Here is a 57,511-nt window from a genome sequence, read left to right on the forward strand (position 1 = left end):
ACCCGCGCCAGCTCGCCGAGCAGATCGTCGCCGCACTGACCGCGCAGCCGGCCGCGCAAGGCCTCGTCGAAGCCGCCGAGATCGCCGGCCCCGGCTTCATCAACCTGCGCCTGTCGGCCGCCGCGAAACAGGCAGTAATCGCCGCCGTGTTCGACCAGGGCCGCGCGTTCGGCACGTCGGATCGCGAGAAAGGCAAGCAGGTGCTGCTCGAATTCGTGTCGGCCAACCCGACCGGCCCGCTGCACGTCGGCCACGGCCGCCAGGCCGCGCTCGGCGACGTGCTCGCGAACGTGATCGCGAGCCAGGGCTATGCGGTGCACCGCGAGTTCTACTACAACGACGCGGGCGTGCAGATCGGCAACCTGGCGATCTCGACGCAGGCGCGCGCCCGCGGCCTGAAGCCGGGCGACGCGGGCTGGCCGGAAGCCGCGTACAACGGCGAATACATCGCCGACATCGCGCGCGACTACCTGAACGGCGAAACGGTCGCCGCGTCGGACGGCGAGCCGGTCAAGGGCACGGGCGACGTCGAGGATCTCGACGCGATCCGCAAGTTCGCGGTCACGTACCTGCGTCGCGAGCAGGACATGGACCTGCAGGCGTTCGGCGTGAAGTTCGACCAGTACTACCTCGAGTCGTCGCTGTACAGCGAAGGCCGCGTCGAGCAGACGGTCGACGCGCTGGTCAAGGCCGGCATGACCTACGAGCAGGACGGCGCGCTGTGGCTGCGCACGACCGACGAAGGCGACGACAAGGATCGCGTGATGCGCAAGTCGGACGGCACGTACACGTACTTCGTGCCGGACGTCGCCTACCACGTGACGAAGTGGGAGCGCGGCTTCACGAAGGTGATCAACATCCAGGGTTCGGACCACCACGGCACGATCGCGCGCGTGCGCGCCGGCCTGCAGGGGCTGCGCATCGGGATCCCGAAAGGCTATCCCGACTACGTGCTGCACAAGATGGTCACGGTGATGCGCGACGGCCAGGAAGTGAAGATCTCGAAGCGCGCGGGCAGCTACGTGACGGTGCGCGACCTGATCGAATGGTCGGGCGGCGCGGCCGCGGGCCAGGAAGCGGCACCCGACCTGATCGACGAGGCGACCATCACGCGCGGCCGCGACGCGGTGCGTTTCTTCCTGATCTCGCGCAAGGCCGATACCGAGTTCGTGTTCGACATCGACCTCGCGCTGAAACAGAACGACGAAAACCCGGTCTATTACGTCCAGTACGCGCATGCGCGGATCTGCTCGGTGCTCAACGAACTGAAGTCGCGCTACAACGTCGACGTCGCGCAACTGCCGGGCGCCGACCTGTCGCAACTGACGAGCGCGCAAGCGGCATCGCTGATGCAGAAGCTCGCCGAGTATCCGGACATGCTCACGCACGCGGCGAACGAGCTGGCGCCGCACGCGGTCGCGTTCTACTTGCGCGATCTCGCTGGCGAATTCCACTCGTTCTACAATGCGGAGCGCGTGCTGGTCGACGACGAAGCGCCGCGCAATGCGCGCGCCGCGCTGCTCGCCGCGACCCGGCAGGTGCTCGAGAACGGCCTGGCGGTGCTCGGCGTATCCGCGCCCGCCAAGATGTAAGGATGTCAGCGCGGCCCCGAACCGGGCCGCGAATGGCCGCGGCAGCACCGGCCGGCGGATGCCCGTCGCCGGATGCCCGCCGCGGCCCTCTCACGATTCTTTTTGCAGGTGACTCAAGCAATGGCACAACCACGCCGAACTTCGAAGCAATCGAAACAAGCAGGAGGGACATTTCTTGGAATCGTGCTGGGCCTGATCGTCGGCCTCGCGATCGCGGTGGTGGTGGCGCTCTACATCACGCGTTCGCCGTCGCCGTTCGTGTCGAAGGTCGCGCCGCCGCCGGCCGACAACGGCGCGAGCCAGCCGCAGCAGTTCGACCCGAACCGCGCGCTGCAGGGCAAGACGCCCGGCCAGCCGGTGCCGCAGGCCGCGCAATCCGCGCCGCCCAACACCGCGCCCGGCCAGGCCGCGAACCAGACCCAGAGCGGCCTGCTGCCCGAGCCGCAGATCGTCGAAGTGCCGCCGTCGGGCAACACGAACGGCGCCACCGGCTCGAACAACACCGCCGCGTCGAACAATCCGTCGTCGGGCAACGGCGTCGCCGTCGCGCCGAAGCCGGCCGACACCACGCCGCCGCCGAAGAAGACGCAGCAAGCGCAGCAACAACAGCAGCAAGGCGGCGAGGACGACCTCGCACGCTTCGCCGCGCAGAAGCAGGCGCAGCAGGCCGCCGCGCAAAAGCAGCAGCAACAGCAGCAGGCCGCGAACACGCCGAAGCCGACGTCGTCGGCCACGGCCGCCGCGGCAGCAACGGCGAAGCCGCCGACCGCGAACGACGCGAACACCGGCTACTTCCTGCAGGTCGGCGCGTACAAGACGGAAGGCGATGCCGAGCAGCAGCGTGCGCGCCTCGGCTTCCAGGGCTTCGAGTCGAAGGTGTCGAAGCGCGACGTCAGCGGCGTGACCTATTTCCGCGTGCGCGTCGGCCCGTTCTCGAAGTTCGAGGATATGAACTCGGCCCGTCAGCGCCTGTCCGACGCAGGTGTCGACACGGCGGTGATCCGCTTCACGAAGCAGTAAGCCAACCGGCCGCGCCCACGCAGAACCCGTTACGTTCCGTAACCCGAGCAACTGATTCGACGTTCACAACATGAAAAAACTGCTTAGCACGCTCCTTCTGTCCCTGGGCCTGGCCGCCGGCCTCGCGCAGGCTTCGCCTGCCGCCCCGGTGTCCGGCAAGGACTTCGAGGTGATGAAGTCGCCGCAGCCGGTGTCCGCGCCGGCCGGCAAGGTCGAAGTCATCGAGTTCTTCTGGTACGGCTGCCCGCATTGCTACGAATTCGAGCCGACAATCGAGGCCTGGGTGAAGAAACAGGGCAACAACATCGACTTCAAGCGCGTGCCGGTCGCATTCCGTGACGATTTCCTGCCGCACTCGAAGCTGTTCTACGCGGTGTCCGCGCTCGGCATTTCCGAGAAGGTCACGCCGGCGATCTTCAACGCGATCCACAAGCAAAAGAACTACCTGCTCACGCCGCAGGCGCAGGCCGACTTCCTGGCCACGCAGGGCGTCGACAAGAAGAAGTTCATGGACGCGTACAACTCGTTCAGCGTGCAGGGCGAGGTGAACCAGTCGGCCAAGCTGCTGAAGGACTACGCGATCGACGGCGTGCCGACGGTCGTCGTCCAGGGCAAGTACAAGACGGGCCCCGCTTACACGAACAGCATCCCGGGTACCGCCCAGGTGCTCGACTTCCTCGTGAAGCAGGTCCAGGACAAGAAGCTCTGATCCCCGCCCGCGCGCCGGCATGACTACTCCGCTGAAGGCCTTCATCACCGGCGCGTCGAGCGGCCTCGGCCTCGCGATGGCCGAGGAATACGCCCGCCAGGGCGCCACGCTCGCGCTCGTCGCGCGGCGCACCGATGCACTCGATGCGTTCGCGCGGCGGTTCCCGAAGCTGTCCATCTCCGTCTATTCCGCCGACGTGCGCGATGCCGACGCGCTCGCGACGGCCGCCGCGTCGTTCATGGCCGCGCACGGCTGCCCCGACGTCGTGATCGCGAACGCGGGCATCAGCCAGGGCGCCGTCACGGGCCAGGGCGATCTCGCCACGTTCCGCGACGTGATGGACATCAACTACTACGGGATGGTCGCGACGTTCGAGCCGTTCGTCGGCCCGATGACGGCCGCCCGCCACGGCACGCTGGTCGGCGTCGCGAGCGTCGCCGGCGTGCGCGGGCTGCCCGGCTCCGGCGCGTACAGCGCGTCGAAATCGGCCGCGATCAAGTATCTGGAAGCGCTGCGCGTCGAGCTGCGTCCGGCCGGCGTCGGCGTCGTGACGATCGCGCCCGGCTACATTCGCACGCCGATGACCGCGCACAACCCGTACAAGATGCCGTTCCTGATGGACGCCGACCGCTTCGCCGCGCGTGCGGCGCGCGCGATCGCGCGGCAGCACGCGTTCCGCGTGATTCCGTGGCAGATGGGCGTCGTCGCGAAAGTGCTGCACGTGCTGCCGCGCTGGCTGTACGACCGCCTGTTCGAAAAGGCGCCGCGCAAGCCGAAGGCCGGCGCGCACTGAGTGCGTCGCGGATCCGGCGCGCGTCTCGCCGGATCGCTGTCGCGCCGCGGTGATCTGCATCGCCATACCGCGCGAATCCGCGCAGATCTCTACCCTCGTGTCGCACCGCTGCGGCGACCTGTTGGTTCCATTGAGCGCGCTGCGCCGCGCATTTCCGCCGCGCATTCGCAGCCGTCCGCCTCGCCCCGACCCGGAACGTCGCCTCCCACGCCGCGCTCGCACCACCCGCTCCGCCGCATCAACACCCGTTCCGTCGCGAACGCAGCCGTTTTTCGGTCAATTCGCTGCGTTCCGACGCCTTTTTCCACGCGTCGCGCGCTTTGACGGTATCCTATTCGCCAGCCGCGCGGCCCTGCCCGCTTCCGGGCCGCGCCTGCCTCCGTCATCCAGCGAAAAACACACGCCACGTGGGAGATCCTATGCACGTCAAGCCGTTCGCCGTGGCCGCGCTCGCGGTCGCCCTTGCCGCCCCCGGCCTCGCCGCCCCCGGCCTCGCCGCCGCCAAGCCGCTTACCGTCTGCACGGAATCGAGCCCGGACGGCTTCGACGTCGTGCAGTACAACTCGCTCGTCACGACCAACGCATCGGCCGACGTGATCTTCAACACGCTCGTGTCCTACGACGAAGCCGCGAAGAAAGTCGTACCCGCGCTCGCGGACAAATGGGAAGCGAGCGCCGACGGCCTCACGTACACGTTCCACCTGCGCCCGAACGTCGCGTTCCAGACCACCGACTATTTCAAGCCGGGCCGCGCGCTGAACGCGGACGACGTCGTGTTCACGTTCGCGCGGATGCTCGACGACGCGAATCCGTGGCACAAGGTGGCCGGCGCGAGCGGCTTCCCGCATGCGCAGTCGATGGGCCTCGTGAAGCTCGTGAAGTCGGTCACGAAGGTCGACGACAGCACGGTGAAATTCGTGCTGAACGAGCCGAACGCGACGTTCGTGCCGATCCTGACGATGGGCTTCGCGTCGATCTACTCGGCCGAATACGCGGACCAGTTGCTGAAGGCCGGCAAGCAGGCCGACCTGAACGCGAAGCCGGTCGGCACCGGCCCGTTCGTGCTGAAGAGCTATACGAAGGATGCGCTGATCCGCTACGACGCGAACCCGACGTACTGGGGCACGAAGCCGAAGGTCGACCGGCTGATCTACGCGATCACGCCCGACCCGTCGGTGCGCCTGCAGAAGGTGAAGGCCGGCGAATGCCAGATCGCGCTGTCGCCGAAGCCGCAGGACGTGCTCGCCGCGAAGGGCGAAAGCGCGCTGAAGGTCGTGCAGACGCCCGCGTTCATGACCGCGTTCGTCGCGCTGAACACGCAGAAGAAGCCGCTCGACAACGACAAGGTGCGCGAGGCGCTGAACCTCGCGTTCGACCGCGCGACCTACCTGAAGGTCGTGTTCGACAACACCGCGACGGCCGCGAACAACCCGTATCCGCCGAACACGTGGAGCTACGCGAAGGACGTCGCGCCGTATGCGTACGATCCCGCGAAGGCGAAGCAATTGCTCGCACAGGCCGGCTTCCCGAACGGCTTCTCGACGACCATCTGGACGCGCCCGACCGGCAGCGTGCTGAACCCGAACCCGAAGGTCGGCGCGGAACTGCTGCAGGCCGACCTCGCGAAGGTCGGCGTGAAGGCCGAGGTGAAGGTGATCGAATGGGGCGAGCTGATCAAGCAGGCGAAGCTCGGCCAGCATGACATGCTGTTCATGGGCTGGGCCGGCGACAACGGCGATCCGGACAATTACCTGTCGCCGCTGTTCAGCTGCAACGCGGTGAAGTCGGGCATCAACTTCGCGCGCTTCTGCGACGCGCAGCTCGACAAGCTGATCGCCGACGGCAAGTCGACCGCCGATCAGGCCAAGCGCGCGAAGCTGTACGAAGGCGCGCAGAAGATCATCCACGACGAGGCGCTGTGGATCCCGCTCGGCTATCCGACCGCGGCCGCGCTCACGCGCACGAACGTGAGCGGCTATCACGTGAGTCCGTTCGGACGACAGAACTTCACGACGGTCGCCGTGCAGTAACCGTGCGTGGCGCGCAAGCGACGGCGTTCGCGCCGCTCGCTTGCGGCCCGCGCGCCGCGCTTGCTACACTGCGCGCTCATTCCTCATACCGGACGCCAGCCAAAGTGAACAACTAAGCCTTCCCGAAATGTTTTCGCCGCCCGTGCCACGCACGCCGCGCGCGAAGGTCTTCACGCATTTTTGGAGGTGCTTATGGCTGCAGCCACGCCCACCGGCGCGCTCGTCGCGCTTCATCACGTTTCCTTCCGCTTCGACGACGGCGTCACGCTGTTCGATTCGCTCGACCTGTCCATCGACCGCACGCCGACCGGTATCGTCGGTCGCAACGGCGTCGGCAAGAGCCTGCTCGCGCAACTGATCGCGGGGCGGCGCACGCCGAGCGCGGGGACGATCGAGCGACATACGCACGTCGTCTACGTCGCCCAGCAGCACGATCTCGACCGCGACGACGCGGCCGCCGCCCCGCCGACCGTCGCCCGGATCGCCGCGCTCGATGCGCCGCTCGGCGCGCTCGCGCGTCTCGCGGACGGTCGTGCGACGCCGCACGACTTCGACCTGATCGGCGATCGCTGGGATCTCGCGGAGCGGCTGCGCGCGGCGCTCGACGCGGCCGGCCTGCACGACGTCCACGCCGACACGCCCGCGCATGCGCTGAGCGGCGGCCAGCTCGCGCGCGCCGCGCTGATCGGCGCGCTGCTGTCGGGCGCCGGCCTGCTCGTACTCGACGAACCGACCAACCATCTCGACGCCCCGGGCCGCGCGTGGCTGCGCGCGGCGCTTGACGGTTGGCGCGGCGGCGTCGTCATCGTGAGCCACGACCGTGCGCTGCTCGCCGGCGTGCAGCGCATCGTCGAGTTGACGCCGCACGGCGCGCGCTCGTATGGCGGCAATTACGCGCTCTACCGCGCGCAGCGCGACGCGCAACAGGAGGCCGCGCACGCGGCGCTCGACCATGCGCGCACCGAGCGCGGGCGCGTGCGGCGCAGGCTCGAACAGGAACACGACACGATCCAGCGCCACGCGGCCGCCTCGCTGCGCGACGCGAAGACGGCCAACCTGTCGTCGATGGCGCGCCAGAGCCGCAAGGGCGCGGCGCGCGCGATCATGGGAACGGTCCGGCGTCATCAGAGCGACTTCAAGGCGACGCTCGACACGCGCGTGCAGGAGGCAGCCGCGCGCATCGAAGCCGACGCGCCGGTGCTCGTCTCGCTGCCGGGCACGGAAGTCAGCGCGCGCCGCCAGCTGTTCACGCTCGAACGCGCGCGATTGCCGTGGCGCGTCGCGGGCGACGCCGACACGATCACGTGGTCGGCGAGCGGTGCCGTGCGCATCGCGCTGACGGGCCCGAACGGCTGCGGCAAGTCGACGTTGCTGAGGATGCTCGCGGGCGAGCTCGCGCCTCGCTCAGGTACCTGCACGACGCACGTGAGCGCCGCGTATCTCGACCAGCGGCTCGCGCTGCTCGACCCGGAGCGCTCGATCGTCGAGCAACTGGGCCTGCTCGATACGCCGCTCGCCGAAGGCGATCTGCGCAGCCGTCTCGCGCTGCTGCAGCTCGACGCGACGCGCGCGACGCAACCGGCGCGGCAACTGAGCGGCGGCGAACGGCTGAAGGCCGCGCTCGCCTGCGCGTTGTGGCGCGGCACGCCCGCGCAATTGCTGCTGCTCGACGAGCCGACCAATCACCTCGATCTCGAATCGGTGCGCGCGATCGAAGCGGCGCTGGCCGGCTTCCCCGGCGCGATCGTGGTCGCGTCGCACGACGCCGCGTTTCTCGCGGCGCTCGAACCGACGCACACGATGCAGTGGCAGCGCGACGGGTGGCGTTACGAACCCGTCGTGTGAGGATAACGAAGCGCGCTCAGCCGGCGGTGCGGAACCGCAGCACCCCATCGTCGCCCTGCTCGCGCACGAGCTCGCCCGCGAGCCACAGCAGGTTCAGGTGCGCGAGCGCCTCGCCGAGCGCGAAGGTCATCTGGTGGATGTCGAGCTCGCGGCGGCGGAACATGATCGGCACGATATCGGCCGCGCTCATCGGCTGCTCCGCACACGCGACGCGCACTTCGGCCAGGCGCGCATCGTGGTGTTCGCGCAGTTGCGCGATGCGCGTGCGCACGCCGCGGAACGGCTTGCCGTGCGACGGCAGCACGAGCGTGTCGGGCGCCATCGTCTCGTAGCGGCCGAGCGATTCGAGGTACAGCGCGAGCGGGTTCGCTTCCGGCTCGAGATCGAACACCGACACGTTCGTCGAGATGCGCGGCAGCACCATGTCGCCGGAAATCAGCACGCCGTCCGCTTCGCTGTGGAGCGCGCAATGTTCAGGCGAATGGCCGAAGCCGGTGACGACGCGCCACGTGCGCGCGCCGATCGTCACCGCGTCGCCTTCGCGCAGGCGCCGGTAGCGCGGCGGCACGGCCGGCACGAGGTCCGAGTAATAGCCGCGGCGGTTGCGCAGCTTGTCGAGCGCGGCCGGATCGGTCAGCCCGTGGCGCGCGAAGTGCTCGGCAGCCGCCGCGCCGCCCGCGTTCGAACCGTTGCCGGCCGCCATCAGGCAGCCGAACAGATATTCGCCGAGCGTCATCCACAGCCGCACGTTCCAGCGGCCCTTGTCGCCGCCTTCGCACAGCCAGTTCGCGAGGCCGAAGTGGTCGGGGTGGCAGTGCGTGACGAGCACGCGCAGCACGGGCAGGCCGTCGAGCTGCGTGTCGAAGATCTGCTCCCAGTGCGTGCGGATCGCGTCGGACGAGATCCCGCAATCGACGATCGTCCAGCCGGCCTGCCCGTCGATTTCGTCGCGCAGCAGCCAGAGATTGATGTGGTCGAGCGAGAACGGCAGCGGCATGCGCAGCCAGCGCACGCCGGGCGCGACCTCGAACGTGTCGCCCGCGGCGGGCAGCGTATCGGCGAAGGGATAGTCGAGTTGGTGTTCCAGGGCGTTCATCGGTGGGGCGTCTCGTCGTTATCGGTGCGAATGCGCGCCGGCGGCAGGCGCGGCGGGCGGTGCGTCGATTCTATCGCCGTCGCGCGAAACAGGTTCTCGACGACCGCCGGCCCGCCGCAAAAAAGTTCGTGTCAGAATCGGTTCCGTACCCGTATCTTTACGCGAAGATGCACCGAACGGCGCCCAACGGCGAACAACACGCCGATTGACGGCCGCTCACGCGTCACCCCGAAAGTCATTGAAACGCCGACTTGGGCGCTAAAATGGCGGGTGCTTACAGCCCCTTGAACGAGCCTGCACGCGATGAATCACTTCCCCAAACTGCTGTCGTCGCAGATCGGTTTCGACGTCGCGCAGACGATGCTCGAATACTTCGATCGCCATTACCGGATCTTCCGCGAAGCGGCGGTCGATGCGAAGACGCTGTTCGAGCGCGGCGACTGGCACGGGCTGCAGCGGCTCGCGCGCGAGCGGATCACGTCGTACGACGATCGCGTGAAGGAATGCGTCGAGTTGCTGGAAGACGAATACGACGCGGAGAACATCGACGACGAAGTGTGGCAGCAGATCAAGCTGCACTACATCGGGCTGCTCACGTCGCACCGCCAGCCCGAGTGCGCGGAAACCTTCTTCAATTCGGTGTGCTGCAAGATCCTGCACCGCTCGTATTTCAGCAACGATTTCATCTTCGTGCGCCCGGCGATCTCGACCGAGTATCTGGAGAACGACGAGCCGGCCGCGAAGCCGACCTACCGCGCGTACTATCCGGGCACCGACGGGCTCGCGGTCACGCTCGAGCGCATCGTCACGAACTTCCAGCTCGAGCCGGCGTTCGAGGATCTCTCGCGCGACATCGGCTGCGTGATGCAGGCGATCGACGACGAATTCGGCCGCTTCGACGAAGCGCCGAATTTCCAGATCCACGTGCTGTCGTCGCTGTTCTTCCGCAACAAGAGCGCGTACATCGTCGGCCGCATCATCAACGCCGACCGCGTGCTGCCGTTCGCGGTGCCGATCCGCCACGTGCGCCCGGGCGTGCTCGCGCTCGACACCGTGCTGCTGCGCCGCGACCTGCTGCAGATCATCTTCAGCTTCTCGCATTCGTACTTCCTCGTCGACATGGGCGTGCCGTCCGCGTACGTCGACTTCCTCTGCACGATCATGCCGGGCAAGCCGAAGGCCGAGATCTACACGTCGGTCGGGCTGCAGAAGCAGGGCAAGAACCTGTTCTACCGCGACCTGCTGCACCACCTGTCGCATTCGAGCGACCGCTTCATCATCGCGCCCGGGATCAAGGGCCTCGTGATGCTCGTGTTCACGCTGCCGTCGTTCCCGTACGTGTTCAAGATCATCAAGGATCACTTCCCGCCGCCGAAGGAAACGACGCGCGCGCAGATCATGGAGAAGTACCAGCTCGTGAAGCGCCACGACCGCCTCGGGCGGATGGCCGACACGCTCGAGTATTCGAGCGTCGCGCTGCCGCTCGCGCGGCTCGATCATGCGCTCGTGCGCGAACTCGAGAAGGAAGTGCCGTCGCTGCTCGAGTACGAGGACGACAAGCTCGTGATCGAGCACCTGTACATCGAGCGCCGGATGACGCCGCTGAACCTGTATCTGCAGAACGGCAGCGACGCGGACGTCGAGCACGGCGTGAAGGAATACGGCAACGCGATAAAGGAGCTGATGAAGGCGAACATCTTCCCCGGCGACATGCTGTACAAGAACTTCGGCGTCACGCGCCACGGCCGCGTCGTGTTCTACGACTACGACGAGATCGAGTACCTGACCGACTGCAACGTGCGGCGCGTGCCGCCGCCGCGCAACGAGGAAGACGAGCTGTCCGGCGAACCGTGGTATACCGTCGGCCCGCACGACATCTTTCCGGAGACCTACGGGCCCTTCCTGCTCGGCGACCCGCGCGTGCGCGACGTCTTCATGAAGCATCACGCGGACTTTTTCGATCCCGCGCTGTGGCAGGCGAGCAAGGACAAGCTGATGCAGGGCGAATTGCCCGATTTTTATCCGTACGACACGGCCCTGCGCTTCAGCGTGCGCTACCCCGCGCGCTTCGACGCGACGGGCCGGAACGACGGCGCAGGCGACGCGCAGCGCGCCGCCTGACGCCGGCAACACCCGATCCGATATCGACTTGATTTCCGCCAACGGAATCCACACCGATGACTACCCAAGACAATCCGCTTTCACATCTGTTCGACAATAACGATGCCTGGGTCAAGCGCCAGCTCGCCGACGATCCCGATTTCTTCGCACGGCTCGCCGACCAGCAGGCGCCGGAATATCTGTGGATCGGCTGCTCCGATTCGCGCGTGCCGGCGAACCAGATCATCGGCCTGCCTCCGGGTGAAGTGTTCGTGCACCGCAACATCGCGAACGTGGTCGTGCACAGCGACCTGAACTGCCTGTCGGTGATCCAGTTCGCGGTCGACATCCTGCGCGTGAAGCACATCATGGTCGTCGGCCACTACGGCTGCTCGGGCGTGAACGCGGCGCTGCACAACCGCCGGGTCGGCCTCGCCGACAACTGGCTGCATCACGTGCAGGACGTGCGCGAACGCCATGCGGCGCTGCTCGACGAATGGCCGGTCGGCGAAGCGCGGTATCGCCGCCTGATCGAGCTCAATTCGATCGAACAGGTCGTCAACGTGTGCCGCACGACGATCGTCAACGACGCGTGGGCGCGCGGCCAGTCGCTCACCGTGCACGGGCTCGTGTACGGCGTGCACGACGGCCGGATGCGCAACCTGGGGATGTCCGTGTCGAACTTCGACGCGCTCGACGCAACCTACAGGCGCTGCGTGGCGGCGCTGACCGCACGCGGCCAGCACGCGCCCGACAACGACATGGTCGCGGCCGACGCCGCGCAGCTCGAAGACGTCGCGCAGGCGGTCGCCGCCACGCTGAAGCCGTGCGACGACGCGCAGTAACGTGCAGTGACGCGCCAGCCGCCTGACGGCGGCTGCCACACGGGCGCGGCACGCATCGAACGAATCTGACACCGGCACTGCCTCGGCGGCGCCTACCCAAGGAGCGACGGCATGAAAACCGTATTGATCGTCGGCGCATCGCGCGGCCTCGGCCGCGAATTCGTCCGGCAATACCGGCGCGACGGCTGGAACGTGATCGCCACCGCGCGCGACGCGGCGTCGCTCGATGCGTTGCGTGCGCTGGGCGCTCAGCCGCATGCGCTCGATATCGCGCAGCCCGCGCAGATCGCGGCGCTCGGCTGGAAGCTCGACGGCGAGCGGCTCGACGCGGCCGTGCTCGTGTCAGGCGTGTACGGGCCGCGCACCGAAGGCGTCGAGACGATCACCGCCGAGGATTTCGACGCGGTGATGCATACGAACGTGCGCGGGCCGATGCAGTTGTTGCCGATCCTGCTGCCGCTCGTCGAGGACGCGCGCGGCGTGCTGGCCGTCGTGTCGAGCCGGATGGGCAGCATCGCCGAGGCGACCGGCACGACCGGCTGGCTGTACCGCGCGAGCAAGGCCGCGCTGAACGACGCGCTGCGCATCGCGTCGCTGCAGACGCGTCATGCCGCGTGCATTTCGCTGCATCCCGGCTGGGTGCGCACCGACATGGGCGGCGCGCAGGCCGCGATCGATCCGGAAACGAGCGTGACCGGCATGCGTCGCGTGATCGCCGAATCCGGTTCGGACGTGTCGCAGGCGAACGGCCGGTTCTTCCAGTACGACGGCATCGAGCTCAGCTGGTGAGCGGGCCGGCAACCGGACGTTGTTAATTCGCATTTCGCATGATTTCGAACCGACCTGACGCGTGCCCGTGCGGCGGCGCATCCCCCCCGCCCGGCGGCAACGCGCCGGCGCCGCGCTACGCGGCCTGCTGCGGCCGCTTCATCGACGGCGGGCAAGCCGCCCCGACCGCACTCGAATTGATGCGCTCGCGGTACAGCGCGTACGTGCTCGGCGCGACCGACTACCTGCGCGCGACGTGGGCCGCGCGCACCTGCCCGCCCGATCTCGACACCGACCCTGATGCGCCGGACGCGCCGCGCTGGCTCGGCCTCGCGGTCAAACGGCACGTACCGCTCGACGACCGGCACACGGAGGTCGAATTCGTGGCGCGCTACAAGGTCGGCGGACGCGCTTACCGGCTCCACGAGACGAGCCGTTTCGAGCGCGACGAGCAGGGATTCTGGCGCTATGTCGACGGCGAAGTAAGTGAACGCTGACAAATAGTTGCCATGTCAAACGCCGGGTAATTCCCGCATTGCACAACCTGATTTTGTCGGGCTACGATGGGCTCGAATTGGTCATGTTGCATGGCAGGGCTTACGGATGGCGTTCAGCAAGGTATTGGTGGGATGGATGGCGGCGTGTGCGCTGTCGGCCGCTCAGGCCGGTACGCTGCCGAGCGCCAATACGGGTGCGAGCGCCAGCGGGTCGCTCGCTCATGCCGAGCATTTCGACTACGCCGACTCGAACCTGCCGCAGGTCGCCGCCGACCTCAACGAGCAGATCCTCCGCATTCCGGCCGACGCGTCGGGCGCCATCACGCTCGAGGCCACGCTGTTCAAGCCGAACGGCCCCGGCCCGTTCCCGCTCGTCGTCTTCAACCACGGCAAAAATACCGGCGATCTCCATCTGCAGCCGCGCAGCCGGCCGCTCGCGTTCGCGCGCGAATTCGTGCGCCGCGGCTATGCGGTGATCGCGCCGAATCGCCAGGGCTTCGCCGGTTCCGACGGCACGTACCAGCAGGAAGGCTGCAACGTCGGCAAGAACGGCCTCGCGCAGGCCGCCGACGTCGATGCGACGGTGCGCTACATGTCGCGCCAGCCGTACGTCGATGCGTCGCGCATCGTCGTCGCCGGCACGTCGCACGGCGGGCTCGCGTCCGTCGCGTACGGCACCGAAGCCGCGGCCGGCGTGCGCGGCATCATCAACTTCTCCGGCGGGCTGCGCCAGGACCTGTGCGACGGCTGGCAGCGCAACCTCGTCGACGCGTTCGACCACTACGGCGCGCATACGGCCGTGCGGTCGCTGTGGCTGTACGGCGACAACGATTCGGTGTGGACGCCCGCGCTGGTCGCGCAGATGCACGATGCGTACGTGTCGCACGGCACGCAGGCCCGCTTCATCGATTTCGGCCGCTACAAGGACGATGCGCACCGGCTGATCGTCGATCGCGACGGCGTGCCCGTGTGGTGGCCGGCCGTGAACGCATTCCTCGCCGAACTGAACCTGCCGACCGCGGTGCGCTATGCGGTCGCGGACCCGCACGAGCCGAAGGCCACCGGCTACGCGTCGATCGATGCGGTCAACGCGGTGCCGTACGTCGACGAAGCCGGCCGCGAAGGCTATCGCCGCTTCCTGAACCAGCATCCGAGCCGCGCGTTCGCGGTGTCGTCGGAAGGCGCGTGGTCGTGGGCCGAAGGCGGCGACGACCCGATGGCGCTCGCGCTCGACAACTGCGCGAAGCAAGGCGCCGGCGCGTGCCGGCTGTATGCGGTCAACGACCGCGTCGTGTGGAACGCCAACACGACACAGACGGCCGACAACGGCGACGATCGCACCCGCGATACCGATACGCGCGCGCTGGCTTCGCGCTGACGCTCGGCTGTCGTTCCTCTCGCTTCCCCTTCGCGCACCGTCGATTCAAGGTCGCCGCGGCACTCCCCGCCTGTTCGTCAAATCGAGCACACGCCGCGTAATGCTCGTTTTTACGAGCAATCGACTTGAATTCGCGCCAGATCTCGTCCAGCCGTCCGGGCCTTCCGCGCCCCTGTCGATCTGACGATGCACGAAGCAAGACTGCCCGTCGTCGCCGCCAAACCCGCACCATCATCGTTCCCCATATTTCGCCACCCGGCCGGCCCTCGCCCTGCGATTTTTTCTGTCGGGGGGCGTCACTCGAACGTCGTCATCTGCGCGCATTTCGCCCGATCCGCCGCGTTCCGTTCCGAGCACCCCCGAACTGCGCCGAACTCCCGCCCAGCAAGGCTGTGCGGCGTTTGTAACCGCTAGTGCAACGTCCGGCGGAACACGCTAATCTCTGCGCGTTTCGTATTCCGCCGCGCGGCATCCCGTCGATGCCGCGCGGCCGTTTTACCCCCGGAGTCGCCTTGAGTACGCCAGCCACCGACGACTGGGTCGCGCGCAGCCTGCGCGCGGTCTGGCATCCCTGCACCCAGATGAAGCACCACGAGCGCCTGCCGCTCGTCCCCGTCGCGCGCGGCGCGGGCGTGTGGCTGTACGACCGTGACGGCCGCCGCTACTTCGACGCGATCAGCTCGTGGTGGGTCAACCTGTTCGGCCATGCGAACCCCGACATCAACGCGGCGCTGAAGGACCAGCTCGACACGCTCGAGCATGCGATGCTCGCCGGCTGCACGCACGAACCGGCGATCGAGCTCGCCGAACGGCTGCATGCGCTGACCGCGCGCACGCTCGGTCATGCGTTCTTTGCGTCGGACGGCGCGTCGGCCGTCGAGATCGCGCTGAAGATGAGCTTCCACGCGTGGCGCAACCGCGGCCGCGCGAACAAGCAGGAATTCGTCTGCGTCGCGAACAGCTATCACGGCGAGACGATCGGCGCGCTCGGCGTGACCGACGTCGCGCTGTTCAAGGATGCGTACGACCCGCTGATCCGCCATGCGCACGTGGTCGCGTCGCCCGACGCGCGCGGCGCGCTGCCGGGCGAGACGGCCGCCGATGTCGCGGGCCGCGCGCTCGCGGACGTGCGGCGCCTGTTCGCCGAACGCGGCGACCGGATCGCCGCGCTGATCGTCGAGCCGCTCGTGCAGTGCGCGGCCGGCATGGCGATGCACGATCCGTCGTACGTGCGCGGGCTGCGCGCGCTGTGCGACGAATTCGGCGTGCATCTGATCGCCGACGAGATCGCGGTCGGGTGCGGGCGCACCGGCACCTTCTTCGCGTGCGAGCAGGCCGGCGTCTGGCCCGATTTCATGTGCCTGTCGAAAGGGATCAGCGGCGGCTACCTGCCGCTGTCGCTGGTGCTCACGCGCGACGACGTGTTCGCGGCGTTCTACGACGACGACACGACGCGCGGCTTCCTGCACTCGCATTCGTACACCGGCAACCCGCTCGCGTGCCGCGCGGCAGTCGCGACGCTCGACCTGTTCGCGCGCGACGACGTGCTCGCAAGCAACGTCCGCAAATCGTCGATGCTGCGCGCGGCGCTCGCGCCGCTCGACGCGCACCGCCAAGTGCGCCATCTGCGCGAGCGCGGCACGCTGTTCGCGTTCGACGTCGCGCTCGACGGCGACGCGGCGCGCGGCTTCTCGCGGCGCTTCTTCGAACACGCGCTCGAACGCGAACTGCTGCTGCGCCCGATCGGCACGACCGTGTACCTGATGCCGCCGTACGTGATGAGCGACGACGACATCGCGTGGCTCGCGCAACGCACGCGCGACACGCTCGACGCGACGCTGGAGGACCTCGGCCGATGAGCCTGCTCGACACCCTGCAACGCGGCCTCGCCGACCTCGACGCGCAAGGGTTGCGCCGCGTGCGCCGCATCGCCGACACCGCGTGCGACGCGCGCATGACCGTGAACGGCCGCGAGATCGTCGGCTTCGCGAGCAACGACTACCTCGGCCTCGCCGCGCATCCGGCGCTCGTCGCCGCGTTCGCGGAAGGCGCGCAGCGCTACGGCTCCGGCAGCGGCGGCTCGCACCTGCTCGGCGGCCATTCGCGCGCGCACGCCAAACTGGAAGACGAACTCGCGGGCTTCGCGGGCGGCTTCTCCGATGCGCCGCGCGCGCTGTACTTCAGCACCGGCTACATGGCGAACCTCGCGGCGATGACGGCGCTGGCCGGCAAGGGCGCGACGATCTTCTCCGACGCACTGAACCACGCGTCGCTGATCGACGGCATGCGGCTGTCGCGTGCGAACGTGCAGGTCTATCCGCACGCCGATACGGCCGCGCTCGCCGCGCTGCTCGACGCATCGGATGCGGAAACGAAGCTGATCGTCAGCGACACCGTATTCAGCATGGACGGCGACCTCGCGCCGCTCGCCGAACTCGTCGCGCTGGCCGAGCGCCACGGCGCGTGGATCGTCGTCGACGACGCACACGGCTTCGGCGTGCTCGGCCCGCAGGGTCGCGGCGCGCTCGCGGCCGCCGCGCTGCGTTCGCCGCATCTGGTGTACGTCGGCACGCTGGGCAAGGCGGCCGGTGTCGCGGGCGCGTTCGTGATCGCGCATGAGACCGTGATCGAATGGCTGATCCAGCGCGCGCGCAGCTACATCTTCACGACGGCCGCGCCGCCGGCCGTCGCGCATGCGGTATCGGCAAGCCTGAAGGTGATCGCGGGCGACGAAGGCGACGCGCGACGCGCGCACCTCGCCGCGCTGATCGACCGCACGCGCGCGCTGCTGCGCAACACGCGCTGGCAGCCAGTCGATTCGCACACGGCCGTGCAGCCGCTCGTGGTCGGCAGCAACGACGCGACGCTCGCGGCGATGCGCGCGCTCGACGCGCACGGCCTGTGGGTGCCGGCGATCCGGCCGCCGACGGTGCCGGCCGGCACGTCGCGGCTGCGCGTGTCGCTGTCGGCCGCGCATTCGTTCGACGATCTTGCAAGGCTCGAAGCCGCGTTGATCCAGGCCAGCGAGGAGGCCGCGGCATGACCCCCGCCCCGCTGTCCGTCTTCGTCACCGGCACCGACACCGAAATCGGCAAGACCTTCGTGTCGGCCGCGATGCTGCACGGCTTCGCGCGGCACGGCCTGCGCGCGGCCGCGCTGAAGCCGGTCGCGGCCGGCGCGTACGAACGCGACGGCGTGTGGCGCAACGAGGACGCGGACCAGCTCGACGCGGCCGCGAACGTCGTGCTGCCGCCCGAGCTGCGCACGCCGTTCCTGCTGAAGGCGCCGGCCGCGCCGCATATCGTCGCCGCGCAGGAAGGCGTGACGCTCGACCTCGACACGATCGTCGCGTGCCATCGCGAAGCGCTGACGCGCGCGGACGTCGTCGTCGTCGAAGGCGTCGGCGGTTTCCGCGTGCCGCTGAACGATACGCAGGACACCGCCGATCTCGCGGTCGCGCTCGGCCTGCCCGTCGTGCTCGTCGTCGGCGTCCGGCTCGGCTGCATCAGCCACGCGTTGCTGACGGCCGATGCGATTCGCCAGCGCGGCCTCACGCTCGCGGGCTGGGTCGCGAACCATGTCGACCCGGCCATGTCGTTCGCCGACGAGAACGTCGCGACGATTCGCGACTGGCTCGCGCGCGAGCACCGCGCGCCGCTCATCGGCCGCATCGCGCACATGACGCCGGCCGCCCCCGAATCCGCCGCGGCGATGCTCGACATCGCCGCGCTCGTCGAGTCGCTGCGCACCGCGCGGCATTGACCCAACCGATCCCCCATCCCGCCAGGACAGGAAAACGAAATGACCCAAGCCCAGACCGCCGCCGTGCAACCCGCCGCGATCCCCGTGGCCGCTCCGACGTCGCAGCGCTGGCGCGTCGCCGACGTCGTCGCGCTGTTCGAGCTGCCGTTCAACGACCTGATGTTCCGCGCGCAGCAAGTGCATCGCGAGCACTTCGACGCGAACGCGGTGCAGCTGTCGACGCTGCTGTCGATCAAGACGGGCGGCTGCGAGGAAGATTGCGGCTATTGCTCGCAGTCGTCGCATCACGACACGGGCCTGAAGGCCGAGAAGCTGATGGACGTCGACACGGTGCTCGACGCCGCGCGCGCGGCGAAGGCGAACGGCGCGAGCCGCTTCTGCATGGGCGCCGCGTGGCGCAACCCGAAGGAGCGCCACATGCCGGCGCTGACCGAGATGGTGCGCGGCGTGAAGGAGCTCGGCCTCGAGACCTGCATGACGCTCGGCATGCTGGAAAACGAACAGGCTCGGCAGCTCGCCGACGCGGGCCTCGACTACTACAACCACAACCTCGACACGTCGCCGGAGTTCTACGGCCAGGTGATCTCGACGCGCACGTACCAGGATCGCCTCGACACGCTCGACCGCGTGCGCGACGCGGGCATCAACGTGTGCTGCGGCGGCATCATCGGGATGGGCGAATCGCGCCGCGAACGCGCGGGCCTGATCTCGCAGCTCGCGAACCTGAACCCGTATCCGGAATCGGTGCCGATCAACAACCTCGTCGCGATCGAAGGCACGCCGCTCGAAGGTACCGCGCCGCTCGACCCGTTCGAGTTCGTGCGCACGATCGCGGTCGCGCGCATCACGATGCCGAAGGCCGTCGTGCGCCTGTCGGCCGGTCGCGAGCAGCTCGACGACGCGATGCAGGCGATGTGCTTCCTCGCGGGCGCGAACTCGATGTTCTACGGCGATCAGCTGCTGACGACGAGCAACCCGCAGACGCAGCGCGACCGCGCGCTGTTCGAGCGCCTCGGCATCCGCGCGAGCCAGGCCGACGCGCTGGCGGAAAACGCGTAAGCGGCAACGGCCGGCGCGCCGCGCCCGCCGACGAAAAAGCCGGGGCATGCCCCGGCTTTTTTTCATCCGATCGTCTGCATCGGGTCGCGCTGCGCGCCATGCATCGACGGTCTTCTCGACGCGCCAACACGCAGCTTCGGCATACGCTTACACGTGCGACGCCGCGCCGTCGAGCGCCGCGCGCACGCGCTCGACGCGCAGCGCGTCGACGGGCGCCAGCACCTCGCCGCGCGGCCGCACGCCCGAACCGAAATGCACCGCGCGCACGCCGGTCGCGCGCACGAAATCGCCGACCGCGTCGATCGTGAGCCCGGAGCCGGCCAGCACCGTGCAGGTCGTGCCCGCCGCCTGCCGCACGAGCCGCGTGATCGTCGCGACCGCGTCGAGCACCGACGGATGGCCACCCGACGTCAGCACTGACGTGACGGCCGGCACGCGCAGCAGCGCGTCGAACGCGGCGTTCAGATCGCGCGCGACGTCGAACGCGCGGTGGAACGTGAGCGCGCGCCCGTCGGCGGCGGCCGCGATCCGGGCGAGCGCGCCGAGATCGACGTCGCCGCGCGGATCGAGCGCGCCGAACACGACGCCGCTCGCGCCGGCCGCGACGGCCGCGCGCACGTCGCGCTCGATCACGCGCAGGTCGTCGGCGTCATAGACGAACGAGCGGCTGTGCGGACGCACGATCACGTTGACGGGAATCGGCACGGCGGCCACGACGGCCTCGATCAGGCCGACGCTCGGCGTCAGCCCGCCTTCGGTGATCGCGGTCACGAGCTCGAGGCGGTCGGCGCCCGCGCGGGCGGCGACCTTCGCATCGCCGACGGTCGTGGCGATCACTTCGAGGAGAATGGGAGAAGCGGCATGTCGGTTCATGGGCGGCCCGCGAATCGTCTGGACAATTCGCGCATCCTAGCCGAGCCGCGCGACGGACGCCAGCGTGCCGGCGGCCGCATGCTTCAGCGGCGTACCTCAGCCGCGTGTTTCAGCCCAGTACGTCAGCCGCGCCGCGCGAGCCAGACGCCGACGAGCGCGGACAACGCCGTCACGGCGGTGCCGGGTACGAACCGGAACATGCGCGCGTTGAAGTACGCGCCCTGCTGCTGCATCACGTCGACGATCGCCGGCGTGAGCACGAGCATCGCCCAGCCGATCATCCCGAAGGCGGTGGTCGCGGCCGCGACGAGCAGCGTGATGCCCGCGCCGCGCGCACGCGGCCGGAATGCGCCGGCAAACATACCCGCGGCGAGCAGCACGGCCGACACCGCGAACAGCACGGCGACGAATACGGTCGTCGCGCCCGCCTGACCGACCTTCATGAACGCGACCATCTGCGCGGCGATCACGCAGAAGCCGGCGATCGAGAACAGCACGATCGCCAGCGCGTTACGCACGACGCTCACGCAACGGCCTGCCGGAAATACGCGGTCGCCGGGCGCCGGAACAGCAGGTAGACGAACACCGCGAACAGCAGGACGCCCGGGATCAGCACCGCGAGCATCGACGCCGGCATGTTGATCAACGAGAACGCGATGCCGAACACGAACGTCACGATATAGGCGTTGCGCGACCATTCGCGCCCCTTGAGGATCGCGATGCCGATCACGACATTCGCGGCCTCGACGATCATGCTGATGCCGAACGTCGCCCACACGGGCAGCAGGTAGTGCGACATCAGCGCCTGGGTGGTCGGCATGCCGATCGAGAACGGCGTATAGACGCAGGTGATCGCGTTGGTCACGATGATGATCCACGCGAGGATGGTCAGCGAAATCGGTCGCTTCATGGCATTTTCCTTTTTATATTCGCCGCCATGGTGGCCCCCGGGACGGCGCGCGCGGTCACGACGGCCGCGGTCGCGCCATTGTCGGGGAAGCGCGCGGCGAACGCAACGGCCGCCCCCGCGCCGTCGGTCGCCGCATCCCGACCGTGTGCCGCTACGCCGCTTGCGCGTCCTCGTCGATCCAGTCGATATCGCCGCACAGCACGCGCTGCGCATCGCCGACGCGCACGGCCACCGACAGCGTCACGCACGGCTGCGCCTCGTTGATCGACAGGTACGGCCGCGTGACCTGCACGCGCCCCGGTTCGGCGATCGCCGAGCGGAAATACGGCCGGCGCAGCCAGTTCGCACCCTGCGCGTCCGCCAGCGGCGAAAAGCGCGCCTCGGCGAGCGCGCGATCGGCGCGCAGCACGACGTTGCGGCCCGACTGCCGGCCCTGCGCGTCGAGCAGGAAGCAGCGTGCGGCCGCGTCCAGCGCGAGGAAGTTCCAGCACACCTCGTCGAGCGGCTCGCCGCCCGCGAGGCGCTCGGCCGCCCGTTCGAACGCGCGCAGGTACGGTGCGAGCCGCTGCGCGTCGCGCCGCTCGCGCGCTTCGGTCTGCTGACGAAAGCGCTCGGTCAGCTCGCCGATGCAGCCGGTCGCGGCCGCGCTGTCGGGCAGCCCCGGCGCCGGGCGGCCGAAGTAGTAGCCCTGCACGAAATCGGCCTCGCACGACAGCGCGATCTGCGCTTCGTGCTCGGTCTCGATCCCTTCGACGAGCACCAGCTTGCCGGCCTCGTGCAGCAGCGTCACGAGCCCGTGCAGGATCGCGGTGAGCCCCGTGCGGTGCGCCGCGTGCGACAGCATGATCCGGTCGAGCTTCACGATGTCCGGGTTCAGTTGCCAGATCCGTTCGAGGTTCGAGTGGCCCGCGCCGAAATCGTCGAGCGCGATCAGGAAGCCGTGCGTGCGGAATTCGCGCACGGCCTCCGCGAGCCGCTCGACGTCCTCCGCGCGCTGTTCGAGCACCTCGAGCACGATGCGCCGCGGCGGCATGCCGAGCCGTTTCAGGTTCGCGAGCAGCGCGGCCGCCTGGAACGGATCGGTGAGCACACCCGGATGGACGTTGAGAAACAGCCACTCGCGCTCCGCGCCGAGCAGCGCGAAGTTCTCCAGATGCAGCGCCTGCGCGAGCCGGTCGAGCTGCAGCAGTTCGTCCCGGCGCGCGGCTTCGCCGAACACGTCGAGCGGCGACACGGGGCGGTCGAGCGCATCGTGTGCGCGCAGCAGCGCCTCGTAGCCCACCGCACGCTGGTGCGACAGGCTGAATATCGGCTGGAACACGGTCGTGAGCGTCAGGTCGCGGTGCTGCGTCGCCAGCCGTTCCAAGCCCGAGCTCATCTCCCGCTCGAACCGGTACGGCGACGCGGCGGCCGGACGCTCCTGTTGCACGATCGTCATGCCTTCCTCCTGGTGATGCAGTCGAACGCGACGTCCGGCGTCCGGCGAAAAACGACGAACGGGACGGCGCGCCATGTCATTGGTTGGACCCTCGGTGACCCGGCGCAAGCCGGGCGGCTGCTCTCCCTCAAGCAAGCTCCGTGCGAGGTGCCGACAACCCGTGCGCCATGCGGCTGTGCGGGGCCGCCGCACCACCGTGGCGCGTGTTCGACGCACCATTCCCGTGCGCACGCACCGGCCACTCGAGCGCACCCGTTACGCCGGCACGCTACACTCCGTACGATCGTTTCATTCCGCGTTATTCGCCGTCTCGATGGAAATCGTTTTCACAGTCCTCATCCTGCTGCTGACCGTCGCGCTGTCCGGCGCCGTCACGCGTCTCCTGCCGTTGCAACTGCCGCTGCCGCTGATGCAGATCGCGTTCGGCGCGATGCTCGCGTGGCCAAAGCTGAACCTGCACGTCACGTTCGACCCCGAGATCTTCATGCTGCTGTTCATTCCGCCGCTGCTGTTCGCGGACGGCTGGCGGATTCCGAAACGCGAGCTTTACCTGCAGCGCCGCGCGATCCTGATGCTCGCATTCGGGCTCGTGTTCATGACGGTACTCGCAGTCGGCTACTTCGCGCATTGGCTGATTCCCGAGTTGCCGCTGCCGATCGCGTTCGCGCTCGCGGCGGTGCTGTCGCCGACCGACGCGGTCGCGCTGTCCGGGATCGCCGGCAAGGGTCGCATTCCGCCGCAACTGATGCACATCCTCGAAGGCGAGGCGCTGATGAACGACGCGTCGGGCCTCGTCGCGCTGAAATTCGCGATCGCGGCCGCGCTGACGGGCGTATTCTCGCTGCGCGCCGCGTCGGTCACGTTCGTGATCGTCGCGGCCGGCGGGCTCGCGACGGGCGCGATCGTCGCGTGGCTGTTCAGCGCGCTGTCGACGCGCTTCCTGAATGCGGAGCAGGAAGGCGACCCGGCGCCCGGCATCGTGATGACGCTGCTGGTGCCGTTCGCGGCCTACCTGTTCGCCGAGCACCTCGACCTGTCGGGCGTGCTCGCGGCCGTGTCGGCCGGGATGATGATGAACTACACGAGCTTCTCGCGCAAAAGCACCGTCGCGTCGCGCGTGCGCGCCGAAAGCACGTGGGCGCTGATCGAGTTCGTGTTCAACGGCATGGTATTCATCATGCTCGGGCTGCAACTGCCGCACATCATCGGCCGTGCGCTCGTCGACGCGCACCATACGAGCGACGCGCTGGTCGGCCGGATGATCTTCAACGTGTGCGCGATGATGCTCGCGCTGTATGCGATCCGCTTCCTGTGGGTGTGGCTGCTGCGCTGGTTCGCGAGCCGCCGCGCCGCGCGCCATGGCCTCGCCGGCACGATGGCCGGCGTGCGCACGATCGCCGTGATGACGGTCGGCGGCGTGCGCGGCGCGGTCACGCTCGCCGGCGTGCTGTCGATCCCGGTCGCGCTGTCCGACGGCGCCCCGCTGCCGGGCCGCGACACCGCGGTCTTCATCGCGTCGGCCGTGATCCTCGGCTCGCTGATCGTCGCGGTGATCGGCCTGCCGCTGCTGCTGCGCGGCGTGCGCTCGTCGCGCAACCCGCTCGGCGACGAGGAGCGCATCGCACGCTCGGCCGCCGCGCAGGCCGCGATCCGCGCGATCGATGCGTCGCACGACGCGATCTCGACCGATCTCGACGAATCGGGCGCGGCGCGCTGCGCGGACATCTCCGCACGCGTGATGGATCAATACCGCCGACGGCTCGCCGCGCTGGCCGACGACGGCCCCACGCCGCGCGCGCAAGCGCAGCAGGCCGAAACGATGGAGTTGCAGATGCGGATCGCGGCCGTGCGCGCGGAACGCTCGGCGCTGTACCGGCTGCGCGGCGACAGCAAGATTTCCGACGAGACGCTGACGAAGCTGATTCGCGAGATCGACCTGTCGGAAACCGCGCTGTCGACGCGCAAGAAAGGCATTGTTTGAGGGCCGGCGGCGGCCGACGGGCATAAAAAACGGCGACGCGCACGCGTCGCCGTTTTCATCTCCGCCCGCCGCAGCGTTACTTCGCGACGACGACCGGAATCCCCTTCAGCATCCCCGCACCCTTCATCTCGTCGAGCGCGTGCTGCACGGCCACGCTCGTCGCCGCGTCGATGCCGAGCTGCAGCGCGAGCTCGCGTTCCGCGCGCTTCACGCCAGCCAGGTTGCGCACCTTCACGTGACCGAAGCCGCGCACGCGCGCGTGCAGGTCGGCCAGTTGAACCACCTGCGCCGCATTGCCGGCGGTCATCGCGGCGAACGCCCGCGTGAGCGTCGTTTCGTAGTCGTCTGCCAGCGCGCGCTCCATCTTTCGCTCGACCGTGCGGCCGAACGGATCGAGCCACGTGCCGCGCAGGCTGCGCACGCGCGCCAGCATGCCGAACACCGGCCACATCCACTGGCCGAACACGCGTTTCTTCGGCGCGCTGCCATCGCTGCCGGCCTTCGCGACCGTCGGCGGCGCCAGGTTGAACTTCACGCGGTACGTCTGGCCCGGCACACCTTCGAACTGCGCTTCGAGCGCGGTGCGGAACGCGTCGTCCGTGTACAGCCGCGCGACTTCGTATTCGTCCTTCACCGCGAGCAGCCGGTAGAACGTCGTCGCAACCGCGCGCGTCAGCGCGTCGTCGCCCTTCGCGCGCGCCGCGTTCACCAGCGCCCGATAGCGCTCGACGTAGCGCGCACCGCCGTACGCGTCGAGACGCGCCTCGCGATCGGCGATCAGCTCGGCGAGCGTCTCCGGCGCCACGTGGGCGGCCACCGCGTGACGTGCGTTCCACAACGCATCGAGGCCCGCCGCGTCGCCGGCCGCCATCCGGCCGATCGAGAACGCGAGCTTGTTCATCGGCACCGCGACGTTGTTCAGCTCGATCGCGCGCATCATCGCGGCGAGCGACACCGGCACGAGGCCGAGCTGCCACGCGTAGCCGAGCATCAGGATGTTCGCGCCGATCGAATCGCCGAGGAACTTCGCGGCGAGCGCCTGCGCGTCGCAGCTCGACAGGTAGCCGTCGCCGGCCGCGTGGCGCATCTTCTCGAGCAGCGCGTCCGCATGCAGGTTCGCGTCGGGGTTCTGCACGAACGATGCGTTCGGGATCCGGTGCGTGTTGACGACGATTCGCGAACGCGCGTGGCGCACCGTCTGCAGCGCCTCGGCGCTCGCACCGACGACCATGTCGCACGCGAGCAGCACGTCGGCCTGCTGCGTGTCGATGCGCACCTGGTTCAGCCAGCGGTCGCTCGACGCGATCCGCACGAACGACAGCACCGAGCCGCCCTTCTGCGCGAAGCCCATGAAGTCGAGCACCGATGCGCTCTTGCCTTCGAGGTGCGCGGCCATGCTGATCAGCGCGCCGACCGTCACGACGCCGGTGCCGCCGACGCCGGTCACCAGCATGTCGAACGGCGCCGCGTCGAGGTGCGTCGCCGGCACCGGCAGCGCATCGACGCGCGCGGCGAGCGCCGCTTCGTCGAACGCCGCGCCGGCGGCCTTCTTCAGCGCCGCGCCCTCGACCGTCACGAAGCTCGGGCAGAAGCCGTTCACGCACGAATAGTCCTTGTTGCACGACGACTGGTCGATGCGGCGCTTGCGGCCGAGCGGCGTCTCGAGCGGCTCGACCGACAGGCAGTTCGACTGCACGCCGCAGTCGCCGCAGCCTTCGCACACCGCGTCGTTGATGAACAGACGCTTGTCCGGGTCGGGGAATTCGCCCTTCTTGCGGCGGCGGCGCTTCTCGGCCGCGCAGGTCTGGTCGTAGATCAGCACGGTGACGCCCGGCGTCTCGCGCAATTCGCGCTGCACCGCATCGAGTTCGCTGCGGTGATGGAACGTCGTGCCGGTCGGGAACTGCCCGTGATGGCCGTCGTACTTCTCCGGTTCGTCGGACACGACGACGAAGCGCGACACGCCTTCCGCCTCGACCTGCCGCGCGATCTGCGGCACCGAGATGCTGCCGTCGACCGGCTGGCCGCCCGTCATCGCGACCGCGTCGTTGTAGAGGATCTTGTACGTGATGTTCGCTTTCGCGGCGACCGCCTGGCGGATCGCGAGGATGCCAGAGTGGAAGTAGGTGCCATCGCCAAGGTTCTGGAACACGTGCTTCGTGTTGGTGAACATCGCGTGCGCGGCCCAGTCGACGCCTTCGCCGCCCATCTGGATCAGGCCGGTGGTGTCGCGCTCCATCCACGACGCCATGAAGTGGCAGCCGATGCCGGCCTGCGCGATCGAGCCTTCGGGCACCTTCGTCGACGTGTTGTGCGGGCAGCCCGAGCAGAAGTACGGCGTGCGCTTCACCGCATCGGCCTCGTTCGACAGGATCTGCGGCGCGACGAGATCGACGACGCGCTCGCGGCGGTCGAGCGCCGGCTTGTGCCGCGCGAGCCAGTCGGCGAACACCGGCAGGATGCGCGACGGGCGCAGCTCGCCGAGTTCGGACAGCAGGCACGCGCCCGCCGCATCGTGCTTGCCGAGCACGCGCGGGCGCGCGCCTTCGGTGCGGTTGTACAGGTAGTCCTTGATCTGCTGCTCGATCACCGGGCCCTTTTCCTCGATGACGAGCACTTCCGACAGACCGTCGACGAAGGTTTCGATCCGTGTCATTTCGAGCGGATACGACAGGCCGACCTTGTAGATCCGCACACCGGCCGCGTCGAGATCGGCGACCGTCAGGTCGAGGCGGCGCAGCGCTTCCATCAGGTCGAGGTGCGCCTTGCCGCAGGTGACGATGCCGACGTTCGCGTGCGTGCTCGGCGCGATCCACTTGTCGATGCTGTTGGCACGCGCGAAATGGCGAACCGCGTCGAGCTTCGCCGCGAGGCGCGCCTCGATCGTGAGGCTCGGCAGGTCGGGCCAGCGGTTGTGCAAGCCGCCCGTCGGCGGCGTGAAGCCTGCCGGCGCCGGCCAGCGCGTCTGCAATGCATCGAGGTCGACGGTGGAGCCGGACTCGACCGTTTCCGAGATCGCCTTGAAGCCGACCCATGCGCCCGAGTAGCGCGACAGTGCCCAGCCGTACAGGCCGAATTCGAGCATGTCGGCGATGTTCGACGGGTTCACGACCGGCATGTGCCACGCCATCATCGCGAAGTCGCTCTGGTGCGGCATCGACGACGACACGCAGCCGTGATCGTCGCCCGCGACGACCAGCACGCCGCCATGCGGCGACGAGCCGTACGCGTTGCCGTGCTTCAGCGCGTCGCCCGCGCGATCGACGCCCGGGCCCTTGCCGTACCACATCGCATACACGCCCTCGACCGTGCGCTCGGGGTCGGCCTCGACCCGCTGCGTGCCGAGCACGGCCGTGCCGCCGAGTTCCTCGTTGATCGCGGGCAGGAAGCGCACGCCGCTCGTGTCGAGGAGTTTCTTCGCCTTCCACAGCTGCTGGTCGACCATCCCGAGCGGCGAGCCGCGGTAGCCGCTGACGAAGCCGGCCGTGTTGAGCCCCTGTTCGGTATCGACCGTGCGCTGCATCAGCAGCAGGCGGATCAACGCCTGCGTGCCGGTCAGGAAGATCCGGCCGCGCGTCGCGGTCAGATTGTCGGTCAGGCGGTAGTCGGACAGGGCGGGCGGGCCGTCGACGGGCAGGCGGGCGGTCATGTGGGGAAGTCTCCGAATTGTGCTGTTGTGCTGTTGTGCTGTTCTCGGCCGTGCGCGGCGGGCGTCGGGTGACGCATGAGTGCGGCAGCGAATGGCTCTATTTTTTCGCGCGCCGCCGAGAATGTTTTTTCTCATCTTGCTCGGACCGGCGCGCGGCGAGAAAAACTGCGCAGCTTTTTGGCGGGATTTGAGAGAGTTTTCGCGCGGGCGGCGGGAGCGTGATGGGAGGCGTGTCGCGGTGGTTGGGTGGTCTGGCGGAAAAGGCTGCGTGTGCCGCCAAGCGCGCAGCTTGGCCGGGGAATGGCGCTTGATCCCCGTGCGACAAGGGTTTCGACGACATCGGGCCGTCACCCTCACCATTGAAATACACAGCGTTCCGATTGATCGGCGACGGCGGATGTCCACAATGTCGCGCCCTTCGGCCCTGTCGGGCTGGCGCGCTCACCGTTCGATTGCACAGCGTTTCGAGCGGCGTCGGGGCCGGGATGTCCACATCCGGCATCGGCATGCGGAGCGCTCGGGCAGCGGCGCTCACCGTTGAAATTCACAGCGCGGCGACTGGGTTGCGGCGGTGGATATACACATCGGAAATCGCGGGTTTCGTCGGTCCGACTTTCGCACTCACCGGTCGAATACCCTGGGCTTCGACTGGCTGCGGTGGCAGTTGTCCAAGCGGGGATCCGCGGTGTCTGCCGGCCATCCGCGGACCTTCACCGTTGAAAACCACAGCGCTTCGACTGATTGACCGGGTCGGATATCCTGGTCTGAACACGCGGGCCATGCGATTGCCGACTCACCCTCACCATTGAAATACACAGGGCTTCGACTGGCCGCGGTGGCAGTTGTCCACCTCCGGAGCTGCGTTGCATCCCGGCCATCCGCGCACCCTCACCGTTGAAAACCACAGCGCTTCGAGTAATCGAGTGGGCCGGATATCCGCGTCTGAACACGCGGGCCATGCGATTGCCGACTCACCCTCACCATTGAAATACACAGGGCTTCGACTGGCCGCGGTGGCAGTTGTCCACCTCCGGAGCTGCGTTGCATCCCGGCCATCCGCGCACCCTCACCGTTGAAAACCACAGCGCTTCGAGCAATCGAGTGGGCCTGGATATCCACATGGACGGGCGCTCCCCGATGTATAGCAAAGGCATGCTTCGAAGGGTACCGACGCGACGGGCAATCCATGCCGGAAGCGGCTCATCGCCCGATCGGGCGCCGATGCTCACCGTCGAAATACACAGTGCCGCGAGTCGTTTCCACGGACGGATATCCACACGAGCACGCACATCGTCGTTGCTCTCGATCTTGAGCCCGAGCCCGACAGAAACCGCTTCGCGCGGCATCGGCGGTCGAACGGCCGCATCCTGACGGGCTGCACGCCGATCGCCGATTCACGCTCACCATTGAATTACACAGCGTGCCGAGTCGCTGGAGAAGGCGGGCCGGCGCATCGAAATCCGCACGTTGCGAACCACGCGCCTGCGCTCACCGTTAGAATGCACAGCCCTTCGATTGGGGGCCGGGGCCGGATATCGACGTCGCGCGGCCTGCAGGTGATGGTCACGCATTCACGCCATTCGGCTAGAATGCGCGTCGCCCCGAGTCACGGCAACGGCTGGAAACCCACGCCAGTGCGGGCGCACCGCCAGATCGGGCGCGACACTCACCGTTGAATTTCACAGCATTTCGCTTCGTCTTGCCGCGAGTTGTCCACAACCCGCCTGATGTCTCGCGCAGCGTCCGGTCTCCTCGCCTGTGAAAACCACAGGTCGACGACTCGTTTCGATGCCCGGATATCCACAACCGGGCGCGCGACCAGATCTTCATCTGCCGATCGACGGACGACTCGGCGCGCGACAGCCGGCAAAGCCGCAATGGCTTGTCCGGCGGGCCTCGGCGGCACACTCACCGTTCAAATGCACAGCGTTTCGACTCGCTCTGGCGGAGGGTTGTCCACATCCCTCCGCCGACGCTTCATCACGCCGGCACGCGGGCCCGGGCGACTTTATTCCGCAATCGATCGAATGATCTTCGCCGGATTGCCGCCGACCAGCGTATTCGGCGGAACGTCCCGGGTAACGACGGCCGCGGCCGCGACGACCGCGTTCTCGCCGATCGTCACGCCGCCGACGATCGTCGCGCCCGCGCCGATCCATACGTTGCGGCCGATCACGATCGGCTTCGCGACCACGCAATCGCGCCGCCGCGAAGGCTCGACCGGATGGCCGGACGTGAGCAGGCTGACGTTCGGGCCGATCATCACGTCGTCGCCGATCTCGAGCCCGCCCAGGTCGTAGAACGTGCAGTTCTGGTTGACGAACACGTTGCGCCCGACCTTCATGCCGGTGCCGCCCGTTGCGTAGAACGGCGGGATCAACGTGAAACCGTCGTCCAACTGCATGCCGATCAGTTCACCGAACAATGCGCGTACGTCCGCCGTATCGTCGAACGTCAGGCGGTTGAGTCGCGCGGTGATCGCCATCGCCCGTTTGACCTCGGCCGCCATGGCCGCCGATTCGGGCGTTCTGCGCGGAATGATCGTGGTGCGGTCGTCGTTTGCCATGCGTGACGGGACTCCGGTGAATGCGGCGTTGGGTGATGCGTCGGCGATCGCGGGCGGCGATTGCGTTCCTCTGTGCGGTGCTGCCGAACGGGTCGGACATAGCGTAGTCATGCGGATTTCCGCCGGGATTTCGATGAATTTTCATAACTAGTTTTTGTATAACTAGTCATTCACTGAACTTCCGTTGTGCAAGGCGCTACGAGGTATTTCGCCCGATTCACCGGATGCAATCGAACCGGACGCCCCCGCCGCGCGCCCCTGTCCCAACCTCCTGCGCTCGGGTACGCTTGAGCATCCACCGGATCGACACCTGCACCCAAACGCGGAGGCATGATGAAGCTCTACTACTGGCCGAAGACCCGGGCATTCCGGGCGCTGTGGATGCTCGAGGAAATCGGCGTGGTGTACGAACTCGTGCCGATCGACCTGCGCTCGCACGAACAGGGCAGCGATGCGTTCGTGCAGGTCAACCCGATGGCCAAGCTGCCCGCGCTCGACGACGGCAGCGCGCCGTTCGCCGAATCGGGCGCCGTGCTGCTCTATCTCGCCGACCGCTGTCCGGCTGCCGGGCTCGGTGTCGCGCCCGACGATCCGCTGCGCGGCCGGTTCCTCCAGTGGATGTTCTTCACGCCGACCTGCCTCGAACCGGCGATGGCCGAGAAATTCACCGGCGCGTCGGGCAACCCCGTCGCGTTCGGCTGGGGCAACATCGCGCGCGTGCAGCGCGCCCTCGCGCAAGCGCTCGCCCATAGCCGCTGGCTCGTCGGCGAACGCTTCACCGCCGCCGACCTGCTGCTCGCGAGCACGCTGAAGATCGCGTTCGACGCGCATCTGCTGCCGCACGAAGGCGTGCTCGGCGACTACGTCGCGCGCGCCGAGGATCGCGACGCGTTCCGCCGCGCGGTCGCGATCGAACAGCGCGAAGCGGCGCGCCTGCTGCACGCGTGACGCGCAGCGGGGCCGCGCCCCCCCGCCGCCCGCGATCATGCCTGCCCGACGGGCCCCGGCGCCGACGTGTCCGCGTCGATCACCACGCCCGGCGAACCGCGTTCGTCGGTGTCGTCGTCGATCGGCACGACTTCATGAAAATGCGTGTAATCGATGTGCGTGATGCCGTCCTCGTCGTGCATCAGGTCGACATAGCGGTGGCGCCAGCGGATGTCGCCATGCGCCCACGCATGACGCGCCTGCATGACCTGCGCGGTGGTCTCGTCCGAACCCTCGATCGTGATCAGCAATTGCGCGTCGCGCGCGGCGAGCGATTCGGGCGTCTCGCCGAACAGCGCGCTCGACTCGTCGATCACGTGCATCAGGTTCCAGCCGAGCAGGAAGATCGGATGCTCGTTGCGCACGAGCGGCAGGTCGTGAATCTTGCGCAGCGCGTAGCCCTCGTGCGTGCCTTCGACGCGCATCAGCCGCAGTTTCGCCTGCGCCTCGGCAATCACGTTCTGGCGGGCATTCGCGGCGCGCACCATCAGCGTCATCCGGCCGTTCAGCGGCCGCACGATCGCGTTGCGCGCGAACAGGATCTTCGCCTGCGGCCGCGAAAACCGCGCGAACACGAGCCCGGTGGCCAACGCGATGCTCGACATCCCGACGAAGATCTCGAACGTCGCGACGAGATGCGCATAGACCGTCTGCGGATGCATGTCGCCATAGCCGACGGTCGCGAGCGTCTCGACGCTGAAGAAGAATGCGCCGCCGAAGCCGGGTGGCGCCTGGTTCGCGATCGGCTCATGCCCGAGCAGATAGAGCATCGCGAAGCCGCTGTTGAGCAGCAGGAACAGCACCGCGAGCGACAGGAAGAACACGGGCCAGCTCACCGTCAGCGCGCGGTGATAGAAGTCGCGCCAGCCGAGCGGCGGCATCCCGTACGCGATCACCGGGCGGGTGCCCGACCAGATCTTGCGGCCACGGCCGCGGGAGGCGGGGGAAGACGAATCGACGTTCATCGCGGGGCGCCGGTTGCAGGAAGGCGATGAGCGTAGCACGCGCGGCGGCGGCCGGGAATGCGGCCGGTCCGGAACGGCGATCCGCCGCGCAGCCGCAAAAAAAAGCCGGCCGCACGAGCGGCCGGCTGCGTCGTCATGCGGGCGCGCGCGTGGCGCGCGCCGCGATCACTTCCGGTCGACGATCACCTGGTCGAACGTGCCGCCGTCGGCGAAATGGGTCTTCTGCGCGTTCGCCCAGCTGCCGAAGACCTGCTCGACGCTGAACGTCTTCAGCGCCTTGAACTCGGCCGCATGCTTCTTCAGCACGGCCGCGTCGCGCGGGCGCAGATGGTGCTGCGCGATGATCTCCTGCGCTTCCGGCGTGTACAGGTAGTCGAGATACGCCTGCGCGACCTTGCGCGTGCCCTTCTTGTCGACCACCTTGTCGACCACCTTGTCGACGACCGCGACGGGCGGCTCCGCGAGGATGCTCGCCGACGGATACACGGCGTCGAACTGCGCGCCCGATGCGCCCGTGTCCATCAGCGCGACTTCGTTCTCGAACGTGACGAGCACGTCGCCGATGCCGCGCTGCGTGAACGTCGTCGTCGCGCCGCGGCCGCCCGAATCGAGCACCGGCACGTTGCGGAAGATCGCCTTCTCGAAGTCGAGCGCCTGCGGGTCGGTCGCGCCCTTCTGCTTCTGGAAGCCCCACGCGGCAAGATACGCGTAGCGGCCGTTGCCCGACGTCTTCGGGTTCGCGATGATCACCTGCACGCCCGGCTTCGCGAGATCGCTCCAGTCCTTGATCGCCTTCGGGTTGCCCTTGCGCACGAGGAACACCATCGTCGTCGAGTACGGCGAGCTGTTGTCCGGGAAACGCGCGCGCCAGTCCTTCGGCAGCAGCTGGCCGCGCTCGGCGAGCAGGTCGATGTCGTTCGGCTGGTTCATCGTCACGACGTCGGCCTGCAGCCCCTGCAGTACCGACAGCGCCTGCGCGCTCGACGCGCCGTGCGACTGCTTGATCGTGACCGTCTCGCCGGTCTTCTGCTTGTAGGCCGCGGCAAAGCTTGCGTTGATGTCCTTGTACAGCTCGCGCGTCACGTCGTACGACACGTTCAGGATCGACGTGTCCGCGTGCGCGGCCGTCGCCGCCACGACCAGCGCCGCCGCCGCGCCCGTGCGCAGCCAGCGACCGATCCCCTTGATGCTTGCCATCGTGATATGCCCCGTTTCCAGTGGTGGTGAATGTGCGTGACCGCCCGCGTACGCGCTGTCATCGAAACGTAAGCGGGCATTCTAGCGGCCGGCCGCGGCACGCCTTCCAATCAGTCGTGGAAAGCAAATCTCGAAATATGCTAAACGACGGCCGGGGCTCGCGCGCGCCGCCGCCACGGTGTTAAGATCGCCGCTCAGCCCACTCACGGTTCATCCATGTCCGCTCTCCTGCGCTCGCCCTCGATCCTCGCCGCCGTCGCGGCAGGTGCGCGCGCGGCCGGGCTGAAACTGAAAAAACGACTCCTCGACTGACCGGGACGTCGCGTCCCGTCAGGCGAATGCCGGACGGGATGCCCGCAGGTCGTTTCTTTCTCCTTGCACGCACGCCTCGCTCCGGCACCCCGCCGGCGGAACGGTTCCTTCCCACTCCGTTTCCACCATGAGGCTTTGCATGAACACACGTTTCGAAGGTATCTGGCTGCCGATCGTCACGCCGTTCCACCACGGCGAGGTCGACCATGCGGCGCTCGTGCGGCTCGCGCGCCACTATGCGGCCGCGGGCATCGCGGGGTTCGTCGCGGGCGCGACGACCGGCGAAGGCGTGCTGCTCGACGCGCGCGAACAGGACGCGGTGTTCGCGACGCTGCGCGACGCGGCGCCCGCGCTGCCGATCGTCGTCGGGCTCACCGCGAGCGCGACGCACCTCGCGGCCGTCCGCGCGCGCGAGCTCGCAGCGCTGCGCCCCGACGGGCTGCTCGTCACGCCGCCCGTCTACGTGCGGCCGACGCAGGACGGCATCCGCCGCCATGTCGAAGCGATCGTCGACGCGGCCGACCTGCCGGTGCTCGTCTACAACATCCCGTACCGCACCGGCGTGAACGTCGAACTGGACACGCTGCAGGCGCTCGCCCGCGATCCGCGCGTCGCGGGCATCAAGGAATGCGGCGGCACGCTCGACCGGATGAGCCGGCTGGTACACGACACGCCGCTCGCGATCCTGTCCGGCGACGACAACCAGAACTTCGCGGCGATGTGCGCGGGGGCGCACGGCGCGATCGCGAGCAGCGCGCACGTGCTGCCCGAATGGCATGTGCGGATTCACGCGTGGCTGCGCGACGGGCGGCTCGCCGACGCGCGGCGCCTGTCGGTCGCGCTGCAGCCGCTCGTCGCGGCGCTGTTCGCGGAACCGAACCCGGCGCCGGTGAAGGCCGTGCTCGCCGCGCAAGGATGGTGCGAGGACGGGTTGCGGCTGCCGTTCGTGCCAGCGAGCGACGCGTTACGCGTGCGGTTGGAGAAGCTCTGTGCGGAGCTCGAAGTGTCCGCGCACGTTACCGCGGCGGCGTAGGATTCCGCACCGAAAACTGTTTCAGACCGTCAAAATCCGTGACGCGCCATACTGCGAAAGATGGCCGTCCGCAGTCAGGAGCAACAGCGGTTCGTACTACGCCTGCGCGACGAGCAGCCGGTCGAATGGATCAAGATGGTAGTGGGGTAGATGGCGCACGGCCGCGCCGTGCGCCATTCGAACCGGCGGTTCGCGGTACTCGCTCGTGTTGATCTTGTCGACCAAACGATCCACGTCGACATCCAGCTTTCCCTTCCCGGCCTTGATCGCCACTTCCCAGATGCTCACGCTGCTGACGAACACTTCATCGGCAGCGGTAATCAGGCTGCGCGCGCGAGCGCTCAGCTTCGGGTCGTTCGCCACTGCCCAGAGGAAGATGTGCGTATCGAACAACAGCCGCATTACTTCCCCAGGACTTGCATGACGGGCTCCATTGAGTGACCCACCATTGTTACGACATTCGCGTCGTTGCTCCAAGAGGCCAAACGACCAACCGCTCGATCACTGGCGTGCCGCCACCGGCGCAATCACGCGGCAAGCGCCTGCTCCGTCGCCCCCCGCACCGCCTGCGTCACGATCCGCGCGAGCCGCTCGACCGTCGGCGTCGCCGACGACGTGCGTCGCAGCAGGATCAGCGGCAAGCTCGGCAGCGCCGGCAGCCCGCACGACGCGGCATCCAGCACGCGCACCGACGCGGGCAGCCCGTAATGCGAGCGCACCGTCAGCCCGAGGCCGGCCGCCGCGGCCGCCCATAGCCCGGCCAGGCTCGGCGTCGTGAACGCGACGCGCCACGGCACGCCGGCGCGGTCGAGCGCATCGGTCGCCGCGCCGAAGAACCGGCACGGCCGGTCGAACACGACGAGCGGCAACGGTTCGTCCGTCCCCCGCACCGCACCACCGCCCGCTTCGCCAACACCGCCCTCACCACCCGCATCCCCGCCACCATCCGGCATCCCGACACCCCCGCCCGCCACCGCGCCGATCCATTGCATCGGCACGTGCGCGATCGCTTCGCCGTCGATCCCCGCCCGCGACACGAGCGCCGCCGACGCCGGATCGCCCCACACGAGCGCCAGATCGAGCTGGTTCGCATCGAGCCGGTCGAGCAGATCGGCATTGCGCGCCACGCGCGCCTCGATCTTCACCTTCGGATGCGCGCGCGCGAACCGCCCGAGCACGTCCGGCAGGATCGCCTCGCCGAAATCCTCCTGCAGCCCCACCCGTACCCAGCCGTCGAGCTTCACGCCGCGCACGGCCGCGGCCGCCTCGTCGTTCAGCTCGATCATCCGCCGCGCGTAGCGCAGCATCGCGTCGCCGGCGTCGGTCAGCGCGAGCCCGCGCCCGGCTTTCACGAACAGCGGCGTGCCGGCCTGCTCCTCGAGCTTGCGGATCTGCGCACTCACCGCCGACGACGAGCGCGCGACGCGGTCGGCCGCCTTCGCGAAACTGCCGAGATCCACGCCCGCGACGAGGCTGCGCAACGCCGCGACGTCGAAGTTGGGCCGCGCCAGCGCCGCGTCGGCGCCCGCGAGCGGCTCGCCGCCGTCGCGCGCAATGTCGTGTTCGGGCATCTCAATCATCCTGATTTATCGAACGATTCATCAAAAACTTTCCGATTTTCAGGATGAATGTAGGCCGTCAGACTGTGGACGTCAACTTCGAATCGGGCCTCCGTCATGGATACCTCGTGCATCGCTTCCCCCTCTTCGACTGCCCGCGACGTGCGCGGGCCGGCCCATCGCTGGCGCGTGCTGGGCGCCGGCGTCGCCGCGAACCTGAGCTTTTCGGCTGCCGCGGCCGGCATTCCGACCACGGCCGTCTGGATGCGCTCGGCCTACCACCTCGACAACGGCGCACTCGGCCTCGTGCTCGGCGCGCTCGGCTTCGGGGTCGCGCTGTCCGAGCTGCCGTGGGGCATCGCCGCCGACCGCTTCGGCGACCGCCGCGTGCTGCTGACCGGGCTCGTCGCGACGGCCGCGATGCTCGCGCTGATGATGTGCACGATCGCCCCGACCGCGCACGCGGTGCCGCCGCTGATGCGGGTCGTCGCGGCCATGGGCTGTGTCGGCCTGCTCGGCGGCAGCGTGAACGGGTCGAGCGGGCGCGCGGTGATGCGTTGGTTCGGCGAGCGCGAACGCGGGCTGGCGATGAGCATCCGCCAGACGGCCGTGCCGCTCGGCGGCGGCCTCGGCGCGGCGCTGCTGCCGTCGCTCGCGTCGCATGCCGGCTTCGCCGCGGTGTTCGGTGCGCTGATGCTGCTGTGCGCGGGATCGGCGGCGCTCACCTGGCGCTGGCTGCACGAGCCGCCCACGGAGCCGGCCGCGGCGCGCGTCGCCACGCCCGTCGCCACGCGTCGCGCCGTCCAACGACCGCAGCCCGCCGACCACGCGCGCAACCCGCTCGCGAGCGGCCCGGTGTGGCGCATCGTGCTCGGCATCGGCCTGCTGTGCGCGCCGCAGTTCGCGGTGCTCACGTTCGCGACGGTGTTCCTGCACGACTTCGGCCGGCTCGGCCTCGCCGGCATCAGCGCGGCGATGGTCGCGCTGCAGCTCGGCGCGATGGTGATGCGCGTGTGGAGCGGCCGCCATACCGACCGGCACGGCAACCGGCGCGCATACCTGCGCGGTTCCGTGTTCGTCGCGGCCGGGTCGTTCACGCTGCTCGCGGCCGCAACGGCCGGCAGCCCGCATGTGCCGCTCGCCGCGATCGTCGCGATTCTCGTGTTCGCCGGCGTCTGCGTGTCGGCATGGCACGGCGTCGCGTACACCGAGCTCGCGACGCTCGCGGGTGCGAACCACGCGGGCACCGCGCTCGGGATGGCCAACACGGTCGTCTACCTCGGCCTGTTCGCGACGCCGCTCGCGATTCCGCCGCTGCTCGCCGCGACTTCTTGGAGCGTGGTGTGGCTCGCCGCGGCGTTGATCGCCGCCGCGCCCTACCCGCTGTTCGCGCGCTGACGGGCGCGCGCGGCGGCCCACGGCGTCGAGCGGCGGCCGCCGTCGCGCGGTGCGGTCAGAACTTGTACACGGCCGACAGCATCGCCGAACGGCCGTCGCCGAATTCGACCGCCGACGACCGCGATTCGCTGCCCGACACCTGCCGCACGCGTTCGACGTACGCGCGATCGAACAGATTGTCGACGTTCAGCTGGATGCGCAGCCGGCGGCTCACGTCGTAGCTCGCCATCAGGTTGTGCACCCAGTACGCGCCGAGCTTGCCGTCGCCCTGCGACGTCACGTTGCGCCGACCGACGAAGTGCGAACCGTAGCCGAGCGTCCAGCCCGCCGGCAACCGATAGGTCGTCCATACGTTGAACGCGTGCCGCGGTGTGTTACCGAGCGCCTGCCCGTCGCGCCGCGGCGACGACGGCGAGCTGAGCGTCACGCTCGCGAGGTACGTGTAGTTCGCGAACACGTCCCAGCGCGGCGTCACCTTGCCGGCGGCGCCGAGCTCGACGCCGCGCACGCGCTGCCGGCCCACGAGCGCATAGCTGCCGTCGGCCATTCGTTCGCGCGCGTTCTTCTTTTGGGTCTGGAACAGCGCGCCGTTCAGCGCGATGCCCGCGAGTCCTTCCCATTTCGCACCGAGTTCGAAGCTCTCGTTTTTCTCGGGCGCGAGCGCGCCGGTCGCCGCGCTCACGCCGGAGCCGGTGGTCACGAGGAATTCGGCGGACGGATTGAACGACGTGCCGTACGCGAAATACGCTCGACCGTTGTCGGTCGGCTTGAACACGAGCCCCGCGCGCGTGCTCAGATGCCGATCGGCGGTGTCCGCGCGCTCGGTGGGCTTGCCGGCCGCGGTGCCTTCCGACCGGCCGTCGATCCAGTCGTGCCGCAGCCCGACGTCGATGTCCCAGTAGCGGCCGACCGAGATCGTGTCGAACGCGTACAGCGCCTTCACGACCAGCGCGGTGTCGTTGCGCGCGCTGTCCTGGCGCTGCGCCGGGCCGCGCCACACGCCGGGCGGCGCGGCGAGCGCGAAGCCGTCGGCCGGGTAGAAGCGGTTGAGCCCGTACGAATAGGTCGTGCGGCCGTACGTCTCGCGCGAAATCTCGAAGCCCGTGACCAGCGTATGCCCGATGCCGAACGTCGAGAACGCGCTGGTGACGTTCGTCTGGTTCGCCCACATCGCGGTCGATGCATCGCGGCCATAGCCCTGCGGCCCGGCCGGCTTGTAGCGCCCCGGCGGCAGGCCCTGCAGGTTCACGTGCGACGCCGAAATTACCGTGTCGCGATTCAGGTGCGCATAGCGGCTCAGGTTCTGCACCTTCAGGCCGGACGACACGTCGTGTTCGGCCTTCACGGTGAACGTATCCGACGTGATGCGTTCGCGGTCGAGATTGCGCCAGCCGAAATAGCGGTCGCGCGACACGCCGGCCAGCACCTGGCCGTTGTGCGCCGGCAGCCCGTAGTCGGGCAGGTTGTTGTCGTACTGGTGGAAATAGCCGAGCGTGACGCGGGTCGGCGTGCCGAGACCGAACGCGAGCGACGGCGCGATGCCCCAGCGCCGCTTGCGGATGTCGTCGCGGCCGGGCACGTCGTTGACGTGCGCCATCGCATTCAGGCGGAACGCCGCGCGGCCGTCGGTGCCGGGCAGCGGCCGGTTCGCATCGAGCGTCACGCGGCGGTAGTCCGACGTGCCGAGCATCGTGCCGGCCTCGGTGAACGCGCCGGCCTTCGGGGTCTTGCTGACCAGGTTCACCGAGCCGCCCGTCGTGCCCGCGCCGCCGAACACCGAATTCGGCCCCTTGATCACCTCGACCGCCTCGACGTTGAACAGGTCGCTGCGATTGTTCTGCGCGCTGTCGCGCAGCCCGTCGAGCTGCAGGTTCGCGTTCGCGCCGAAACCACGGATATTGAACATGTCTCCCGACCCGCCGCCGCCCTCGCCGGCGTTGAACGTGATGCCCGCGACATTCGACAGCGCCTCGCGCAAGCTCAGCGCCTGCTGTTCGTCGAGCACCGCGCGCGGGACGACGGTGATCGTCTGCGGCACGTCGAGCAGCGGCGTCGCATATTTGGCGGAACCCGACCGGTCGACGCGCGACCCGGCGTCGCGCGCGCCGTGCACGACGATCGGGTCCAGGTGCGGCGCGCGGCGCGGCTCGCCTTCCTCCGCGCAGGCCGGCGCGGCCGCACAGGTCATCATCGCGAACGCGACGGATGCGGTCGCGCGGCGCGGCGGCGTCGCGCTCGACTGGATACAACGGCTCATGTTCACTCCATTCCATTGATGAGAATGCCTCTCATTCAATAGAATTGGGCGCGACATGACAATTGGACACGTCCGAACTTCGCGGTCCGAACGAACCGCCGCATGGAACGGCCGCGCCGCCGGCTGCCCGCGCGCCGCCGTGTCAAACCGCCTCGCGCGCCAGCGCACGCCGCGCGGCCGGCCGTTCGGCCTCGCGCTGCGCATGCGCGGTCCATGCGGGATGGCGTGTCATGTCGAGCCCGATCGCGACGCCCCAGCGATACAGCACGAGCAGGAATGGATCGACGATCGAATGCGCACCCGGCTCGGCCCACGTGCGGCCGTCGGCCAGCAGGGCTTCGATCGACGCGTTCGCGGCGTCGATCGTGCTGCGTCCGTGCGCGCTGACCGCGCCGTGCAGCGCCGGATCGTCGATGAAGCGGCCGGGCCGCCACAGCGCGCCGTAGCCGACGCCGTGCACCCAGCCGACCAGCCAGGCGAGCCATTCGTGGCACCGCGCCTCGCGCAGCGGATCGCCGAGCGGCAGCAATTGCGCGTCTGGATAGCGGCGTGCGAGATACGTGAGGATCGCCGGCGTTTCGGTCAGCACGCGCGGCTCGCCCGGAATCGCGAGCACGGGCACGCGCGCTTTCGGGTTGATCGCGAGATAGCGCGCGTCGAGGTTCTGCCGCTCCTTCACCGAGACGATTTCGACGTCGAACGGCGCGCCGGTTTCCTCCAGCGCGATGTGGGCGGCGAGCGAGCAGGCGCCCGGCGAAAGATAGAGACGATAGGCGTTCATGGCGGATTGGCGTGACGGGCTGTGGAAGACGGAACCGAGTGTAGGAACGCATGCCGATGCGCGACAAACGATGAATTGTCGTGCTCGGACATTAGTGTTACTAATACCCGCATGCGACGCATCCACCTTCCTCCGCTGCAGACGCTGCGCGCGTTCGAAGCCGCCGTGCGGCTGCAGAGCTTCACGCGCGCGGCCGACGAGCTCGCGCTCACGCAAGGCGCGGTCAGCCAGCACATCCGCGCGCTCGAGGCGCAGCTCGGCTATCCGCTATTCACGCGCGAACGCAACGGCGCGACGCCGACGCATGCCGCGCACGCGCTCGCATTGCAGGTGCGCCAGGGCCTGAGCGTGCTCGAACGCGCGTTCGAGCCGACGCTGGCGGTGCGCCGCCCGCGCACCTGCGACGTGACGCTGAACGTGAGCGTGCTGCCGAGCGTCGCCGAGCGCTGGCTCGCACCGCGCCTGCCGCGCTTCTCGGCCGCGCATCCGCACATCTCGATCGTGCTGCATCCGAACGTCGCGCTCGCGCCGCTGCGCAAGCGCGACCGCATCGACGTCGCGCTGCGCTACGGGCCCGGCACGTGGCCCGGCGTCGTCGCCGAGAAGCTGATGAACGAGACGATCTTTCCGGTCGCGAGCCCCGCGTACCGCAATCGCGACGGCGTCGCCCCGCGCACGCCGGCCGACCTCGTGCGCGCGACGCTGCTGCGCCATCCCGCGCAGCCGTGGGAACCGTGGCTCCAGGCCGCGCGGCTCGACCTCACGGAATCCGCGCGCGCACCGCGCTTCACCGATACGAACGCGCTGATCGACGCCGCGCTGCAAGGCCGCGGCGTCGCCCTCGCGCGCCGCTCGCTGATCGAGCCCGAACTCGCTGACGGCACGCTCGTGCGCGTGTCGACGGTGCGCATCGCCGACGTGTACGCGCACTACGTCGTGTGGCGCCCCGACCATCCTCAGGAAGCGGCGATCCGCACGTGGCTCGACTGGCTGCGCAGCGAAGTGCGGCGCAGGACGCCGCGGCGCTGACGCCGACGCTCACGCGCGCATCGGCATCGCCACCTTGTCGAGCGTGATCGGCAGATCGCGCACCCGCACGCCGGTCGCGTGATAGACCGCATTGGCGATCGCGGCCGGCACGCCGGTGATGCCGATCTCGCCGATGCCGCGAATGCCCAGCGGATTGAAATGCGTGTCGTTTTCGTCGACGAAACTCACGTCGAGCTCGCCGATGTCCGCGTTCACGGGCACGTGATATTCGGCGAGATTCGCGTTCGTGAAGCGGCCATGCCGCACGTCGAGATGCGAACCCTCCTCGAGCGCGGTGCCGAGCCCCCACACCATCCCGCCGATCAACTGGCTGCGTGCCGTTTTCGCGTTGAGCAGGCGGCCAACGCTGTAGACGCCGACGATGCGCGGTACGCGAATCGTGCCGAGTTCGGCGTCGACGTGCACTTCGGCAAATACCGCGCCGAACGAATGGGATGCATAACGCGACTTCTCGTCGCCCGGCTTCGTCGTCGCCTGCGCGTCGATCGGCCGGCCGCCCGCACGCGCGATCACCGCCGCGGCCGGATCGCGCCGCGACGGCTCGCCGCGATGCACGACCCAGCCGTTGTCGACCGTCACGTCATCGGCCGCGGCGCCGTGCAGCGGCGACCCGGGATCGGCGATCGCCAGCGCGATCAGCTTCGCGCGCGCCTGCAGCGCGGCCTCGCGCACGGCGGGCGCCACGCTCGCCGCCGACTGCGAGCCGCCCGATACCGGCGCGCGCGGCAGGCTCGAATCGCCGAGCGCGAAGCGCACGTTCTGCGGCGCGAAACCGAGCGCGTCGGCCGCGACCTGCGTCATCACCGTATAGGTGCCGGTGCCGATGTCCTGCGTGCCCGACGCGACCTCGGCCGTGCCGTCCGGCAGGATGCGCGCCCGCGCCGACGCTTCGCTGCGGTTCGCCGGATACGTGGCGGCCGCCATCCCGAGGCCGATCAGCGTGTCGCCGTCGCGCAGCGTGCGCGGCGCGCCGGTGCGGCGCGACCAGCCGAAGCGCCGCGCGCCGACCTCGTAGCATTCGCGCAGCTTGTTGCTCGACCACGGCTTGCCGTCCTGCGGATCGACTTCCGCGTAATTCGCGAGCCGCAGCGCGAGCGGGTCCAGGCCGAGTTGCCACGCGAGCTCGTCCATCGCCGATTCGAGCGCGAACGAGCCCGACGCCTCGCCGGGCGCGCGCATGAACGTCGGCGTGCCGACGTTCAGCGGCACGATCCGGTGCGTGGTCGCGTGGTTCGGCACCGCGTACATGATCCGCGACGGCATCCCGCACATTTCCATCCAGTCCTCGAACGTCGACGTGGTGGCGATCGTGTCGTGGCGCATCGCCGTCAACGTGCCGTCCTGGCGGGCGGCCAGCACGATGCGCTGTTCGGTGAACGGCCGCCCGCCGACCGAGCCGAACATCTGCGGCCGCGTCAATGCGAGGCGAACCGGGCGCCCGACCTGCTTCGCGGCCATCGCGCACAACGACACGTGCGACCACGACGAGCCCTTGCAGCCGAAGCCGCCGCCGAGAAACGGCGAAATCACGCGCACGTGTTCCGGTGCGATGCCGAACACGGCGGCCACCGCCGTGCTCGCGCCCGACACGCCCTGCGTCGCGTCGTGCAGCGTGAGCGTCGGGCCGTCCCAGCGCGCCATCGTCGCGTGCGGCTCGATCGGGTTGTGGTGCTGCATCGGCGTCGTATAGGTCGCGTCGATGCGCACCGCGCCTTCGCGCAGGCCTGTATCGACGTCGCCGCGCTGCGTATCCATCGCGCGACCCTGCTGCTTCGGCGGCATGCGCGCGCCGCGCTTCGCGTGCGCGAAATCCGCGACGGCATCGGTCGCGCGATAGCGCACCTGCACGGCATGGGCGGCGTCGGTCGCCTGCTCGAGCGTTTCGGCGACGACGACCGCGACGGGTTCGTTGCTGTAGCGCACCGTGTCGTCCTGCAGCAACGTGAGGCGGCGCCCGGCCGGTGGCGACAGCGGCGGCCGGCCGCCGTTGGGCAGCCGCATCGCGTTCTCGTGCGTGATCACGATCAGCACGCCCGGCATCGCGCGGGCGCGCGCCGCATCGATCGACTCGATCCGGCCGGATGCGATCGTGCTCGTGACGAGCACCGCGTGCGCGAGCCGCGTATCGGAGAATTCGGCCGCGTAGTGCGCGCCGCCCGTCACCTTCAGTACACCGTCGACACGGTCGAGCGGCTGTCCCGTCATCGTGTTCATGCGGCACCTCCCGTCATGGCGGCTGCCGTTTCGACCGCACGGACGATCGCCCGCTGCGCGAGCGCGACCTTGAAGCCATTGCCGTCGAGCGGACGCGCATCGCGCAATGCCAGCGCGGCCGCCTCGCGCAGCGTCGCGTCGGTCGGCGTGCGGCCAACGAGATGCGCTTCCGCTTCCGTTGCACGCAACGGCTTGTGCGCGACGCCGCCGAGCGCGATCCGCGCGTCGGCGACGCGCGGGCCGTCCATCCGCAGGGCGGCCGCGACCGACACCAGCGCGAACGCGTAGCTCGCGCGATCGCGCACCTTCAGATAGTGCGCATGGTCGGCAAAGCGCGGCGGCGGCAAGTCCACCGCGGTGATCAGCTCGCCCGGTTCGAGCGTCGTGTCGAGATCGGGACGATCGCCCGGCAAGCGGTGAAACGACGCGATCGGAACCTGCCGTGCACCGCGCGGGCCGCTCACCTGCACGACCGCGTCGAGCGCGGCGAGCGCGACGCTCATGTCGGACGGGTTCACCGCCACGCACTGCGGGCTGGCGCCGAGGATCGCGTGCATCCGGTTGTGGCCGCCGATCGCCGCGCAGCCGCTGCCCGGCTCGCGCTTGTTGCATTGCGCGAACGCGGGGTCGTAGAAATACGGGCAGCGCGTACGCTGCATCAGGTTGCCGCCGACGGTCGCCATGTTGCGCAATTGCGCGGACGCGCCGGCGAGCAGCGCCTGCGACAGCAGCGGATAGTCGGCACGCACGCGCGGATGATCGGCCGCATCGCTGTTGCGCACGAGCGCGCCGATGCGGACGCCGCCGCCGGGCAACGCCTCGACCGTATCGAGGCCCGCGATGCGCGTGATGTCGATGAGCGTGACGGGCCGCGCGACGCCGCCCTTCATCAGGTCCAGCAGGTTCGTGCCGCCGCCGATGAAGGCCGCGCCGGGCCGCTGCGCCGCGCGCACGGCGCCGGCGACGTCGGTCGCGCGTTCGTAGGAGATCGCTTCCATTGCGGCGCCCTCCGCGCCTAGCCGTGCGCCGCATGCGCGGCGCGCACGGCGGCGACGATGTTCGGGTACGCGCCGCAGCGGCACAGGTTGCCGCTCATGCGCTCGCGGATCTCGTCGTCCGACAGCTGCGCGGGACGGCGCCGCACGTCGTCGGTGGCGGCGCTCCCGGCCCCCGCCGCGAACTCGTCGAGCAGCGCGGTCGCCGAGCAGAGCTGGCCGGACGTGCAGTAGCCGCACTGGAACGCATCGCATTCGACGAACGCACGCTGCACCGGACTCAGCACGCCGCCGCGCGCCAGCCCTTCGACGGTCGTGATCCGCTCGCCCTCGTGCATCACCGCGAGCGTCAGGCACGCGTTGATGCGCCGGCCGTCGACGAGCACCGTGCACGCGCCGCACTGCCCGCGATCGCAGCCCTTCTTCGTACCCGTGAGGCCCGCGTATTCGCGCAGTGCGTCGAGCAGCGTGACGCGCGGTTCGAGCTGCAGCGCGTACGCGCGCCCGTTGATGTCGAGATGCACGGGCCGCGCCGGCACCGTATCGCGGCGGGGCGCGCCCGGCATGGACGCCGCGTGCTGCGGCTGCGGATGAACGTGCGATGCGGCGCTGACGGTCGCGGCAGCCGCCGCGGATTGCAGGAAACGGCGCCGCGCTGCGCTGGACGGCGTATCGTGCGGCAACGGCGGCGCCGCTGAACGGCCGGGCCCGAGCGGCGACGGGGCAGCGTCGCGCGCCGGTTCGGCGGACGGGGAATCGGATCGATCGCTGGACATGACTTCTGCTCGCTCCGTGGTTGAGGGACGCGGGTGTGCGCCGCGTGCCCGGATGGCAGCGCGGTCGGCACGCGCATCGGCAACGAGCAATTCGGGTGCCGCGAAATTGCGGGGGGCCGCATACAGGTGCAGCGCCGGCCACCGTGCGCGGCGCGCATCGGCGGCAGACGGGCCGAGTCGGCGGTGAGAGCGCTTCCATGACGCCACGCTGGCGCGCGGCTGACCGTTCGCTGACGAAGCGGCAATAACGCCCGATTTTTGGGCGCGGCCGGCCGCGCATCGGTCGTAAGTTGCCGGTCGCGTTTGCGATGCCGCGCATGGCGCCCGTGTCGCCGTGGCCGGGTCGCGGCGTGGCGCGCCGTGTAAATGCGCGCAGCATCCGCCTCTGCTGGAAAATTCCGCCATGCGTGCCGGTGGATCGCCGCCGCGACGGCATTCGGTCAGCCGGACGAAACCATTTCGCGATCGCGCCGGAATCGCAAACGATTCACCGAAACGTCGCATCGCGGCCGCATACTCGAAAACGTTTCCCGATCAGCCTGCCAGGAGAGAAGTCATGCGTCGCGTTTCCGTCGCCGTCGTTCTGTGTACCGCCGTGTTCGTCGCCGCGTGCAGCGACGACGCGCCGCACGACGCCCACGCGACCGACACCGTGCCGCAGGCCGGCGCATCGAGCGGCGCCGCCAGCGCGTTCAACAGCGACGCGACCGCGAATACCGCCGCATCCGATGCCGCGCCGCTCGCGCCGCCCGTCGTGCACTACCCGCCCGATGACGACGACGATGCGAAGCCCGCTGCGAACGCAGCCGCTTCAAGCGCCGCCGCGTCGTCGCCGGGCTGATCCTGCCGCCGCGTGATAGGAGTCGGTACTGTTCAGGCAGCGCAGTGGGCGCGCGCGTCGAGCGGCCACTGACATGACGTAACGGTCGGTGACGGCGCGAACGGCACGCAGACGCGCCGCTTCGCGGGCCACATCGGGCACGGCCGGCCGAGGGATTCGGACCTAGCCGCCGCCGTCAGGGCCATGAGGCCCGCCTGCGCATTGCAAGCGCGACGGCCCGCCATGCCGCGACAGCCACCGCGCGGCATGCGCCGCGCAACCGGGCCGTCAGACCGCGTGCGCGAGCGCGCGATCGACGAGCGCGGCCTCGAAGCCGTCGTCCGCGTCGCGAAAACGCAGCGGCGCCGCGCAATGCACCAGCGTGTCGATGAAGTATTTCGCGCGCGGCCACGGCCCGTAGCCGGCCGCCGTGTTGATGTGCCCGGCATCGCCGAGGTTCACGAACGCGCTGCCCAGGCGCTGCGCGAGCGTGCGCGCATCGGCGAGCGGCATCCACGGATCGGTCTCGCTGCCGATCACGATCGACGGCACCGCGAGCCGGCGCGCGTCGAACGGCCCGGCAAACGTGAATTTCTTCGGGCTCGCCGGCGCGACGAACAGCACGCCCGCGACATCGCCGACGTGCGGCCACTGCGCGAGCGCATGCGCGGTCGCGAGGCAGCCGAAGCTGTGCGCGGCGAGCACGAACGGGCCGCGCTCGCGATCGAGCAGCGCGCGCACCGCTTGCGCCCACCCCGCGAGATCGGGCGCATCCCAGTCGTGCTGCTCGACCCGCAACGCGCGCGGGAACTGCCGCTCGAGCCAGGTCTGCCAGTGGGCGCCTTCGCTGCCGTGCAGGCCCGGGACGGTGACGAGCCGCGGCGGCCACGCCGATTTGCTGCATGCGCGCATGATTGCCCTCGCTTGCTTGAAGACGAGGTTCGATTGTGGCGTCGCGTACGCGGCGGCCGAACCAATATTTTGTGCTTTGCTTTTGCGCGGCGCGGTGACCGGCGGCGGCCCGGCGACTGCGCGACGGCGGCCCAAGCCAGCCGCATGGGCCGCATGGCCCGCACCGACGGCGCAATGTGCGGCGAAACCGTAGAATGTGGGCTTCCCGTCAGCTTCACACGGAACCGGTCCCCGCGCCGACGCGCCGGGCCGTTCGTCAGGAGTCGTCCAATGTCCGCTACGTCCGCCGGCGCGCCGCGCCCGGCTTCGCTCGCCGTTCCCGTGACGCGCCTCGCCGGCGCGCGCGCCGTCACGCCATGAAGATCCTGTTCCATTCACCGCATCAGGAAGCCGGCGCATGGCGCGACGAGATCGCGCGGGCGCTGCCGGAAGCCGAACTGCGCGCGTGGCAGCCGGGCGATACGGCCGCGGCCGACTACGCGCTCGTGTGGCGCGCACCGCGCGAGTTCTTCACGCCGCGCGACGGCCTGCGCGCGATCTTCAACCTCGGCGCGGGCGTCGACGCGCTGCTCGCGCTCGACCGCGCGCATCCGGGAACGCTGCCCGCGCACGTGCCGCTGGTGCGGCTCGAGGATTCGGGCATGGCGCAGCAGATGGTCGAATACGTGACGCACGCGGTGCTGCGCTACCTGCGCCGCTTCGACGAATACGACCTGCAACAGCGCGAACGCCGCTGGCAGCCGCTCGAACCGCATGCGCGCGCGAGCTTCACCGTCGCGGTCCTCGGCCTCGGCGTGCTCGGCGCCGAGGTCGCCCGCGCGCTCGCCGCGCTCGGCCTGCCGGTGCGCGGCTACAGCCGCAGCGCGAAGCAGCTCGACGGCATCGCGACCTTCGCCGGCGACGGCGCGTTCGACGCGTGCATCGACGGCGCGAAGGTGCTCGTCAACCTGCTGCCGAGCACGCGCGACACCGACGGCATCCTGTCGGCGCGCGCGTTCGCGCGGCTCGCGCGCGGTGCGTACGTCGTCAACGTCGCGCGCGGCGCGCATCTCGTCGAAGCCGACCTGCTCGACGCGCTCGCGAGCGGCCAGGTCGCCGCGGCCACGCTCGACGTGTTCCAGCACGAACCGCTGCCGGACGACCATCCGTTCTGGCGCGCGCCGCGCATCACGATCACGCCGCACAGCTCGGCCGAGACGCTGCGCGCGGAAGCCGTCGAGCAGATCGCCGGCAAGATCCGCGCGTTCGAGCGCGGCGCGCCCGTCAGCGGCATCGTCGACTACGCGCGTGGCTACTGAATTCCGCCTGAGATAAAACTGGAGACAACCATGACGTTCCCCACCGCCGTCAAGATCGTCGAAGTCGGCCCGCGCGACGGCCTGCAGAACGAGAAGACCTTCGTGCCGACCGACGTGAAGATCGCACTCGTCGACCGGCTGTCGCGCGCCGGCTTCCGCAACGTCGAGGCCGCATCGTTCGTGTCGCCGAAATGGGTGCCGCAGATGGCCGACGGCGCCGACGTGATGGCCGGCATCGAGCGCCGCGCGGGCACCGTGTACTCGGTGCTCACGCCGAACCTGAAGGGTTTCGAGAACGCGGTCGCCGCGCGCGCCGACGAGGTCGTGATCTTCGGCGCGGCGAGCGAAGCGTTCTCGCAGCGGAACATCAACTGCACCATCGCCGAGAGCATCGCGCGCTTCGAGCCCGTCGCGAAGGCCGCGAAGGACGCGGGTCTGCGACTGCGCGGGAGCGTGTCGTGCGCGCTGGGCTGCCCGTATCAAGGCGAGGTGCCGGTCGCGTCGGTCGTCGACGTCGTCGAACGCTTCGCCGCGCTCGGCTGCGACGAGATCGACATCGCCGACACGATCGGCGTCGGCACGCCGAAGCGCACGCGGGAGGTGCTCTCCGCGGTCACGCGCGTGTTCCCGCGTGAACGGCTGTCGGGCCATTTCCACGACACCTACGGCCAGGCGCTCGCGAACATCTACGCGGCGCTGTTCGAAGGGATCGAGATCTTCCACGCGTCGGTCGCGGGCCTCGGCGGCTGCCCGTACGCGAAGGGCGCGACCGGCAACGTCGCGACCGAGGACGTGCTGTACCTGATGCAGGGCCTCGGCATCGAGACCGGCATCGATCTCGCGCAGGTCGTCGCGGCCGGCGACTTCATCTCGAACGCGATCGGCCGCGCGAACGTGTCGCGCGCCGGTCGCGCGCTGCTTGCCAAGGCGCAGAGCGCGGCCGACGCCGCGAACTGCGTCTGATCACGCCCTCCCACGGACGCCTCCCCATGACGACACCCGCTTCATTCGATTCTCTCCCCGATTCCGCGCGACGCGTCGCGCTGCTGCTGCGCGAGCGCGGCCATGCGAAAGGCATCGTGATGCTTGCCGAAACCGGCAAGACGTCGGCCGAGGCTGCGGCCGGGCTCGGCTGCTCGGTCGCGCAGATCGCGAAGTCGATCCTGTTTCGCCGGCAGGCCGACGGGGCGCCCGTGCTGGTCGTCGCGAGCGGCGTGAACCGCGTCGATGAAAAGAAGGTCGCCGCGCAGGTCGGCCCGGTCGGCCGCGCGGACGCGAAGTTCGTGCGCGACAACACCGGCTATGCGATCGGCGGCGTGTGCCCGATCGGCCATCTGGTCGAACCCGTCACGCTGATCGACGCCGACCTGCTCGCGCTCGACAGCCTGTGGGCCGCTGCCGGCCATCCGCACGCGGTGTTTAACCTGTCGCCGCACGAACTCGTGTCGCTGACGGGCGCGCCGGTCGCGGACGTCGCGTTGCGGGAGCCCGCATGAGCGACGTGACGATGCCGGTCGTCGCCACGGTCGCGTCGCCGTGCACCGACGTCTGCCGGATCGATCCGCGCACCGACTGGTGCGCGGGCTGCCTGCGCACGCGCGGCGAGATCAAGGGATGGCGTACGTCGGACGACGACGCGCGGCGCGCGCTGCTTGCGCGGCTCGACGCGCGGCGGCGGCTGATCGCGGGCAGCGAGACATAAACATCTTTGATGTGTGAGCGCCAATCCAGGATCGAAACCGTTCGTACCGCAGGCAAACCTGGCAGCCGTGACACTCGCTAACCTTGCTCGAGCCCGGCTACACAGCGGCAAAATCGGAAACAGCCAGGCCCCATCGGTGTTTGATGAGTCGGACAACGAATGTCGGCCTTCACGCCCGACATTGCGAATACTTGTAACACGGCGGTTGTTTTACGATGCCCCCTCTCCATAAGTTGAGACGAGGGCTAACAACGAGCGTCCCATATTGCTTGAACCCTCTTCGAAGAGAGGGTCCATGTCCTTTAAGCTTTCAGTGGGAGTTGGCCAACACTGCTCGCTTTACAGCCGCAGCGAATATCGTTCGCGCTTCCCCACCGGCTCAGCGGGCGAGGTGACCGGGAAGGAACGGGTGCGATTGATCAGCGCGGGAGACTTGGCGCGTGATACCGCGCAGTTGCCGGGCCTTCGCAGGTTTCTTCAGGATTGTCGCGCCGACCAGTATGTCGACCGTACCGATCCGCACCTGCTGTCGCAGGCGTTACAACGCGCTATCAGCAACGGTGATGTCGTCGCGATCGTAGAACAGGCGCGCTCGTCCGGAACACCCGGCCCCGCCAATGACTGGCCGCGGCCGTACTCGATCACATTTACGCCATCCCAGTTATTCAAGCGCCCGGCCCGTATGGCGGCCGGTTTCGGTGTGCCCCTCCAAACGCGGCTCAGGCTCCCCGCCGACGATGGAATTGCAATATGGCGAGCGAACCCTGGAGACAGGCTACCGAATGGGACCATTGCAAGGGCACTAAGTAGTGCGCAACCGCTTGAGTATCGATCCGACGTACCGATCGTCAGTGAAGTGCTTCAACTAGCCGGCAGCGACGGCCTACCCGGCAACAATCAAGTACAAAACAAGCAGTTCAAAGCCGTTGTCAAAGTAATCGGGCTCAATAAGCGTCAGGCACGTTTGCTTCACGAAGAGATAAGCGGAGAAGGGCTCGGATATCATGAAATTCTCGAGCGGGCACAAGACATGTTTGGGGGAAGCTGATGACCGGCGTTCATGAACAGATCACCCGGCACCTCGCCGTTCTCGAAGGCCTCGACGTAGGCGGCATCAACCGGGCCGCCGACATGCTGACGATACAGTTCGGCCCGATGCGGCAAACCACCACGCGAAAAGGTACGGTGAAATGGGTGGGCGCATGGGCGCTTCACATTCAATGCGATTGGAAAATTCACCGAGAAAACGATATCGTCGCGACCCGGGACGATCTTTCCGGGTCCGACGACGAAGCAGACCGAACTATCGAGCATCTCGATGCGTTATTGATCAGGCATGGCCCAATGATGGTTGAGCGTGCACGTGGCGATGAATCGGGACACGCATGGATCACGTTGTCATCCGGGCTGAGCCTTACCATCACGCCAACGGGCATCGCGCACGAAGAGGACTGGCGACTCTTTGCACCGGGCGTCGACGCACCGCACTTTGTGATCGAGGGCGGCCGGATCGATCCCGAATCACTTGCCTGAAGCGACCCGCATCGAACGTGCCGCTCAAGGCCGTTGCCAGGGGCACGCAAAAAAAAAGCCGTTCAGCCTCACCGGCGAACGGCATCGAGATCGGAATCCTGTGAACGTGATCAACGTCACAGCCCGCATCATACGAGCGACGCGGGCGCATCGCATCGGGTGTTTCCCTACAACTTCTTACAGCGCTTTTCGCGCACGCGCGCGGCGTCCGCGCGACGTCATCCCGCAGGCACGCTTCACTCGCGACACGCGCATTCGACGCGCGGCGACGTGAGCGCGCCGCCGCGCCGAATCCTCTGACCGTTTCAGTTGCCGACCGCCGTGCGACGGGCCGGCACGATGCGCCAGCCTAGGTTCACGCCGGCCGCCGCGAGCACGATCAAGAGCGCGCCGAATACCTGGGTCCATGCGAGCGTCTGCCCGAACGCGACGCGATCGACGGCGATCGCGACGACCGGATAGACGAACGACAGCGCGCCCGTCATCGCGGTCGGCAGCTTCTGGACCGCGCCGTACAGCAGCACGTACATCAGCCCCGTGTTGACGATGCCGAGCACGATCAGGTCGGCCCATTGCCCGGCCGTCGCCGGCAACGTGTCGAACTGCGCGAACGGCGCGAGCAGCAGGATGCCGAGGCCGACCTGCAGCAGCGCGAGCAGATGCGGCGGCGTGCCCTTCAGGTGCTTCGTGATGATCGACGAGATCGCGTACAGGAACGCCGCGCCGAGCGACAGCGCGACCCCTTCCAGGTATTCGCCGGGCACCGCGAGCACGGCCGGTTCGACGCGCACCACGAACACGAGCCCGGCGAATGCGAGCGCGAGCCACGCGAGCGTCGACGCGGTGATCCGCTCGCGGAACACGATGGCGCCGAGCGCGACGAGCATGAACGGCTGCGTGTTGTAGACGGCGGTCGCCATCGAGATCGACGCGCGCGAATACGCGGCGAACAGCAGCAGCCAGTTCGCGACGATCGCGAGGCTGCCGAGCGTCGTGAGCACGAGCATCCGCGGCGAGAACAGCGAGCGGCGCAGGAAGCCGAACGCCGCGCAGACGATCGCGAGCGTCGCCGTGCCGAACACGCAGCGGAAGAACACGACATTGGTCAGCGGCTGCTGCGACGACATCACGAGCCAGCCGATCGTGCCGGACATCAGCATCGCGACGATCATCTCGGCGGCACCGCGGCGAATTTCATTCGAGGCCATCAGGAACTCCGTTGAAGAGCTTGGATGAGTTCGATTCTAGAAACTTGCTTTCGCCGATACCACGGCTAAACTGAAGTGAATCAGCCGATTGACCTTCGAAAGCAAAGCGATCATGCCGAAACGCCTTTCCCCGCCCGCCGTCGCGTCGCTCGACGCGACCGACCGTGCAATCGTCGCCGCGCTGGCCGACGACGCCCGCATCGCGACCAGCGAACTCGCGCGGCAGATCGGGCTGTCGGCGCCCGCGACGGCCGACCGCGTGCGCCGGCTGGAAGCGCAAGGCGTGATCGCCGCGTTCACCGTCGAGCTCGACCCGCGTGCGCTCGGCTACACGCTGCAGGCGATCGTCCGCGTGAAGCCGCTGCCGGGCCAGCTGCATCTGGTCGAGGAATTGCTGCGGCGGATTCCCGAATTCGTCGAATGCGACAAGGTGACCGGCGACGACTGCTTCATCTGCCGGCTCTACCTGCGCACGATCGAGCACCTCGACGACATCCTGTCGAAGGTGACTGAGCGCGCGGAGACGAGCACCGCGATCGTGAAATCGACGCCCGTGCCGCGCCGCCTGCCGCCGCTCGTCGAGGACGACCACGCGCACCGCTGAGCCGCGGAGCGGCGCATATCGCCGAGCCGCGGCGCGGCGCGCACCATCGGGCCGCCGGCGGCGCGCGCCCCCCGCCCAGCCCGTCACGCGGCCGCGTCGCGCGCGTCGAAGAACGCGAGCAGTTCGTCGATCAGCGCGACGGGCGCCTCTTCCGGAATGTAGTGCCCGCAGTCGAGCGCGCGGCCGCTGACGTCGCGCGCGACGCGACGCCACTCGTCGAGCAGATCGAAGCAGCGGCCGACGACGCCGTGCTCGCCCCACAGCACGCGCAGCGGGCACGCGATCTTGTTGCCGCGTTCGAGGTCCGCACGATCGTGCTCGAGATCGATCGTCGCCGATGCGCGATAGTCCTCGCACATCGCATGCACGGCGCCCGGCTGCGCGAGCGCCGCCCGGTACGCGTCGAGCGCCTCGGGCGCGAACGGCGCCAGCCCGGCCGACCGGTTGCCCATCACGCGTTCGACGTACGCATCGGTGTGCGCGCCGATCAGCGTCTCGGGCAGCGGCTCGGGCTGGATCAGGAAGAACCAGTGGAAATACGCGGTCGCGAACGCGCGATCGGTTTTCTCGTACATCGCGAGCGTCGGCGCGATGTCGAGCAGCATCATCCGCTCGACGGCCTCCGCGTGATCGAGCCCGAGCCGGTGCGCGACCCGCGCGCCGCGATCGTGCGCGCACACGTGGAACTGCGCGAAGCCGAAATGCCGCATCACGGCGACCTGATCCGCCGCCATCGCGCGTTTCGAATACGGCGCATGCCGCGCGTCGCTCGGCGGCCGGCCCGATGCGCCGTAGCCGCGCAGGTCGGTGGCGATCACCGTGAAGTGATTCGCGAGCGTCGCGGCGACGCGATGCCAGATCATGTGGGTCTGCGGATGGCCGTGCAGCAACAGCAGCGGCGGCCCCGCGCCTCCTTTGACACCGAAAATGTCGGTGTCCTGCACCGTCACGCGAAACGGTGCAAACGCCTCAAACGACATGGTTTGTTTCTCGTTGGTTTGTTATGGCGGCTATTTTATGAGTGCCGGCGCATCTTCACAGCGGCGCAAGCACGCGAAAGCGTAGAAAGAGAACACTCACTCGATTGCCGGCACACCGCGGAGTTTGTTAAGCTCGCGTAGAATCGCACGACCGTTCGTATTAATATGAACGAACGCGTTCCGCCGCTACACTCAATACACTCAAATCACCGTCCGACCGCAACGCCCCCCGGAGACTGGAGACATCACATGGCATTGCCCACCGTCCTGCAGAACCTGACGCTGCCCGTCATCGCGTCGCCGATGTTCATCGTCAGCTACCCCGAACTCGTGCTCGCGCAATGCAAGGCGGGCATCGTCGGTTCGTTCCCCGCGCTCAATGCGCGTCCGGCCGAACTGCTCGACGAGTGGCTCACGCAGATCCAGTCGGAACTCGCCAACCACAAGGCGAAACATCCCGATGCGGTGATCGGCCCGATCGCGGTCAACCAGATCGTCCACCAGTCGAACGCGCGGCTCGAGCACGACGTGCGCGTGTGCGTCGAGCACAAGGTGCCGATCTTCATCACGAGCCTGCGCGCGCCGGCGCGCGAGATCGTCGACGCGGTGCACGGCTACGGCGGCATCGTGCTGCACGACGTGATCAACCTGCGCCACGCGCAGAAGGCGCTCGACGCGGGCGTCGACGGGCTGATCCTCGTCGCGGCCGGCGCGGGCGGCCACGCGGGCACGACGTCGCCGTTCGCGCTGGTCGGCGAAGTCCGCAAGATCTTCGACGGCCCGATCGTGCTGTCCGGCTCGATCGCGAACGGCGGCTCGATCCTCGCCGCGCAGGCGATGGGCGCGGACTTCGCGTACATGGGCACGCGTTTCATCGCAACGCAGGAAGCGCACGCGATCGACGACTACAAGCACGCGATCCTGAACGCGAAATCGTCGGACATCATCTACACGAACCTCTTCACGGGCGTGCACGGCAACTACATCCGCGAGAGCATCGAGAAGGCCGGCCTCGATCCGGACGCGCTGCCGGAATCGGACAAGACCAAGATGAATTTCGGCAGCGACAAGACGAAGGCGTGGAAGGACATCTGGGGCGCCGGCCAGGGCGTCGGCCTGATGGACGATCTGCCGAGCGTGGGTGCGCTCGTCGAGCGGCTCAAGCGCGAGTACGACGACGCGAAGGCGCGGCTCGGCATCCCGCGCTGACGGATGCGGCGGCCGTCGCGGCCGCCCTCGACCCAAGCGTCGTCGAGCCAAACGAAAAGCGCGAACCGGCAACCGGTTCGCGCTTTTTCATTGCCCCGCCGCGGCGGACGACGCGGCTCAGACCGCGCGCTTCATCCGCGTGATCGGCAGCACGCGCAGGTGCGATTCGATCGACGGGCACAACGACTGCCCTTCGAAACGCGCGGCCAGGAAATCGACGAACGACCGCACCTTCGCGGACACGTGGCGACGGCTCGCGTACACCGCATAGATCGGCGCCTCGTGCGGCGGCACCGAATCGAGCAGCACCGGCACGAGCCGGCCCGATTCGATGTCGTCGCCGACCACTTCGGTGCCGAGCAGCGCGATGCCCGCGCCGGCGAGCACGGCCGCGCGCAGCCCTTCGAGATGGTTCACGATCAGGTTGCCGTTCAGGCTCACGCGCGACGCGGCGGCCGCGTCGATCACCAGCGAATCGAGTATCGTCGAATTCGAATCGCGCCGCAGATAGTTGTGGTTCGCGAGATCGGCGATCGTCTGCGGCGTGCCGCGCTTGTCGAGATACTCGGGCGACGCGACCAGCAGGATGTGCGCGGTCGCGATCTGGCGTGCGACCAGCGACGACGATTTCAATCCGTTCGGCGCCGCGCGCACCGCGACGTCATAGCCTTCCTCGATCAGGTCGACCACGCGATCGGACAGCGTCATGTCGACGGTCACGTCCGGGAACCGGCCCGCATAATCGGTGACGGCCTGCATCACGTGCCGCAGCCCGAACGCGGACAGCGACGTCACGCGCAGCCTGCCCTG

Annotated in this window: 48 protein-coding genes and 1 pseudogene (2 of these 49 running past the window's edge); 29 read left to right on the forward strand and 20 right to left on the reverse strand. The window is 68.7% G+C overall.

Annotated features, from left to right (window positions below; translation table 11 throughout):
- The 6 genes from argS to HWX55_RS17965 all read left to right on the forward strand — a co-directional run.
- A protein-coding gene (gene argS / locus HWX55_RS17940) for an arginine--tRNA ligase (protein WP_175976683.1) crosses the window boundary here: on the forward strand, positions 1-1,592 show its 3' portion. 190 nt of this gene lie to the left of the window's left edge; the window shows 1,592 of its 1,782 coding nt (coding positions 191-1,782); the start codon falls outside the window, past its left edge; its stop codon occupies positions 1,590-1,592.
- A gap of 120 nt (positions 1,593-1,712) precedes the next feature.
- Complete coding sequence (locus tag HWX55_RS17945) at positions 1,713-2,612, forward strand: SPOR domain-containing protein (protein ID WP_175976684.1); 900 nt, start codon at positions 1,713-1,715, stop codon at positions 2,610-2,612.
- A 70-nt stretch (positions 2,613-2,682) separates the two neighbouring features.
- Entirely contained in the window at positions 2,683-3,321 is a 639-nt protein-coding gene (locus tag HWX55_RS17950; protein WP_027785573.1) for a thiol:disulfide interchange protein DsbA/DsbL, read from the forward strand.
- Between the two features lie 19 nt (positions 3,322-3,340).
- Positions 3,341-4,114, forward strand: a complete 774-nt coding sequence (locus HWX55_RS17955) for an SDR family oxidoreductase (RefSeq protein ID WP_175976685.1) — start codon at positions 3,341-3,343, stop codon at positions 4,112-4,114.
- A 419-nt stretch (positions 4,115-4,533) separates the two neighbouring features.
- Positions 4,534-6,144: an ABC transporter substrate-binding protein gene (locus HWX55_RS17960; RefSeq protein ID WP_175976686.1), complete on the forward strand. Its 1,611-nt coding sequence runs from the start codon at positions 4,534-4,536 to the stop codon at positions 6,142-6,144.
- 192 nt (positions 6,145-6,336) lie between these two features.
- Positions 6,337-7,989 (forward strand): ABC-F family ATP-binding cassette domain-containing protein, encoded by a 1,653-nt coding sequence (locus tag HWX55_RS17965; protein WP_175976687.1) that lies wholly within the window; start codon positions 6,337-6,339, stop codon positions 7,987-7,989.
- A gap of 16 nt (positions 7,990-8,005) precedes the next feature.
- Here HWX55_RS17965 and HWX55_RS17970 read toward each other — a convergent pair whose 3' ends face one another.
- Positions 8,006-9,085, reverse strand: a complete 1,080-nt coding sequence (locus HWX55_RS17970) for an MBL fold metallo-hydrolase (RefSeq protein ID WP_175976688.1) — start codon at positions 9,083-9,085, stop codon at positions 8,006-8,008.
- A 303-nt stretch (positions 9,086-9,388) separates the two neighbouring features.
- Here HWX55_RS17970 and aceK point away from each other — a divergent pair, with 303 nt between their 5' ends.
- The 9 genes from aceK to bioB all read left to right on the forward strand — a co-directional run bounded on the left by aceK (position 9,389) and on the right by bioB (position 19,494).
- Positions 9,389-11,206: a bifunctional isocitrate dehydrogenase kinase/phosphatase gene (gene aceK, locus HWX55_RS17975; RefSeq protein ID WP_175976689.1), complete on the forward strand. Its 1,818-nt coding sequence runs from the start codon at positions 9,389-9,391 to the stop codon at positions 11,204-11,206.
- Positions 11,207-11,262: 56 nt separating this feature from the next.
- Positions 11,263-12,030, forward strand: coding sequence for a carbonate dehydratase (gene can / locus HWX55_RS17980; RefSeq protein ID WP_069620181.1), 768 nt, complete (start codon positions 11,263-11,265; stop codon positions 12,028-12,030).
- Positions 12,031-12,141: 111 nt separating this feature from the next.
- Entirely contained in the window at positions 12,142-12,819 is a 678-nt protein-coding gene (locus HWX55_RS17985) for an SDR family oxidoreductase (protein WP_175976690.1), read from the forward strand.
- Between the two features lie 38 nt (positions 12,820-12,857).
- The gene (locus HWX55_RS17990; protein WP_175976691.1) at positions 12,858-13,295 is read left to right on the forward strand and encodes a YchJ family protein; all 438 of its coding nucleotides are present in this window, start codon (positions 12,858-12,860) and stop codon (positions 13,293-13,295) included.
- Positions 13,296-13,401: 106 nt separating this feature from the next.
- On the forward strand, positions 13,402-14,673 hold the full coding sequence (locus tag HWX55_RS17995) for a CocE/NonD family hydrolase (protein ID WP_175976692.1): 1,272 nt from the start codon (positions 13,402-13,404) through the stop codon (positions 14,671-14,673).
- A gap of 512 nt (positions 14,674-15,185) precedes the next feature.
- Complete coding sequence (gene bioA / locus HWX55_RS18000; RefSeq protein WP_175976693.1) at positions 15,186-16,532, forward strand: adenosylmethionine--8-amino-7-oxononanoate transaminase; 1,347 nt, start codon at positions 15,186-15,188, stop codon at positions 16,530-16,532.
- A complete protein-coding gene (bioF, locus tag HWX55_RS18005) occupies positions 16,529-17,716 on the forward strand; it encodes an 8-amino-7-oxononanoate synthase (protein WP_175976694.1) in 1,188 nt (395 codons plus the stop codon). The genes bioA and bioF overlap by 4 nt, the downstream gene beginning before the upstream one ends.
- Positions 17,713-18,435 carry a dethiobiotin synthase gene (gene bioD, locus HWX55_RS18010; RefSeq protein WP_175976695.1) on the forward strand — a complete coding sequence of 241 codons (723 nt, stop codon included), beginning with the start codon at positions 17,713-17,715 and terminating at the stop codon, positions 18,433-18,435. The genes bioF and bioD overlap by 4 nt, the downstream gene beginning before the upstream one ends.
- A gap of 39 nt (positions 18,436-18,474) precedes the next feature.
- A complete protein-coding gene (bioB, locus tag HWX55_RS18015; protein ID WP_126363599.1) occupies positions 18,475-19,494 on the forward strand; it encodes a biotin synthase BioB in 1,020 nt (339 codons plus the stop codon).
- 147 nt (positions 19,495-19,641) lie between these two features.
- On the opposite strand, the gene HWX55_RS18020 is transcribed toward bioB, so the two are convergent.
- From HWX55_RS18020 to HWX55_RS18035, 4 genes are all read right to left on the reverse strand, one after another.
- On the reverse strand, positions 19,642-20,367 hold the full coding sequence (locus HWX55_RS18020; protein WP_175976696.1) for a copper homeostasis protein CutC: 726 nt from the start codon (positions 20,365-20,367) through the stop codon (positions 19,642-19,644).
- Positions 20,368-20,489: 122 nt separating this feature from the next.
- Complete coding sequence (locus HWX55_RS18025) at positions 20,490-20,894, reverse strand: hypothetical protein (protein WP_175976697.1); 405 nt, start codon at positions 20,892-20,894, stop codon at positions 20,490-20,492.
- On the reverse strand, positions 20,891-21,277 hold the full coding sequence (locus HWX55_RS18030) for a hypothetical protein (protein WP_050014335.1): 387 nt from the start codon (positions 21,275-21,277) through the stop codon (positions 20,891-20,893). Before HWX55_RS18030 ends, HWX55_RS18025 begins: the two co-directional genes overlap by 4 nt.
- A 151-nt stretch (positions 21,278-21,428) precedes the next feature.
- Positions 21,429-22,715 (reverse strand): EAL domain-containing protein, encoded by a 1,287-nt coding sequence (locus HWX55_RS18035; protein ID WP_124557498.1) that lies wholly within the window; start codon positions 22,713-22,715, stop codon positions 21,429-21,431.
- A 313-nt stretch (positions 22,716-23,028) separates the two neighbouring features.
- Between HWX55_RS18035 and HWX55_RS18040 the strand changes: the two genes are divergently transcribed.
- Positions 23,029-24,696, forward strand: a complete 1,668-nt coding sequence (locus tag HWX55_RS18040; protein WP_124593465.1) for a Na+/H+ antiporter — start codon at positions 23,029-23,031, stop codon at positions 24,694-24,696.
- Positions 24,697-24,772: 76 nt separating this feature from the next.
- On the opposite strand, the gene HWX55_RS18045 is transcribed toward HWX55_RS18040, so the two are convergent.
- On the reverse strand, positions 24,773-28,345 hold the full coding sequence (locus HWX55_RS18045; RefSeq protein WP_175976698.1) for an indolepyruvate ferredoxin oxidoreductase family protein: 3,573 nt from the start codon (positions 28,343-28,345) through the stop codon (positions 24,773-24,775).
- A 2,008-nt stretch (positions 28,346-30,353) separates the two neighbouring features.
- Positions 30,354-30,911: a DapH/DapD/GlmU-related protein gene (locus tag HWX55_RS18050; RefSeq protein WP_175976699.1), complete on the reverse strand. Its 558-nt coding sequence runs from the start codon at positions 30,909-30,911 to the stop codon at positions 30,354-30,356.
- Positions 30,912-31,244: 333 nt separating this feature from the next.
- Between HWX55_RS18050 and HWX55_RS18055 the strand changes: the two genes are divergently transcribed.
- On the forward strand, positions 31,245-31,859 hold the full coding sequence (locus HWX55_RS18055) for a glutathione S-transferase (RefSeq protein WP_175976748.1): 615 nt from the start codon (positions 31,245-31,247) through the stop codon (positions 31,857-31,859).
- A 35-nt stretch (positions 31,860-31,894) separates the two neighbouring features.
- On the opposite strand, the gene HWX55_RS18060 is transcribed toward HWX55_RS18055, so the two are convergent.
- Entirely contained in the window at positions 31,895-32,863 is a 969-nt protein-coding gene (locus HWX55_RS18060; RefSeq protein ID WP_175976700.1) for an ion channel, read from the reverse strand.
- 165 nt (positions 32,864-33,028) lie between these two features.
- Positions 33,029-34,060, reverse strand: coding sequence for a sulfate ABC transporter substrate-binding protein (locus tag HWX55_RS18065; RefSeq protein WP_175976701.1), 1,032 nt, complete (start codon positions 34,058-34,060; stop codon positions 33,029-33,031).
- 451 nt (positions 34,061-34,511) lie between these two features.
- On the opposite strand from HWX55_RS18065, the gene dapA reads away from it, so the two are divergent.
- The gene (gene dapA / locus HWX55_RS18075; protein WP_175976702.1) at positions 34,512-35,405 is read left to right on the forward strand and encodes a 4-hydroxy-tetrahydrodipicolinate synthase; all 894 of its coding nucleotides are present in this window, start codon (positions 34,512-34,514) and stop codon (positions 35,403-35,405) included.
- 21 nt (positions 35,406-35,426) lie between these two features.
- Here dapA and HWX55_RS18080 read toward each other — a convergent pair.
- Together HWX55_RS18080 and HWX55_RS18085 are read right to left on the reverse strand one after the other, a co-directional pair.
- Positions 35,427-35,807: pseudogene (locus HWX55_RS18080) on the reverse strand (type II toxin-antitoxin system VapC family toxin).
- 125 nt (positions 35,808-35,932) lie between these two features.
- Positions 35,933-36,976 (reverse strand): LysR substrate-binding domain-containing protein, encoded by a 1,044-nt coding sequence (locus HWX55_RS18085; protein WP_175976703.1) that lies wholly within the window; start codon positions 36,974-36,976, stop codon positions 35,933-35,935.
- 105 nt (positions 36,977-37,081) lie between these two features.
- On the opposite strand from HWX55_RS18085, the gene HWX55_RS18090 reads away from it, so the two are divergent.
- Complete coding sequence (locus HWX55_RS18090) at positions 37,082-38,362, forward strand: MFS transporter (protein WP_175976704.1); 1,281 nt, start codon at positions 37,082-37,084, stop codon at positions 38,360-38,362.
- Positions 38,363-38,417: 55 nt separating this feature from the next.
- On the opposite strand, the gene HWX55_RS18095 is transcribed toward HWX55_RS18090, so the two are convergent.
- Together HWX55_RS18095 and HWX55_RS18100 are read right to left on the reverse strand one after the other, a co-directional pair.
- Positions 38,418-40,619, reverse strand: coding sequence for a TonB-dependent siderophore receptor (locus HWX55_RS18095; RefSeq protein WP_175976705.1), 2,202 nt, complete (start codon positions 40,617-40,619; stop codon positions 38,418-38,420).
- A 142-nt stretch (positions 40,620-40,761) separates the two neighbouring features.
- Positions 40,762-41,400, reverse strand: coding sequence for a glutathione S-transferase (locus HWX55_RS18100; RefSeq protein ID WP_175976706.1), 639 nt, complete (start codon positions 41,398-41,400; stop codon positions 40,762-40,764).
- Positions 41,401-41,511: 111 nt separating this feature from the next.
- On the opposite strand from HWX55_RS18100, the gene HWX55_RS18105 reads away from it, so the two are divergent.
- Positions 41,512-42,429, forward strand: a complete 918-nt coding sequence (locus HWX55_RS18105) for a LysR substrate-binding domain-containing protein (protein WP_175976707.1) — start codon at positions 41,512-41,514, stop codon at positions 42,427-42,429.
- Positions 42,430-42,438: 9 nt separating this feature from the next.
- Here the strand turns inward: HWX55_RS18105 and HWX55_RS18110 are convergent, their stop codons facing one another.
- Genes HWX55_RS18110 through HWX55_RS18120 form a run of 3 tightly spaced genes read right to left on the reverse strand, consistent with a single transcriptional unit; the run spans position 42,439 to position 46,435 of the window.
- Entirely contained in the window at positions 42,439-44,664 is a 2,226-nt protein-coding gene (locus HWX55_RS18110; RefSeq protein WP_175976708.1) for a xanthine dehydrogenase family protein molybdopterin-binding subunit, read from the reverse strand.
- On the reverse strand, positions 44,661-45,662 hold the full coding sequence (locus HWX55_RS18115) for a xanthine dehydrogenase family protein subunit M (RefSeq protein WP_175976709.1): 1,002 nt from the start codon (positions 45,660-45,662) through the stop codon (positions 44,661-44,663). Before HWX55_RS18115 ends, HWX55_RS18110 begins: the two co-directional genes overlap by 4 nt.
- Positions 45,663-45,679: 17 nt before the next feature.
- The gene (locus HWX55_RS18120) at positions 45,680-46,435 is read right to left on the reverse strand and encodes a 2Fe-2S iron-sulfur cluster-binding protein (RefSeq protein WP_175976710.1); all 756 of its coding nucleotides are present in this window, start codon (positions 46,433-46,435) and stop codon (positions 45,680-45,682) included.
- Between the two features lie 556 nt (positions 46,436-46,991).
- Between HWX55_RS18120 and HWX55_RS18125 the strand changes: the two genes are divergently transcribed.
- Positions 46,992-47,276, forward strand: coding sequence for a hypothetical protein (locus HWX55_RS18125; RefSeq protein WP_175976711.1), 285 nt, complete (start codon positions 46,992-46,994; stop codon positions 47,274-47,276).
- A gap of 267 nt (positions 47,277-47,543) precedes the next feature.
- Here the strand turns inward: HWX55_RS18125 and HWX55_RS18130 are convergent, their stop codons facing one another.
- Positions 47,544-48,167 carry an alpha/beta hydrolase gene (locus HWX55_RS18130; RefSeq protein WP_175976712.1) on the reverse strand — a complete coding sequence of 208 codons (624 nt, stop codon included), beginning with the start codon at positions 48,165-48,167 and terminating at the stop codon, positions 47,544-47,546.
- 356 nt (positions 48,168-48,523) lie between these two features.
- On the opposite strand from HWX55_RS18130, the gene HWX55_RS18135 reads away from it, so the two are divergent.
- The 6 genes from HWX55_RS18135 (at position 48,524) to HWX55_RS18160 (ending at position 52,700) form a co-directional block, all read left to right on the forward strand.
- Positions 48,524-49,465 (forward strand): glyoxylate/hydroxypyruvate reductase A, encoded by a 942-nt coding sequence (locus tag HWX55_RS18135; protein ID WP_175976713.1) that lies wholly within the window; start codon positions 48,524-48,526, stop codon positions 49,463-49,465.
- 30 nt (positions 49,466-49,495) lie between these two features.
- Positions 49,496-50,428: a hydroxymethylglutaryl-CoA lyase gene (locus HWX55_RS18140; RefSeq protein WP_175976714.1), complete on the forward strand. Its 933-nt coding sequence runs from the start codon at positions 49,496-49,498 to the stop codon at positions 50,426-50,428.
- Between the two features lie 26 nt (positions 50,429-50,454).
- The gene (locus HWX55_RS18145; RefSeq protein WP_089488878.1) at positions 50,455-50,961 is read left to right on the forward strand and encodes a YbaK/EbsC family protein; all 507 of its coding nucleotides are present in this window, start codon (positions 50,455-50,457) and stop codon (positions 50,959-50,961) included.
- On the forward strand, positions 50,958-51,167 hold the full coding sequence (locus tag HWX55_RS18150) for a DUF1289 domain-containing protein (RefSeq protein WP_175976715.1): 210 nt from the start codon (positions 50,958-50,960) through the stop codon (positions 51,165-51,167). Before HWX55_RS18145 ends, HWX55_RS18150 begins: the two co-directional genes overlap by 4 nt.
- A 295-nt stretch (positions 51,168-51,462) precedes the next feature.
- Positions 51,463-52,215: a hypothetical protein gene (locus HWX55_RS18155; RefSeq protein ID WP_175976716.1), complete on the forward strand. Its 753-nt coding sequence runs from the start codon at positions 51,463-51,465 to the stop codon at positions 52,213-52,215.
- A complete protein-coding gene (locus HWX55_RS18160) occupies positions 52,215-52,700 on the forward strand; it encodes a hypothetical protein (protein WP_175976717.1) in 486 nt (161 codons plus the stop codon). The genes HWX55_RS18155 and HWX55_RS18160 overlap by 1 nt, the downstream gene beginning before the upstream one ends.
- A 305-nt stretch (positions 52,701-53,005) precedes the next feature.
- Here HWX55_RS18160 and HWX55_RS18165 read toward each other — a convergent pair whose 3' ends face one another.
- Positions 53,006-53,908 (reverse strand): DMT family transporter, encoded by a 903-nt coding sequence (locus HWX55_RS18165; protein WP_175976718.1) that lies wholly within the window; start codon positions 53,906-53,908, stop codon positions 53,006-53,008.
- A gap of 112 nt (positions 53,909-54,020) precedes the next feature.
- On the opposite strand from HWX55_RS18165, the gene HWX55_RS18170 reads away from it, so the two are divergent.
- A complete protein-coding gene (locus tag HWX55_RS18170) occupies positions 54,021-54,512 on the forward strand; it encodes an Lrp/AsnC family transcriptional regulator (protein ID WP_050014344.1) in 492 nt (163 codons plus the stop codon).
- An 83-nt stretch (positions 54,513-54,595) separates the two neighbouring features.
- Here HWX55_RS18170 and HWX55_RS18175 read toward each other — a convergent pair whose 3' ends face one another.
- Positions 54,596-55,492 (reverse strand): alpha/beta hydrolase, encoded by an 897-nt coding sequence (locus HWX55_RS18175; RefSeq protein ID WP_175976719.1) that lies wholly within the window; start codon positions 55,490-55,492, stop codon positions 54,596-54,598.
- A gap of 249 nt (positions 55,493-55,741) precedes the next feature.
- On the opposite strand from HWX55_RS18175, the gene HWX55_RS18180 reads away from it, so the two are divergent.
- Entirely contained in the window at positions 55,742-56,701 is a 960-nt protein-coding gene (locus HWX55_RS18180) for a nitronate monooxygenase family protein (protein WP_175976720.1), read from the forward strand.
- Between the two features lie 117 nt (positions 56,702-56,818).
- Here the strand turns inward: HWX55_RS18180 and HWX55_RS18185 are convergent, their stop codons facing one another.
- A protein-coding gene (locus HWX55_RS18185) for a LysR family transcriptional regulator (RefSeq protein ID WP_175976721.1) crosses the window boundary here: on the reverse strand, positions 56,819-57,511 show its 3' portion. The gene runs 270 nt beyond the window's last position; the window shows 693 of its 963 coding nt (coding positions 271-963); the start codon falls outside the window, past its right edge; it ends in the stop codon at positions 56,819-56,821.

This window comes from Burkholderia sp. BCC1047 (assembly GCF_902833155.1).
Lineage (GTDB): Bacteria > Pseudomonadota > Gammaproteobacteria > Burkholderiales > Burkholderiaceae > Burkholderia > Burkholderia sola.

Excerpts from the sequence above, each read along its gene's own strand:
- HWX55_RS17945 (WP_175976684.1), top strand. The coding sequence starts at position 1,713 with ATGGCACAACCACGCCGAACTTCGAAGCAATCGAAACAAGCAGGAGGG.
- HWX55_RS17950 (WP_027785573.1), top strand. The coding sequence starts at position 2,683 with ATGAAAAAACTGCTTAGCACGCTCCTTCTGTCCCTGGGCCTGGCCGCC.
- HWX55_RS17955 (WP_175976685.1), top strand. The coding sequence starts at position 3,341 with ATGACTACTCCGCTGAAGGCCTTCATCACCGGCGCGTCGAGCGGCCTC.
- HWX55_RS17960 (WP_175976686.1), top strand. The coding sequence starts at position 4,534 with ATGCACGTCAAGCCGTTCGCCGTGGCCGCGCTCGCGGTCGCCCTTGCC.
- HWX55_RS17965 (WP_175976687.1), top strand. The coding sequence starts at position 6,337 with ATGGCTGCAGCCACGCCCACCGGCGCGCTCGTCGCGCTTCATCACGTT.
- HWX55_RS17970 (WP_175976688.1), bottom strand. The coding sequence starts at position 9,085 with ATGAACGCCCTGGAACACCAACTCGACTATCCCTTCGCCGATACGCTG.
- aceK (WP_175976689.1), top strand. The coding sequence starts at position 9,389 with ATGAATCACTTCCCCAAACTGCTGTCGTCGCAGATCGGTTTCGACGTC.
- can (WP_069620181.1), top strand. The coding sequence starts at position 11,263 with ATGACTACCCAAGACAATCCGCTTTCACATCTGTTCGACAATAACGAT.
- HWX55_RS17985 (WP_175976690.1), top strand. The coding sequence starts at position 12,142 with ATGAAAACCGTATTGATCGTCGGCGCATCGCGCGGCCTCGGCCGCGAA.
- HWX55_RS17990 (WP_175976691.1), top strand. The coding sequence starts at position 12,858 with ATGATTTCGAACCGACCTGACGCGTGCCCGTGCGGCGGCGCATCCCCC.
- HWX55_RS17995 (WP_175976692.1), top strand. The coding sequence starts at position 13,402 with ATGGCGTTCAGCAAGGTATTGGTGGGATGGATGGCGGCGTGTGCGCTG.
- bioF (WP_175976694.1), top strand. The coding sequence starts at position 16,529 with ATGAGCCTGCTCGACACCCTGCAACGCGGCCTCGCCGACCTCGACGCG.
- bioD (WP_175976695.1), top strand. The coding sequence starts at position 17,713 with ATGACCCCCGCCCCGCTGTCCGTCTTCGTCACCGGCACCGACACCGAA.
- bioB (WP_126363599.1), top strand. The coding sequence starts at position 18,475 with ATGACCCAAGCCCAGACCGCCGCCGTGCAACCCGCCGCGATCCCCGTG.
- HWX55_RS18020 (WP_175976696.1), bottom strand. The coding sequence starts at position 20,367 with ATGAACCGACATGCCGCTTCTCCCATTCTCCTCGAAGTGATCGCCACG.
- HWX55_RS18030 (WP_050014335.1), bottom strand. The coding sequence starts at position 21,277 with ATGAAGCGACCGATTTCGCTGACCATCCTCGCGTGGATCATCATCGTG.
- HWX55_RS18035 (WP_124557498.1), bottom strand. The coding sequence starts at position 22,715 with ATGACGATCGTGCAACAGGAGCGTCCGGCCGCCGCGTCGCCGTACCGG.
- HWX55_RS18040 (WP_124593465.1), top strand. The coding sequence starts at position 23,029 with ATGGAAATCGTTTTCACAGTCCTCATCCTGCTGCTGACCGTCGCGCTG.
- HWX55_RS18045 (WP_175976698.1), bottom strand. The coding sequence starts at position 28,345 with ATGACCGCCCGCCTGCCCGTCGACGGCCCGCCCGCCCTGTCCGACTAC.
- HWX55_RS18050 (WP_175976699.1), bottom strand. The coding sequence starts at position 30,911 with ATGGCAAACGACGACCGCACCACGATCATTCCGCGCAGAACGCCCGAA.
- HWX55_RS18055 (WP_175976748.1), top strand. The coding sequence starts at position 31,245 with ATGAAGCTCTACTACTGGCCGAAGACCCGGGCATTCCGGGCGCTGTGG.
- HWX55_RS18060 (WP_175976700.1), bottom strand. The coding sequence starts at position 32,863 with ATGAACGTCGATTCGTCTTCCCCCGCCTCCCGCGGCCGTGGCCGCAAG.
- HWX55_RS18065 (WP_175976701.1), bottom strand. The coding sequence starts at position 34,060 with ATGGCAAGCATCAAGGGGATCGGTCGCTGGCTGCGCACGGGCGCGGCG.
- dapA (WP_175976702.1), top strand. The coding sequence starts at position 34,512 with ATGAACACACGTTTCGAAGGTATCTGGCTGCCGATCGTCACGCCGTTC.
- HWX55_RS18085 (WP_175976703.1), bottom strand. The coding sequence starts at position 36,976 with ATGCCCGAACACGACATTGCGCGCGACGGCGGCGAGCCGCTCGCGGGC.
- HWX55_RS18090 (WP_175976704.1), top strand. The coding sequence starts at position 37,082 with ATGGATACCTCGTGCATCGCTTCCCCCTCTTCGACTGCCCGCGACGTG.
- HWX55_RS18095 (WP_175976705.1), bottom strand. The coding sequence starts at position 40,619 with ATGAGCCGTTGTATCCAGTCGAGCGCGACGCCGCCGCGCCGCGCGACC.
- HWX55_RS18100 (WP_175976706.1), bottom strand. The coding sequence starts at position 41,400 with ATGAACGCCTATCGTCTCTATCTTTCGCCGGGCGCCTGCTCGCTCGCC.
- HWX55_RS18105 (WP_175976707.1), top strand. The coding sequence starts at position 41,512 with ATGCGACGCATCCACCTTCCTCCGCTGCAGACGCTGCGCGCGTTCGAA.
- HWX55_RS18110 (WP_175976708.1), bottom strand. The coding sequence starts at position 44,664 with ATGAACACGATGACGGGACAGCCGCTCGACCGTGTCGACGGTGTACTG.
- HWX55_RS18115 (WP_175976709.1), bottom strand. The coding sequence starts at position 45,662 with ATGGAAGCGATCTCCTACGAACGCGCGACCGACGTCGCCGGCGCCGTG.
- HWX55_RS18120 (WP_175976710.1), bottom strand. The coding sequence starts at position 46,435 with ATGTCCAGCGATCGATCCGATTCCCCGTCCGCCGAACCGGCGCGCGAC.
- HWX55_RS18125 (WP_175976711.1), top strand. The coding sequence starts at position 46,992 with ATGCGTCGCGTTTCCGTCGCCGTCGTTCTGTGTACCGCCGTGTTCGTC.
- HWX55_RS18130 (WP_175976712.1), bottom strand. The coding sequence starts at position 48,167 with ATGCGCGCATGCAGCAAATCGGCGTGGCCGCCGCGGCTCGTCACCGTC.
- HWX55_RS18135 (WP_175976713.1), top strand. The coding sequence starts at position 48,524 with ATGAAGATCCTGTTCCATTCACCGCATCAGGAAGCCGGCGCATGGCGC.
- HWX55_RS18140 (WP_175976714.1), top strand. The coding sequence starts at position 49,496 with ATGACGTTCCCCACCGCCGTCAAGATCGTCGAAGTCGGCCCGCGCGAC.
- HWX55_RS18145 (WP_089488878.1), top strand. The coding sequence starts at position 50,455 with ATGACGACACCCGCTTCATTCGATTCTCTCCCCGATTCCGCGCGACGC.
- HWX55_RS18150 (WP_175976715.1), top strand. The coding sequence starts at position 50,958 with ATGAGCGACGTGACGATGCCGGTCGTCGCCACGGTCGCGTCGCCGTGC.
- HWX55_RS18155 (WP_175976716.1), top strand. The coding sequence starts at position 51,463 with ATGTCCTTTAAGCTTTCAGTGGGAGTTGGCCAACACTGCTCGCTTTAC.
- HWX55_RS18160 (WP_175976717.1), top strand. The coding sequence starts at position 52,215 with ATGACCGGCGTTCATGAACAGATCACCCGGCACCTCGCCGTTCTCGAA.
- HWX55_RS18165 (WP_175976718.1), bottom strand. The coding sequence starts at position 53,908 with ATGGCCTCGAATGAAATTCGCCGCGGTGCCGCCGAGATGATCGTCGCG.
- HWX55_RS18170 (WP_050014344.1), top strand. The coding sequence starts at position 54,021 with ATGCCGAAACGCCTTTCCCCGCCCGCCGTCGCGTCGCTCGACGCGACC.
- HWX55_RS18175 (WP_175976719.1), bottom strand. The coding sequence starts at position 55,492 with ATGTCGTTTGAGGCGTTTGCACCGTTTCGCGTGACGGTGCAGGACACC.
- HWX55_RS18180 (WP_175976720.1), top strand. The coding sequence starts at position 55,742 with ATGGCATTGCCCACCGTCCTGCAGAACCTGACGCTGCCCGTCATCGCG.